Source organism: Phocaeicola faecalis (assembly GCF_021730445.1).
Lineage (GTDB): Bacteria > Bacteroidota > Bacteroidia > Bacteroidales > Bacteroidaceae > Phocaeicola > Phocaeicola faecalis.
On the sequence record NZ_JADNRM010000017.1, the window covers coordinates 57,672 to 102,100 of the forward strand.

A 44,429-nucleotide genomic window follows, 5' to 3' on the forward strand; every position below is an offset into this window, starting at 1 on the left:
TTAGGCGCACGGATATTTAACATTTGGGCTGCTCTGAAAGGCGAAGAGGTTGACGTGTACAGATTGCCTGGCTTTTCTAAGGTCAGAAGGGATGATGTCTTGGTTTTTAATTTTCCTTATTCGGAGTGGAATCAATGGGATGAGAATATGAAAATGAACATATCGAACTATTATGTAAAGCGTTGTGTGGCTGTCCCCGGAGATACTCTGTTTATCCATGACGGAATCTATATGATTGGTGATGGGAATGTATTGGCCGGTAATATTGAATCTCAAAAGCGAATCATGAAATTTAATCCTGATAATATTCCTAACGACCAATATTACACGCTTCCTTTCGACAGCATTGTCCGATGGAACATCAGGGAGTTTGGTCCTTTTTATATACCGGGAAAGAACGATTCCATTCCAATGAACAGAACAAACTACCTTCTGTACAAAAAAATAATAGCGTGGGAACAGAGTGAGGAAGTGCTGTTTCAGGATGGAAAAGTTTATTTGGGCAATAAAGAATTGGACGGATATCGTTTTAAGAGCAATTATTATTTCATGAGTGGGGACAATAGCATGAATTCCGTAGATTCGCGTTTTTGGGGATTGATACCTGAAGACTTTATTGTAGGAAAGGCCGGCTTTGTCATTACTTCGCGCAGCCGTGATACGGGAAAGATACGTTGGAACAGAGTATTTAAAAGAATAGAGTAGTGTGATGAGAATTATAACCTATATAATATTATCGTGCTTTATGGCTGCTTGTTCGCAAAACCGTAGCGGTGGTGAACTTGAGCAAGCCTTGAAGCTGTCAGGAGAAAACCGTAATGCGTTAGAGGCAGTTCTTGACCATTACAAGCATGATTCTTTAAAATACCGGGCAGCCTGCTTCCTTATCAAGAATATGCCTTATCATTATTTAAGGAAGAACTGGGAATGCATTGCGACTCATTGACACGGTGTGGGTATCTGGAAAAACGGAGCAAATCAAAAAGTATGTGGGTATAATATTTGAGAAACATTAAAGTTTGCAATGCTAAAAACATACATCCTTCCAAAGTATTATAAATCAAGCACATCAGACGAACACCTGATTGGACGTCAGCATTGTAACCCAGAGTTCATGCTTATCACCCACAGGGTTTTCGGATTGACCCCATTATATTGGCTGACTTTGCCTGAACGGATAGTGAACCAAAGAGTGTTTTTTATAGAGCAGGATACCATAAGAAGGTATTAAGCAGTTGAGAACCTCAGGAGGTGCAGAGCCTTTCCGCCACCCAGTTGTTCGAGCGGATGAAGTCCGCCCATCCCTCAGCCATGAGGGGCATGACGGCCTACAGCCTGAGCCGCATCCTGCCCCAGTTGGGCGAGCGGGTGCATACTGCCAAGGGGAATGTGTATCGGGTGGTGGAATGCTAGGCATCCGCAGGAAATGTGTTCCGAATCAAAAGTTATCCTTGCTGATGGAGAATATAGAGAGGAACCGATTGGTAACTCAACTCGTATGAAACAATAGTGAAACACGTCAGCCGATATATTGGTAGCTTATTATATTAAAATCCCTGTTCTTGTAATGTCACAATAAAGAGGGTTATTCATGTCTTCTATTAGTAGCACCGGCTCTATGAGGTTACTTATCTTACGCCTAAGTTTCCATAATAGCGGGGTGTCTTCAAAATAGTTATCGTTCAGCCGTTCTACTACCACAGCAATATCTATATCGCTGTCCTCTCTATAATTTCCTTTGCTGTACGAACCATAAAGATAGAGAGCCTTTAACGGCAGTTTCTCGGCTACCATTTCCTTATAGCGTTTGGCAAGGGTTATAGCTTGTTCTTTATCCATGATTGCAAGTCTTTAGTTTGGTTTAAAAGTTCTGTACAGTATTCCTTAGTCAAGCTTTTTATTAGTCTCTCCTTGTAAGAGGGATAACGAGCTTCTATATTCAGAGGTTCAAGTTTGTCAATGAAGTCCAATTGCTCTTCTGACAATTGCTTATCCAATCCCGTTTTCTCTGCAAGTCTGGATAGTGAATGTATCTTTAAGGGAACTTCCGTCAAGCAATTAGTCCAATATGCTTTAATAATTTTTTCTATGGTCTGATGGCACATGAAGCCCACATAGAGATAACGACCTGTAACCAGCATTGCATCTGCCGTTTCCAAGTCATAATCTGACATTTCAATCCAATAAGTTACTTTACTATCCATGCTCTAAATCTTTAGAACAAAGATAGTCATTATCCTTTAAACCACAATGATTTGCTACAACATTTTAGTGAATAGGGGCTATATGAAATGCCTCTGCTTCCGCTTTGCCACGGAAGAGGATTATCCGCAGGAGGTGCAGAGCCTTTCCGCCACCCAGTTGTTCGAGCGAGTGCATAAATGTGTACCGGGTGGTGGAATGCTAGGTAGGATACTCTTTGAGAATGTTTACAGTTCTCTGAAGATTTCTCCTACTGTGGGGTGAGGGAACACATATCGTTTCCAATCATCCACTTTCTTGCGGTCTTCGATGGCCATGCCTGCCAATACAATCAGTTCGGAAGCAGGATTACCCAGCATGTGGGCACCCAATACCGTTCCGTCTTCGGCAGCCAATACTTTACAAACTCCATTTACTCCCTCATTCTCCGCCACAAAGCGACCGGAATATGCCATCGGTAGTTTTATTGTATGATAAGCAATGCCGGCAGCCTGCAGAGCTTCTTCACTCATACCTGCCCCTGCTATCTCAGGATTGGTATAGACTACCCCCGGAATGGCACGGTAACTCATCGCATCTTCTTTTCCTAGAATATGATGAACAGCCACTTCCGCTTCGCGCACGGCCGTATGTGCCAACAATGAAACGCCGTTCAAGTCTCCGCACGCATAGACACCGGGAACCGAAGACTGCATGTGTTCGTCCACCTTGACGCACTTACGTTCCGTCAGTTCCAAATTCAAATTCTCTAATCCGAAACCTTTCATTACAGGACGACGGCCTACACTCATCAGTAACTTTTCGGCCGTAACACTTCCCGCCCCTTCTGCATTTTCGTAAGAGACCGTTACTCCGTTCTCCTCTTTTGCCACTCCTACCACCTTGGTACTCAGCAGGAACTTAATTCCCTTCTTGGCATACTCGGCACGCAGCATCGCCGAAAGTTCCTTATCCATTCCACCTAAAATTTCATCCATCATCTCGACCACAGTAACCTGTACGCCCAAACTATTGAAGAAAGAAGCAAACTCCATTCCGATTACACCACCGCCGACAATAGCCAGTGAAGCAGGCACTTCCTTATTGTCTAATGCATCACGGTGTGTCCAATAATCCACACCATCCACTCCCGGAATGGGAGGAATAAATGTATCGCTACCGGTACAAAGTAACAAGTTCTCACATTCGTAAATCTCCTCACCGCATTTCACCGTGTTCTTATCTATGACAGTAGCCTCTCCTGTTACTATATTCACCTGATGGGCAGTCAGTTTCGCCTTGATGCCCAACACCAGTTTACGCACCACCTTTGATTTCCGGGCAACAATCTTGCCCAAGTCAAAAGAAGCTTCGGGCACAGTGACCGCATATTTGGAAGCATGCTTGGCATAATCATACACTTTGGCAGAATAAAGCAATGTCTTTGTGGGGATGCAACCTTCATTCAGGCACACGCCCCCCAGACTTCTCTTTTCAAACAACACAACACTGAGGCCGGCTTTTCCGGCAACTTCGGCAGCAGTATAGCCGGCGGGCCCTCCACCGATAATCGCAATTTGATATTTCATGGTATTTATTAAAATTAATCAGTTCTTTATCAATTCAAAACCTTCGACCGCCAGGCCGGGACATACCTTCTTCAAAGCTTCGACAAACTCCAAAGGTCTGTCGGGACTTATCATCACGAATCCTTGTGCATGTTCAATTTTCACCTTTTGCATCCCGATAGCATGGGGCTGGTAAGCAATGTTCCTGATGCCATCCACACAAAATCTTTTACCCCATACCGATTTAACTTCCAGCACACCGCTATCTTTAATCGTATAAATAGTCTTTGACTGAGAATAAAACAGCATGAGAGGTATAATTAATCCGCCCAAAGCCCCCCATTCCTGCAGCCAAAAAAAGATAGCAATCATAACCAATGTGGCAACTCCCATTCCTATATATCGCCAAGTGGAAATCCGTTTTGTCTTAAATACTCGTTCCATATTTTCCGGTTTTAAAGGTTGTATGTCCGAAAGATACTAAAATAACCGGTTTCCCGCTACATATTTTCTTCAGAAAGTATCTTCGCCCTCTTCTTTATGTTCCAACCGCCTGACCAATGCATTCATAAATTCTTCAGGCTTCTCCGGCAGCAGGTCTATAACCTTGTCATTGTCATAATGCACCAATACATATCGGGTAAATCTCAGATGTTTCAACCCGAAGAGACGCTTCAATTCTACATCTGTAATCCGTGAAAGCGGAATGGTCTTCTCCTTTTGGAAACGTCCGTTATAAATCACCAAGTTTCCGTCTGCCGTCAATGTATAGGTAGAATGGATGATACGCTCTATATTGATAATGACAATCATAGCGAAAAACAGCCCTATCAATGCCGCCCCTTTGTACCAAAAGGCAACCAGCATAATCAAAGTAAACAGAATAAGAAACAAATGAGTTGTCCCTGAAATCTTCACATGGAAAGTTCGATTCATCATAATTTAAAATTTTGGCGCAAGTTAATCATTTGTTCTCAATTATTTTAAAAGACTTGATTGTTTTTATTCCATCCCCACAATCATGGAACAAGATTCCCGCGACCATAAAACAACCAACTAAATATCATATCTTTCAAAAAAGGCAGTAAATAACAGCATTAAAATGTACAATGAAAAGAGGTTTTCTTTACCTTTGCAACCATAAATCACATTATCATGGTTAGAAAATTCGATTTCCTTGTGATCGGCTCCGGAATTGCCGGAATGAGTTTCGCACTGAAAGTGGCTCACAAAGGCAAGGTTGCCCTCATTTGTAAAGCCGGGCTGGAAGAAGCCAATACCTATTTTGCTCAGGGAGGTATCTCATCTGTTACCAACCTGAAAGTAGACAATTTCGAAAAGCACATTGAAGATACAATGATTGCCGGTGACTGGATTAGTGACCGTGCAGCCGTGGAAAAAGTTGTGCGCGAAGCTCCATCGCAGATTCAAGAGTTGATAAAATGGGGAGTAGAGTTTGATAAAAAAGAAAACGGAGAGTTTGACTTACATAAAGAAGGAGGACATTCCGAATTCCGTATCCTGCACCACAAAGACAATACCGGCGCAGAGATACAGACAAGCCTCATCGAGACTGTAAAAGCCCACCCCAATATTACGGTTTTCACTGACCATTATGCAGTTGAAATCATTACCCAGCATCATTTGGGCATCATTGTGACCCGCCACACTCCGGGCATTAAATGTTTTGGTGCGTATGTGCTGAACGAAAGCACCGGAGAAGTGGATACTTTCCTGTCAAAAGTGACTATTATGGCTACTGGAGGTTGTGAAGCCGTTTACCGCAATACCACCAATCCGCTGGTAGCCACCGGCGACGGTATCGCCATGGTATATCGTGCCAAAGGCGCAGTGAAAGATATGGAGTTCATTCAGTTCCATCCCACTGCCCTCTTTCATCCGGGCGACCGTCCCAGCTTCCTCATCACTGAGGCTATGCGCGGTTACGGTGCCGTGTTGAAAAACCAAAGCGGTGAGGAATTTATGCAGAAATATGATCCGCGTCTGTCGCTTGCTCCGCGCGACATCGTGGCACGTGCCATCGACAGCGAAATGAAACAACGCGGTGAAGACCATGTTTATCTGGATGTCACCCACAAAAACCCGGAAGAAACAAAGAAGCATTTTCCCAATATTTATAAGAAATGTCTCAGTCTGGGTATCGATATTACCAAAGACTACATTCCTGTTGCACCGGCTGCTCACTATCTGTGCGGAGGCATTAAGGTGGATTTGGACGGACAGTCCAGTATCAACCGCTTGTACGCCATCGGCGAATGTTCCTGTACGGGACTGCACGGCGGCAACCGTCTGGCATCCAACTCACTGATTGAAGCAGTGGTCTACGCCGATGCTGCGGCCAAACATGCCTTGAGTGTACTCGACCGTTATGATTACAATGAGGACATTCCCGAATGGAACGATGACGGCACGATGAATAATGAAGAACGTGTGCTGATTACACAGAGCATGAAGGAAGTGAACCAGATTATGGAAGCCTATGTGGGTATCGTGCGCAGTAATACTCGCCTGATTCGTGCCTGGAACCGTTTGGACATTCTATATGAAGAAACCGAACGACTGTTTAAGCGCTGCAAGGCATCACGCGAACTGTGTGAATTGCGCAACATGATTAACATTGGTTACCTGATTACGCGTCAGGCAATGGAACGCAAAGAAAGCCGCGGCCTGCACTACACGATTGATTATCCGCATGCCGAAGCAGAAAAGAAATAATAGAATGAAAAAAAGTATTTTGACTCTATGCCTACTGGTACAAGTATTGTTCCTGTGGGCACAGAATCAATATTATGTGGCTCCCGATGGGAATGACAGTCACGACGGAAGCCTCCAAAAACCTTTCCGAACCATTGAGCGGGCACAATTGAAAGCTCGAAAAGCTCAGGGCGAAACAACCATCTATTTGCGTAAAGGTATCTATCGATTGGAGCGTCCTATAATCTTCACTCCCGAAGACGGTGGAAAAGAGAAACCATTATCCATACGTGCCTTCCGAAACGAACAGGTAACATTGTCCGGCGGAAAAGTGTTGCATCCTGCATGGAAACCTTATAAAAAAGGTATCCTGACAGCAGTTCTCCAAGAAGAAATACATCATCCGGATATGCTGTTGAGTAACGGAAACATCCGCCACATGGCACGTTATCCCAATTTCGACTCCACAGCAGTGCGTTTCAACGGTACCTCAGCCGATGCCACCGCTCCCCGGCGGGTAAAAAGCTGGAAACATCCCGAAGGAGGATACCTCCATGCCATGCACATAAGCGACTGGGGGGATTTCCACTACCGCATCACCGGTAAAGACAAAGCCGGAAAACTGATGTTGGAAGGCGGGTGGCAGAACAACCGCCAATCAGGACTGCACGCCAAGAACCGGATGGTAGAAAATATATTCGAAGAGCTGGATGCTCCGGGCGAATGGTTCTATCAGGCGGAATCTTCTACCTTATATTATTATCCCATGCCGGACGAGAACGTGGAAACAGCCGTTTTCGAGACTCCCATACTCAAGCATCTGATTGAATTCCGCGGCTCGGAACAACAGCCGGTCACTCACATCACGATACAGGGAATCGAACTGACACAAACATTGCGTACTTTTATGGATAAGTACGAACCGTTGCTCCGCTCCGACTGGATGGTCTATCGGGGAGGCGCCGTAGTGTTTGAGGGGACGGAAGACTGTTCGCTGAAAGATTGCTATCTTCATAATTTGGGAGGAAACGCAGTCTTCTTCTCCTGTTATAACCGCCGCTCCACCGTATCGGGTTCTCATTTCACCCGTATCGGAGCCAGTGCCGTTTGCTTTGTAGGCGACCCGAATGCTGTCCGCTCTCCAAGTTTTGAATACAATGAGTCTGTATCGGCCGAGAAACTGAATCGTACGCCCGGTCCTATAGGAAATAACTATCCGGCTCATTGCCTGGTATATGACAACCTGATTCATTCTATCGGCCTGTTCGAGAAACAGATTACGGGAGTGGAGCTATCCATGTGCCAGCACATCACTGTCAGCCACAACAGCATCTATGATACTCCGCGTGCCGGTATCAACGTCAGCGAAGGAACTTGGGGCGGGCATATCATCGAATTCAACGATGTGTTTGACACTGTAAAAGAAACCGGTGACCATGGTTCCTTCAATTCTTGGGGACGTGACCGTTTCTGGCATCCTCACCGCCAAGTAATGGATTCGTTGGTAAATGCCGAACCCTCACTGATTCTGGCAGACGTCACTTCGCCCATCGTATTGCGGTATAATCGTTTTCGCTGCGACAGAGGTTGGGACATTGACTTGGACGACGGCTCCAGCAATTACCACATTTATAACAATCTGTGCCTGAACGGAGGCATCAAACTGCGCGAAGGCTTCTATCGGGTGGTAGAAAACAATATCATGATTAATAACTCTTTCCATCCTCACGTATGGTTCAAGAACAGCGGCGATGTGTTCACCCGTAATATTGTGATGTCTTCCTACCGACCGATTCAAGTCCGCCACTGGGGGCTGGAAGTGGATTATAATATCTTCACCGACAGCACTGCCTACCAAAAAGCCCGCCAGCTGAATACCGATGCACACTCCATTGTATGCACTCCCGCCTTCCTTAACCCCGACCGGGGAGATTATCGAATTGACAACCGTTCGGATGCCATTTTCCGTTGTGGCTTCCGCAACTTTGACATGGATAGATTCGGAGTTGTCTCACCCCGACTGAAAGCACTGGCCAAGACTCCCGCATTTCCCAAACCCATTTTCATGGAAGAAGGAAAAGCACATGCCACTATCGAATGGAAAGGACTGCGAATCAAAAATTTGGATACCTTGGGCGAACGTTCTGCTACCGGTATGGATACGGAACGCGGTGTGTATGTCATTTCGGTCAATGCACTGGGTGGTGTGCTGCGTGACTATATCCGCCCCAACGATGTGATTTTGGAGTTGGGCGGAAAATCCGTGAACAACTTGGACGACTTGCAGAAAGCAGTTCAGGCAGCAGATTTAAAGCAACCGCAAACCATGGTTATCTTCCGAAGCCAGAAAGAAAACAAACTGACTTTACCGGGAAATCTCCTGAAATAAGACGAAAGTGTGTCAAAACTAAACCGGTCTATCCCATCGTCAGCTGTAGGGGCAGGATTTGCCTGCCCGAAGACACAAAGTAAACTGTTTTCGGGCGAGCGAACCTCGCCCCTACGAACGAAACGACGGCATTATCCACGTTTTGACACAACCCCTTCGATAAAAGGAGAGTTTTGACACATCTCCCACCGTAAACGGATAATTCTATCTCAATTAATAATTGTTCTTCTTTACTTCGAAGTAAGCCTGCGGATGCAAACATGCCGGACATACTTCAGGAGCTTCTGTACCTACATAAATGTAACCACAGTTACGGCACTGCCATACAGTCTCTTCTGCCTTTTTGAATACTGTACCTTCTTCTACATTCTTCAACAAAGCCAAGTATCTTTCTTCATGACCCTTTTCTGCTTCAGCAATTCTGCGATACATAGTAGCGATAGCCGGAAAACCTTCTTCATCGGCTACATCAGCAAAATGAGGATAATCAGTCGTCCATTCTTCATTTTCTCCGGCAGCGGCAGCTTTCAAATTTTCCATTGTAGTGCCGATTATACCTGCAGGATAGCTGGCAGTAATTTCTACCATACCACCTTCCAACCACTTAAACATACGTTTTGCATGTTCCTTTTCCTGGTCGGCTGTTTCAGTGAAAATAGCAGCGATTTGTTCATAACCTTCTTTCTTTGCAACACTTGCAAAGTAAGTATAACGCATTCTAGCTTGTGATTCACCTGCAAATGAAGTCAGCAAGTGTTTCTCTGTCTGTGTACCTTTAATGCTCTTAGCCATAATTATTAGTTTTATTAGTTAGTTATTCTTTCTATCATCCTTGTTTGATGATGCAAAGATATATATTATATTTCAAAATTGTATTTATTACAATTATAAATTTATACTTAATTAAATATTCACTTTATATAAAGTGAACAATAACACCTATATTTGTGTTCACAACAACATTAACATTTTTCACTATGAAGACCATCATCAAATTATTCACCCTTTCCTTCCTGTCTATAATAGGATTTAATTCGTGCGCATCCGTGCCGTTAAAGGTCGGAGAATCTGAAAATAACTCCACTTACACCGTCAGCTACCTGTTCGAACATGATGGTTGCAAGGTATATCGTTTTTACGATAAAGGAAATTATGTCTACTTCACTACGAGAGGAGATGTAACCAGCATCACAAATGATTCCACCGCCCAACGCACCATTACTATCAACAAAACACCCTATAAATAACAAAAATAAGAATTTGAATATAATAATACATTAATTTTATCTACTTTTGCAATTCGTTTAAAATCATAGCATAAAGTAGTTAACAAATGAAAGCATTTGAATTCAGACCAAAGCTCTTCACTACATTAAAAGATTATTCGAAAGAGAGCTTCATGGCCGACCTCATGGCCGGCATTATCGTAGGTATCGTTGCACTTCCCCTGGCTATTGCATTTGGTATTGCTTCAGGAGTATCTCCCGAAAAAGGTATTATCACTGCTATTGTTGCAGGCTTTATCATTTCTTTATTGGGAGGAAGCAAAGTACAAATCGGTGGGCCGACAGGCGCGTTTATCGTTATCATTTACGGCATCATCCAAGAGTATGGCATCAGCGGGCTGACAGTGGCAACCCTGATGGCAGGTATACTCCTTATTCTATTAGGAGTGTTTAAACTGGGGGCTGTCATCAAATTCATTCCTTATCCCATCATTGTCGGCTTTACCAGTGGTATTGCCGTTACTATCTTCACTACACAGATAGCTGATATCTTCGGCCTCAACTTTGGGGGAGAGAAAGTCCCCGGAGACTTTATCGGCAAATGGATGATTTATTTCCGCCACTTTGATACAGTGAATTGGTGGAATGCCATTGTCAGTGTGGTCAGTGTATTCATCATTGCCATCACTCCTAAATTCTCAAAAAAGATTCCCGGTTCGTTAATATCCATCATCGTAGTAACAATTGCAGTCTATCTGATGAAGACTTACGGAGGGATTACCTGCATTGATACGATTGGCGACCGATTCACCATCCAATCACAACTTCCCGATGCAGTGGTACCCGAATTAAATTGGGAAGCAATCAAGAACCTGTTTCCCGTAGCCATAACAATTGCCGTATTGGGTGCCATCGAATCATTACTTTCGGCTGCCGTTGCCGACGGTGTAATCGGCGACCGTCATGATTCAAACACAGAGCTGATAGCCCAAGGTGCAGCCAATATCGTTGCTCCTCTTTTCGGAGGCATCCCTGCTACCGGTGCCATTGCGCGTACCATGACCAATATCAACAACGGCGGTAAATCTCCGGTAGCCGGCATTATTCATGCTGTCGTATTACTGCTCATCCTGCTCTTCCTGATGCCGTTGGCACAATATATCCCGATGGCTTGTCTGGCCGGCGTGTTAGTCATTGTATCTTATAACATGAGTGGCTGGCGCACCTTTAAGGCATTACTCAAGAATCCGAAATCGGACGTGACAGTGTTATTGATTACTTTCTTCCTGACAGTCATTTTCGACTTGACAGTCGCTATTGAAGTAGGGTTGCTGATTGCCTGCGTGCTGTTTATGAAACGTGTTATGGAAACCACCGATATTTCGGTTATCAAAGATGAGATTGACCCCAACACGGAGACAGACGCCAATGTGCACGAAGAACATTTACTTGTCCCCGCAGGTGTAGAAGTATACGAAATCAACGGCCCGTATTTCTTCGGTATCGCCACCAAATTCGAAGAAATCATGTCTGAACTGGGCGACCGCCCTAAAGTACGTATCATCCGTATGCGTAAAGTGCCATTCATTGATTCTACCGGCATTCACAACCTCACCAGTCTTTGTGAAATGTCCAAGAAAGAAAACATCCACATCGTACTTTCGGGTGTAAACGAAAAGGTGCATAAAGTATTGGAGAAAGCCGGTTTTTATGATTTGCTCGGCGAAGACAACATTTGTCCCAATATCAATGTAGCTCTTGAAAAAGCCAAAGCCATCGTAGAGAAATAAAATCGGGCTGCCCGACTGAAAGAGATTATTTATTGATAAATGAGGGTGCCGAAACTCTCATTAACTAAAAGTCGGGAATGTGTCAAAACTTCCCTTTTATCGAAATCACCCTCGCTACAGCTGCCTGTGGCGAGGGTGATTTTTAGTTTATGAGCGTACGGAGAAAACAATTGTTTTTATCTCCCTATATAATACCGCGGACAAAGGGAAGACTAAGCTGTTTCTTACTGTCAGCCAAGGTCTTTTAAACGTAAGATTATTACAGACTACGACAATGGACTGTACAGTCCATTATAGCAGACCGTACAGTCCATTGCAGCAGACTGTACGATTCGCTGTGGGAGACTGTAGTAATCTTACTTATAGAAGGGCTTAATCTAAAGGATGAAAACGCTTAATCTGACTAATGAAATGTATAGCCGCTATTTTACTTCTTAAAAATCAGATACCACACAACAGAAGAAGCGACTAAAAAATAGACAGCAAAGAAATCTCTGTAATGTGATACCCAATCAAAATGAAACGAAAAAAATAAAGAAAAGGCGTATAACACCCATAGCCCCCATCCTATAGCTTTTCTTTTTTTCATTGACTAACCTCCCAACGATTATTATCATCCAAACAAATTACTGAGTCAAACGGAATACTAGCCTCAGTATTACAAACCTGGACGTTGGGGAAACTCTGCATTGATTTTACACCAACACCATAAGCTTCTTCTGGGAAGCAGAAAACGAACAAACTCCCTATAGACACAAATAATGAATAAACAGAGAAAAAATGCATACCTATAAGTTTTTAATTAGTTGGTAAATTGTATTTATGTTAATATTACAAAAGTAAATCACTCCTCCCGAACTCTGTGTTATCGGATTGTTATCTTTATGTTAATTGTGTGTCTATAGAATTTGGGACTTTGATGTTGCAACGATAATAGAAAACATTCCAATAATATGTTATCCGATTTTAAGAATAAGTCCCTATATTTGGCAAATGATAAAGACTAAGTACTTGAAAATAATCACTGCTATAAGCTTAACCTCCATATTAGCACTGCAATTTATATGGTTATGCAATACTTATGTTCTTATCAGAGATAATATATGTGAAGAAACAGACCAAATTCTATATGAGGCAATAGAAGAAGAAGCGTTAAAACGCTTTCATACAACTCCTAAAGGAACTAGTATAGAAGGGAAACAAGAAAAAGAAACAAAAGACAGCATCCCCGAAATCACTTATTTAGAAGAAGGACTCTATAACCTAGGTTATTATATCTCTATAGAAGACGTGGATTCCATCGCTTCCACTCTGCTCTTAGAGCATAAAATAAGCAGCGATTTCATATTGAACCTTATCAATCCGAAGACCGGAGAAGTGCTTCAACAAAGCAAAGAAGGAAACTTTTGTCTATGGAATGCCATTCACTCTAAAGAAATTCCTATCCGCACAGACCTATCACAAGCTGTACAAATGATATTGGTGAATCCACATTGGAGCATATTTGCACGCATGGGAATCTTGTTGCTGACTACAGCGGTTATGGTAGTATCCGCTTTCATCGGATTGTTTTATCAAATAAAAATCATCATCACAGAAAGGAAAATAGCCCGTCTGAAAGAAGATTTCTCCTACGCCATGATTCATGACATGAAGACGCCCATCAGTTCTGCCATCATGTGTGCCAGCAGGCTACATAGCGGAAAGCTGGATGACAAACCGGAAATAAAGAACCATTATTTTACTATTGTGGAAAATGAACTAGAACATTTGTTGGCTCTTTCTAACAAAGTGCTGACGCTGGCGAAACTGGAACAACACAAACTGGAGATGAACAAAAAAGAAGTTACATTATCTCCCATGATAGGAGACTTAATTGAAAAGTTTACCATAAAAACTGAAAAAACAATCCATTTTACTACAGACTTAAAAACAGAAAAGGTATATGCCGACGAAGAGTTTCTGAAGGAAGCAATCAGTAATCTGATAGACAATGCCATAAAATATTCCAAAGAATCGGTAAAGATAAACATCAGTTCATCAAGTGATGCCAACCATGACATTATCAACATATACGACAATGGTATTGGAATCTCGCAAAAAGACCAAAAGAAGATTTTCGAGAAGTTTGAGCGTGCATCGGCCATCAAACGAACCCGAAAAGGAGGCCCTTCAGGATTCGGACTAGGGTTGAACTATGTTTATCAGGTAATGGAAGCCCACGAGGGAAGAGTATATATTAACAGTATAGAAGGGGAATTCAGTGAATTCAGCCTGTTAATACCTAAAATAATAAAAAGCTATGATTAAACTATTATTAGTGGAGGATGATTCCACTTTCAGCTATATCGTAAAGAATGAATTGCAGGAAATTATCGGTGGCTACGAAGTGATAACCGCTACCAATGGTGCAGAAGGACTGAAAGCTTGGAAAGAATATCATCCGGATATTATTATTTCGGATATCGATATGCCTGTGATGAACGGTTATCAAATGGTGGAACGTATCCGTGAAATAGACGGGGATACTCCTATCTTGTTTACTTCTGCATTGACATCTCCCAAAGACGTGAAAGAAGGATATAAACTGGGGGTTAATAACTATGTGAAAAAGCCCTTTGTGCCCGATGAATTGGACGCACATATACACGCCATCCTGAAAATGAAGGCAGGAGTCAAATTACGCAATGAAAATGAACACTATGCTTTGGGACGCTTCACCTTGGATGCCAAACACGCCACACTGCATAACAATGAAACCGGAGAAAACAAAACTCTGACGGTGCGCGAAGCCCAAATACTTCAGCTCCTGTGCGAAAACATAAATGAAATAGTGGAAAGGAGGGCTATTTTAAGTCGTTTTTGGAATACAGAGGATGATTATTTTGCCTCACGCAGCTTGGATGTCTTTATCACGAATTTGCGGAAATCACTGAAGGAGGAGCCTCTCATCGAATTGAAGAATATCCGGGGAGTGGGCTTTGTATTATTGCTAAGCTGAAAAAATACTCCTATACCGTAATGTTCCTAAACAAAATGCAGTATGGGAGTATTTTCTAAAATCAGCCGAAAATCCATTTGGCTGCTTTGGGTACAAACCTATAAAAGAAAGCTACCACTCCCCATGAAATGGCAAAGGCTATTATGGCCGTAACAGGTATCTTTACTGAAATAGGAATAGAAAGTATATCAGCAATACCATAACTAAAACCGACCATAAAATAATGAATCAAATAAATACCAAGTCCACATTTAGTGATGTTAGAGAATAAACTCACCCAACCGGGAGATGTAAACCTTATCCGACGGATAATCAGAAACACAGCGATAGTCATCAACACAACATTAGGAGAGCAATATAAGAAAAACATCTCCATTTCTTGTTCCGTGCAATCAGGATTGGCAGTTATCGACTTAAAACCTACATAAGTCACAATATACCCGATGGCAAATAACGGCACAGCAACTCCAACTGTCTTCACCCAATTCCACTCTTTTACATCTTTTGCCAAATAATAGCCCAACAGTAGGTAACCGTTAAAACCGGCAAAATAATAAAAAGTGCCAAATGAGTTCCAGGCGCAAAGCCCGAAGAGTTCTTGCGAAAAGAAAGCGTAGGCGTAAGGCAGGAACAATGTTATTCCCCAAATGCCAAGGAATATTTTTTTCTGTGAAAGATTTGCCTTCTCCATCCAAGCGGAGAAGAACGGCATATAGAGATACAGACCTATAAGCATATAAAGATACCACATCGGTACTGTGTAGACATTGAATTTAAAAGGAATCAATGCAATATTTGTCATCGCATCACCAAAAGATTGAGAAGCATCGGGCGATGCATAAGCAAAAACATCAGCTATCACAGCAGATGATAATCCCAACACACCTGTTATCCAAGGAAAAAGATTGTATAAAACAGACCATACTAAAAAAGGAACGGCAATACGCAACAACCGCTTTTTATAGAAACTTTGGATGGGCATATTAACCGGCAAAAGTAACAATCCCGTAATCATAACAAACAAGGGGACGCAGGGACGAAGAAAGGAGCCATAAATAGAACCCCAAAAATTAAACTCCGGATTAGAACGAGCTTCGGGAGAAACATTAAAAGGATCGGCACAATGAATACATATTACCATAAATATGGCGAGAAAACGAAGTACATCAACCCATACTATTCTATGGGGTTGATTGGATGGACTAGCTTGTAACATATTTCTTATTTTATATATTTACCGGCAAAAGTACAAAATAAGCCATCCAAACTTTTTTAACTACTTAAAGAAATGCCTATTTACTTTCTTAAAGCGCATAAAGTTACATGAGACATACCTAAATAAGAAGCGATATAACCCAGATTGACACGCTGAAACATATCAGGATTTTTAATGAGGAAATCATTATAACGTTCCTCTGCCGACATATACAAACGATAAATAAGCCTTCTTTCCATTTCCACAAAAGCTTTTTGATGTAAGATGCGCAACCAGTTTGCTATATCAGCATATTTCAAACATAAGGCTTCAAGTTCTGCGATAGGAATAAAATATAAAATAGAATCTTCGAGCACTTGAACCATCTCATTCTCATAGCCCTCTGTTTTACCATAAAAACTATTAGTGGAAAAAGTAAGGTCACCTTCTTTGCTAAACCAAGAGGTTACCTCTCTCCCATCCATCAGAATATAAGAACGAGCGATTCCCTTCTCTATGAAGTAGACATTGTCATCTCTCTTGTCGGGTGCTATCAGAATGGTTCTTTTTGATAAAGCAAGAGGCTGTAATCTGGAAATGAGTTCATGAAGAGTTATCTCATCTATTTTGAATATCTTATTTATTGCATTTATAACTCTTTCCATAGCATATAATCGGGTTTATACATATTCCGGTTTCAGTTTCAATACGAAACCGACACCGGAATGCCTGCTGCCTTTATCAATTCTGCAATTCTGTCCAGCTCCTCGTGGGTCGCTTTTTCCAAATCATGATCGGGTGTTTCGCGGTCAATAGTATAAATCATCACTTGGCGGGGAGCTATCTCTTTTACTGTGTCCAGCCAAGGCAATACATAGTTGTCTGTCGTATTATTCACATCCTGTCCTTGGTATGTACCTTTCAGAAACATGGTTTGAATAATCAGATTGCCTTTGAACGCTTTCATCCCTTCTATGATTTTCTGCACATCATAATGTCCTACCGGACGATCCACTTCTTTGATATAATCAGCATTCACCGTGTCCAGCTTCATGATATTATTATCTATCTTGTTCAGTGCATCAAAAACATCCGGTTTATGAATGAAAGTGGAGTTGGTCAACACGCTTACCTTCGCCTGCGGAAAGTATTTATCACGCAATGACAATGTATCGTCTATAATTCCGGCAAACTCAGGATGGGCAGTAGGTTCACCATTGCCGGCAAAAGTCAGGACATCCGGTTGGGGACCGTTTTGCCGCATATCAAGCAAACGAGCTTCCAAAGCTTCACGAACCTGTTCACGGGTAGGTAATTTCTTCTTCGGACGATGGTCTTTATTAAAACCGCACTCGCAATAAATACAATCGAAAGAACAAAGCTTACCGTCTTCGGGAAGAAGATTGATTCCCAAAGAAACTCCCAAACGACGGCTATGCACCGGACCGAATATAGGAGAAGGATAAATGACTGTTGACATAGTTGTTGTTTCTGTTGATAACAGTGCAAAAATACATAATGTTTTTCAGAACTTAAGCCTCAACTGCAAATAAAGGTCACTTTTCGTACTTCCGTCAATTGCCTCCAAAGCCGAACCGATAACATCCCGATTTAAATAATGCGTCATCCCATACTTTGCCTGAATCATGATGTGTTTATTCAGTTCATAGCGGGCATTTACCGCCCATCGTGTACCTTCATAATAGAATGAAGGCATAGAAAAAGCATAAAGCACATTCTTTTCATAAATCGTCAACCGTGATTCATAATCATCTGTGTTAAACCAAGAACCACTTACGTCAAACTGCAAAGGAATGGAGGTGAATTTATAACCGGCACTTTGTGAAAACAGAAATCCGTTGGAAGCCGACTGCCCCCTATAGTTTATCCGGGCATAATCCGCTATTGTTTTCAACAGCAGTTTATCCTTCAGTGCATAATTCAACTGATAACGGCATTTCTGTTGTATATAAGGAATTGTTTGCCTGATTTTATCCTCTGCTGTGAAATCCTTTTTCTTGTTTTTATAGCGATATCTTATGAACATTTCCAGTTGATAAGTAGGTGAATAACTTAGCTGAACCAATCCGTCAAAACCTTTGGTTCCCGGTTCGCTAACCAAATACTTCTTCCATGGAAAATAAAAAAAGTCTCCATAACAAGTCATCCTTACATATCGTAATAATTTAGTTTCCAATCCAATATAAAATCCGCTTTCATTTTGCACACCACTGCCCTCTCCTATAGAACGGCCATAAATGCTTTGATATTTCGCATCATAATATCTGTTCATAACTATTAACTGTGTTCCTCCATTCGGTGAATAACTCAACATATTCATAGTGGCAACAGCACCGTTTTTATCAATGGCAGTTTCGCCTAAAAGAGAGAATCGTTTCCAAAAGATTTTATAGTTTCCTCCCACATTATAAAAGTCTTTGCCACGAGGATAGAATCTGTTATAAGGTTTTAAGTCAGGATTTAACGGCTTGTTGAAAACATTATAAACCGTTGTTAATCCCAATTCACAATACTTCCCATTATAATTTAAATTACTACCAATCAATTGATTAGTTACCATATTCTTCTTTTCAAATTCTCTATATAAACGATGGTATCCATCCTTTTTCAGCGAAGTTATAAACCGGTTATTCACAATTCCATCCATCTTTCGATAAGAATAAAAAGCATCTGCCGTCCACCTTTTCGACAATTTATAACTAATTGCCATTCCCTGAAAGTAATTGTATTCGTCAGCAGAAGAATGTTTGCGAATACCGCGGCTTTTATTTCCCAATGTAGAAAGTGTAGCTGTTTTCCCCATGCCGAAATCAGTGTTCATAACCAGTCCATAACCATAGCTTAAACGATAATTACCGATAGCTAATGCCTTGATTTTTCCAATGTTACGAATTAACAGGTAAGGTGAATAAAAATCATATCCCTTTTGGTTCTGCCCGGCAAAGAAAGGTTCACCGGCATCCTTCTCTGCCGTAAGTCCCAAGTATATTTTGTCCCGATAGTGAAAACTATATCTCAAACTGTGATAATAACCATACCCTAAGTATTGTTTGTTCGGGTTCTTCTTCAATTCTTCTTTAGTATGGAATTTATAACCTGATTTAATATAAAAAGGAATATCCACACGTGTTGATAACTCTTGTTTTCCATATTTCAACACCTGTTTTAAAGTAGGCTTATATTCCTCTTTTTCAGGCTGTTCAAAGTAGATAAACGGTTGTAAACAACGAATAGTCTGTCTGTTAATATCTTCAATCATCCACAATTCATTCTCACTGAGCATCGGTCCGTTCTTATAAAGATAATACAAGATATTTTCGACTATCCGATCAGACAGAAAAGGAAACTTCTCCAATTGCTCTTTTGTTGCCGTATTGATATTGATAGGATTTTCTTTTAACTCTGACAATTCTTCAAAATTATTCTCCCACTGAAAGACTTCTCCTTCCTCTTCACCAATTAATTGCTCGGCCAATTCTTCCCAAACTTCTTGTGCTGATAGGTTATTCACCGATAAGGCTATTGTAATACAAGCAATTAACATAGATTTCAACAATCTGTTCATTTTGTAATTTATTGGTGTGTTTTAAGTTAAATAGTTTTATTCAAAGCAAGAGTAACCGCATTTCTTACTACTTTTGCATAGACAATGAAAAGGAAACTCTATATAGCTTTATTTCTTTCCTTTATAGCCATTGCTGCCTATTCCCAGCAATCGACGACTACTATAAACGGATATATGGTACCTGTATGTGTATACAAAGGAGATACCATTCCTTCATTACGGCTGCCCAATGTATACGTATTCAAGCCATTAAAATTTAAAAATGAAAAAGAAAGACGGGAATATTACCGCCTGGTAAGGAATGTAAAGAAGACTTTGCCTTTGGCTCGTGCCATCAACCGTGCCATTATCGAAACCTACGAGTATCTGGAAACGCTCCCCGACAAAAAAGCCAGAGAGAAACATCTGAAACTCGTTGAAAAAGGACTGAAAGAACAATATACTCCCGTCATGAAGAAATTAACTTTTGCACAGGGCAAACTGTTGATAAAGTTGGTAAACCGTGAAACCGACTCTTCTTCCTATGAATTGGTAAAAGCTTTCATGGGTCCCTTTAAAGCAGGGTTTTATCAGACTTTTGCCGCATTATTCGGCGCAAGTCTGAAAAAAGAATATCATCCCGAGGCGGAAGATAAACTGACGGAACGGGTGGTATTATTGGTGGAAAACGGACAAATATAAATCCGGTTAGTTCCTCATTCTTTTATAGTTACTCTTTTCTAAACTTAATCAATTTATTTGCAAACTCCCAAAGCACAATGCCTGTAGTTACGGATACATTCAGCGAATGTTTTGTGCCGTACTGAGGAATCTCAATGCAACCGTCACAAGCATTCACCACTTCTTGTTGAACACCTTTCACTTCATTTCCCATCACAATGGCATACTTTTTATCCGGCTCCAGTTCAAGCTCGTCAAGCATGGTACTTCCTTCCACTTGCTCGATAGCCAATACCGTATATCCTTCATTATGAAGTTCTTCTACTGCTTCCAATGTATGCTTCACATACTTCCAGTCAACGGTATCTTCGGCCCCTAATGCCGTTTTGTGCATCTCAGGATGGGGAGGAGTGGCGGTAATGCCACATAAATAAATACGCTCTACAAGAAAAGCATCCGACGTGCGGAATACAGAACCTATATTATGCAAACTGCGCACTTCATCCAATATCACTACCAACGGTAACTTATTTGCCTGTTTAAATTCATCTACTGTAAGACGGTTAAGCTCCGTTATTTTCAATTTTCTCATCTTTGTGTATATGCTATTAATATGTATTGCAAAGATAATAACTAATTCACATAACCCTGTTGATAACGGTTGAAAACATGTAGAAAGAATGGGCATATCATTTCAAAAGTATTTCTTGCATATTTCAATAAAAGATATATCAAATGACAGAAATCAACAATCCAAAAAAGAATCCGAGAATTTAAACCGCCAATATCAACACAATTTAATCACTATTTTAGGCGTTCATAATCATAAAGTTTTTAACTTTGCATATTATCAACAGTTTGTTAATAGAAAAGGTAAAGACTGTATTATCAGAGTTTAAGCCCGTTGATTACTTATTCATATCTCTGCATTATGAATGAATAACTTCTCAGGCAAGAAAAGCAGTCTACTTTTTACTAACACTATTAACCGACAATTATCATCACTATAAATTCTTTTTTTAAGAGAAGAAAGAAAAAACATAGAAATAATGAATAAAGAGGAATGGTTGAAAAAAGGGTATGCTGCCGAACCGGTGGACAAGACCTTAGATTTGAAAGCAGAGATAAATAAGTTGCGTAAAGAGAAGAATGCGCTTATTCTGGGACATTACTACCAGTCGGATGAAATACAGGATATTGCCGACTTTGTAGGTGATAGTCTGGCATTGGCACAATGGGCAGCCAAAACAGATGCTGACATCATCGTGATGTGCGGTGTGCACTTTATGGGGGAAACAGCTAAAATTCTTTGTCCGAATAAGAAAGTGCTTGTACCTGATTTAAATGCAGGCTGTTCGTTGGCCGACAGTTGTCCTGCCGATGCTTTTGCAGCGTTTGTTAAAGCACATCCGGATTATACTGTAATTTCATACGTTAATACAACGGCTGCCGTAAAGGCTGTGACTGATGTGGTGGTGACTTCTACCAATGCCAAGCAGATAGTGGAAAGTTTTCCGGCAGACGAGAAGATTATCTTTGGTCCCGACCGTAACTTGGGAAACTATATAAATTCGATTACAGGACGTAATATGCTGTTATGGGACGGTGCCTGCCATGTGCATGAACAATTCTCTGTTGAGAAGATTGTAGCATTGAAAAAGCAATATCCCGATGCGGCTATTCTGGTACATCCCGAATGTAAAGGAGCTGTTGCGAAGCTAGCTGATAAAGTCGGTTCTACGGCAGGCTTGTTGAAGTATGCTATTGCCAGTGACAAAAAGGATTTTATTGTTGCTACTGAAAGTGGTATCCTGCACGAGATGCGTAAACAATGCCCTGAAAAGAACTTTATTCCCGCTCCGCCCGAAGACAGCACCTGTGCTTGCAATGAATGTAATTTCATGCGTTTGAACACTATGGAAAAGCTATACAATACATTAAAGTATGAATGGCCGGAAGTGACAGTGGACGAAGCAGTAGCCCGGGAAGCGGTGAAGCCTATCAAGAAGATGCTGGAAATCTCGGAAAAGCTGGGATTATAAAATAGTAAAGGTGAATAGAATATTTTGGCGGAAGAATGTGTTCTTAGGGAATCATTATTCCGCCAAAATTATTTTTTATGGGAAGTAAAAGAATTATAAAATGAAAATAATACTGTGGAAAAGAATAACACTCCTTTTTAGGAATCGTAGAATGGGAGATTTCGTATGCAATTTTACGGCTGTTGTGCTTGGCATCATCCTTACCTTTATGGGAAGTGACTGGATAGAAAAACGGAATACGCAACGTGATGTGAAAAGTGCGCTTCAGTTAGTAAAAGCAGAATTGAATACTAATAGAAAAGCCATATTAGACGGAAAGAAAAGAATAGAACAAGAAATACGTGCTGCTTATTTTTTACTGAAAAATAAGGATAGTCTTTCGTTTGTATCAAAAGATTCATTGAGTTATTATTCTAATATGCCTTTTCGAACTTCATTTATTACTTTTACTACTGATGCACTGGAACTGATGAAAAGTTCGGCACTTTTTCCACAAATAAAGGATAAGCAATTGGGGTTGAGTATTATTCAGGCTTATGCTTCTATAAAAGCGGCTGATGCGCTATATACCACTTATCAAAATTTGAAAAAAGAACGGAATGACTGGTTGGATGCCAAGCCGGAAGTAAAGCGTTTATATGTTCAAAAACTTTCTGTTGACCAGTTATGGACTCGTTTATCGGCTATTGATGAAGGACGTGACTTGTTGTTTCAAATTCCAAATTTGATGAACCCTGAATCCTTTGATTATCTTATAACTGATATAGATAATACTATAAAAGCTATAGAGAAATATGAATGATTATCAGGTAGGAATTGAAAGAGAAGCAAACAGGTTATAGAACTATAGAGGGTGTGTCGAAACGCTCATAAACTAAAAGGGGTTGTGTCAAAACGTGGATAATGCTGTCGTTTCGTTCGTAGGGGCGAGGTTCGCTCGCCCGAAAACAGTTTGCTTTGTGTCTTCGGGCAGGCAGACCCTGCCCCTACAGCTAACGATTGGATAGGCTGGTTTAGTTTTGACACACTCCCTTCGATAAAAGGGAAGTTTAAAAACACCCTCATATTTATGCTTGCATTGTGAAGAGTGCAAGAAACCGGCAAAGCTTCTCCACCGCCAATGCGCGATGACTGATTTTATTCTTCGTCTCGTTTCCCAGTTCGGCAAACGTTTGCTCATATCCTTGAGGCATAAAGATAGGATCGTATCCGAAACCGGAACCACCGCGTTTTTCTTTGATAATCTCACCTTTTACAATACCTTCGAATAAATGCTTCTTTCCATCCATTATTAAACAAATAACTGTACGGAATTGCGCTTTCCTGTTTTGTACTCCCTGCATATTTTGCAATAATTTCTGCATATTGGCTTCCGCATTATGTCCTTCTCCTCCTGCATAACGGGCAGAGTAAACACCCGGTTCTCCATTTAGTGCCTCTACTTCCAGACCCGTATCGTCGGCAAAACAGTTCAAACCGTAGTGTTCATAAATATACTCAGCTTTCAACATCGAATTACCTTCCAGGGTATCGGCTGTTTCGGGGATATCAACATCGCAATGGATATCTTTTAAGCTCAATAATTCTACTTTCTCTCCTAGAATAGCGGATATTTCATCCAGTTTATGAGCATTGTTTGTAGCAAATACTAATTTTCGTTTCATCTTACATCGTATTTATTGAATGCAAAGATACTGAGAATGAACCAAAATAAGGTGATTCCTGACAGAATAAATATAGCCGGCAAGGAAGATAGCAGTCTATTTGTTATGTTTACTTCGGGTTCTTTATAGACAGGATAGTCCGTTTCCGTGAGTATACGTTGTGTACTGCTGTATCGCTCTTGTGGGTTAAGCCAGTGCGGGCTTTTGGGGTCTTTGGCATCTTCTTCTTCAAACCATTGCATAAAATGAGTGCAAAAATCACTTAAAGCCTTTTGGCTTTTCCGGAAGCGGATGTAGCCACTGTCTAGCCAGTATTCATTCAGTCGGTTGAAGACAATGATGGGTGAACACATTGATAATTGATTTGTTCGCTCATATTGTTGCTCTCCCGCTTGATAAAACTCATTGAGTTTATCCAGTTTGACCTTCAACATGCGACGCATTATATCGGCACGCATTTCGTGTGGCGGATAGAATGGTTCATCTTCTCGGTTTCCCAGTGCAGAAGCCGGAGCATGGTCTATAATCTGTCGTTGCTGCTGTTGATAATCTTGTTGCACTTCTTCCATTGTAGTGGGAAGAGGGAACAGATAACGTGCCATAGGCAACCGGCTGCTGGGGATGATAATGACGCACAACAGCCAGAAAATGATACAGAATAATAAACTATTCCGGGGATGACTGCTAATGGTGGAAGCAAATAATCCGAAAGCGGCGAACAACGAAAGTAATAATAAGGAAGACAGAAAAAATCCACCGCATAAAATCAGGAAGTGTATATTCATTTCAATGCCTGCCAGAATCAGAATCAAGATTCCTATCCCAATGCCCGATAGCAATATAATGCCGGTCTGCATCATTATACATATATATTTTGATAACAATAGCAGGGGGCGTGAAACAGGATAGGTAAGCAGGAAGCCCAAGGTATGAGTCTCCTTCTCCCCCGAAAACGCATTGAAAGAGAATAATAAAGTAATAAAAGTAAGTAAGGTGGTGACAACAAACGACCAACTGAAAGAAACATTGGATTGCATCAACGGATTCTTGACCGAGAATGCGGTGTGGAAATTATGTATTCCAAATGCATTATAGGTAAAGATGGAAGGTAACTGTTGTTCAGAACAAGGGTCTATCAGTGAGGAAAGCCGTGGTTGTAGCAAATATTCCTGTGTAACAGTGGCATAGGTAGTAACCGTCCATCCATGATACTCGTTATAATTTACTTTCCGGTATTGCTCGTATTCACTTTCTGTATTTTGCCATTGACGGACAAAGGCAGTAGTTCCACAGATAAATATGCATAGCATTAATATCCAGGATAAACGGAATCTCAGGCTGCGTCTATTCTTCTTCCATTCTTGTTTTAGCAATATGGTTAGTGTCATCAGTTTATCGGATATCATAACGGACAGCAATTTTTATCGTTGTATAGATTAATATCAAACTTGTTATGCTGAAAAAGAAAAATGCATTCAGACACTCTTTTATCTGTTCACGGATACTTGCCGTTTGCTGTATGAATCGTGGTAATTCTTGTGTATCCAGTTTGGGGCGGTTTTCTATATTTTGAAGGAAATTTATTTTTTCTTCTTCATCCAAACTATCATATTCCCGGCAAACTTCGTCCATTCTTTGTTCAGTCATAAAGTCTTCTTCATTTTGTGTGGTAAAATAGGAATAAGAACTGAACAATTTATTTTCTATGAAATAATTCCATACAGTTTGTCTGTAACTTCGCACTTCATCCATATAGGACAAGTAGTTTTCAGGTGAAGTACGGCATATATGTTGTGCTGTTTCCTGGAAGATCTGTAAGGGGGAGAAGCAGGAAAACCAATAGCGTAGGTGGATTTGTCGTTCCAGTTTATTCAGATAGTCTTTTTGTAATATCCATTTTTGGTCGGCATAATCGAGCCTTATTGGTTCGCTTTCTGCATGGATGCGGCGTATGGCATGAGCAAATGGAATAGTAATGCCCCATTTGTCCATAAATCCGTCTTCTCCCATGTTATTGAAGAGCGTCATTTCAGTCTTTACTTTTTCTTCTTTTGCAATCTTTCTCCTTATTTCTTTTAATTTCTCATAGCGTTCATCATCCAGCGATTTCATTTTTGCTTCTATATTCCGGTACAAAGGAATGGGTGCCATGGTTTCCGCCAAATAACTTGATACGGGGGGAAGAACGAATACCATACCTATCCAAAGCAGGAGGCTGACGGTTAATGCCTGTTCGGAGGTAGAGGCAAGCAAAGAGATAAGTATTCCTATAAGTATGCATACAAAAATGAAACTTAATGTCAGTATGGAAAGCAGTAATATTCCATTCCAGACGGTTCCCGGTAAAGAGATTCCGGCATAAATCAGATAACCGGCACTTATGGCATAACATAATAAGACCGGTGGAATCAAAACGAAACATATTCCTCCTATTTTTCCAAAAAGAAAAGTTAACCGCTTTACAGGATGGCTGAATATCATCCGTAGCATGCCTGTTTCTTTTTCATGTGAAAAAGCATCGTATGAAAATACGAGTGCCAGCAGGGAGAATACAAGTCCTATCATACCGGTGAAGTCGGTATACGAGAAGGTATTTAGAAAAATATTCTCATTGTTTCCTATATCTCCTTGTACTTCTGCTTGTTTATAGCCTATTATGGAATGGTCTTTACCACTGTATGCATACGGCAGCAATGGATAAGTGTTTAATAATATCTGATTATAGGTTCCCATGTTGGGAGTCACTCCCTGGCAAAAGATACTGAGGGCTTCGGTTTGTTTGATGACAAGCGGACGTACTTGTGACCATACATAAGCATTATTCAATGCACTGTCGGCTGTGGCTTGTCTTTGCTCACAAACTGTTTGCCGGGCACAATAGTAATCTGTTCCTGTCAGTAAGGTAAAAGGTAGAAAAAGCAGACAGAGCAGCAGGGTCAGAAAGAAACGTGATGAACGTAGATGCTGCTTGAAGTCTTTCAGTGCGATAAAGTGAATCATGTTCATAGTGGAACCTCCTGCATATAATCCAGATAAATGCGTTCAATATCCTCGTGTATAAATTCTTCGCGACGGCGTAACATTACCATACGTCCTTCTTTCATAATACCGATACGGTCGGCTATCATGCGGGCGCGGAACAAGTCATGGGTGCATAGCAAAATTGATTTTCCTTTTTGTTTCAATAGAAGCAATGTATCCATCAGTTCGGCAGCACTTTTGGGGTCCAATCCGGTAGTGGGTTCATCCATCAGAATATTCGGTGTGTCTTTTTGAAGCACACAAGCCAGTCCTACTTTTTGCCGCATTCCTTTTGAGAAGTATTTCACGCGTTTTTCGAAGTCCGTTTCTTTCAGACCTACGCTTCTCATTAGGTTATAATAGGTCTCTTTTTGGGGATTCTTTCCGTTAAGTCGGGCAAAGAATTCCAGATTTTCCCGTGCTGACAAGTCTTCATAAAGCATTACGTTTTCAGAAATATAGGAGATAAACTGTTTCGCTTCTAATGATTGTTTCACACTGTCTCTTCCCTCTATCAAGGCTTGTCCCGAAGTGGGACGGATGAAATTGAGGAACAGATTGAGTGTGGTTGTTTTTCCGGCACCGTTTGCTCCCAACAGGAAGAAGATTTCTCCTTCTTCTATTTTGAGGTTCAATGCATCGAGTGCCAGACTTCCGTCATCATATCTTTTGGTTAAATCAATGGCTTGCAACATATTGTGTCTATATTGAATGATTCAAAGATAAGAAGGAATTGTTTTTTCTCCTATTTTTTTCTTTTTTTTGTTATCGTTTTGTGGTAGCAACTTATTCTAGAACTTTTGTTGTGCTTTCTTTTTCAGGTGCGGATTACACGAATTTCTCTTTATACTTTCTATGAAATCCGTATAATTCGCATCTAAAATGAGTTGTAGTAAGAGTGTTTTTACAGACGGTTCAACTCCTCATTGGCTGCTCCTGTTCCTCGGTATTTGCTGCGAGTGGAATTAAATTTGTAGCTCACCGTGAGCCGTATATTCCGTGTATCGCTGTAATTCCATTTGTCGAACTGCATACAGTCACCATAGATAATGTAGGAACTGCGTTGTGAGGCAAAGATATCGTTTACACGCAGGTTTACATTCATACGGTCATTCATAAAGGTTTTGTTCAAACTGACGTTTACTCCTTGATTGGGTTTCATCAGCATAATGCTTGAGTTGCCTTTACTTCTATAGAACAGGGTCAGGTTTCCTGTAAATGTCTTGCTGAATCGGAAATAGTTATCCAATCGGCTATTGAAAATAGGACGGTTGAAATGTTTCAAGTTTCCCATTGTTATGTTCTTGAAAAACTGCTGCTGCATTTGCAGGCTGAGAGAAGGTTCCCAAATACCGAATTTGGGAGAAAGTACCAATCCTGTGTTCAATGCTTCTATCTTGTCGAAATTCTCACGGGTAAACAGGGTGATGGCAGGGTTTTTGTCATAGGATTCGGCCACAAATTCTATGGCGTCACGGCGTTGCTGGTAGCTGACAAAAAGCTGTATCCACTGGTAACTGCCCATCAACGTAAGGTCGTGGATGGTTTCGGGTTTCAAATTAGGGTTACCCCCTTCGTAGGTAAAACGGTCATCGTATTGCAAATTACTGCTTAGCTCGTTATAAGACGGACGGCGTGTCTTGGCTGTATAACTTAATGAGAGCTGTGTTTCTCCTACAGGCAGGGCAAAAGAAATATTCGGGAACAAGTTGTCATAGTCCCGGCTTTGTTCCTCTATGCGTTTCCCTTTGTTCAAGTATTCGGAAGTGACATGTTCAAAACGGAATCCTGCTGATGCTTGCAGTTTGCCCAAAGCGATGGCAAATTCAGCGAATCCCGCCACCTTGTCTTCTTTGATTTCATTATCTGTTTCGGGCAGGTAATTCTGCGGGTTTTCATAACGGTTCAGACGACGTGTATGACTGTATTCAGCTCCGGCTTTCAGTTCTCCTTTCCCGATGGGGTGTGTAAGGACAAGTTTAGCGGCATATAGGCGGTTGTCATTCAGGTTACTGGCAGTGACGTGGCGGTCTTCGTATTCTTCACTGATTTCCAGCACATTTTGATATTGGCGTGTTTCTCCACTATAATAATCGGCGTTGAAGTTAATTCCTAGCTTTCCGATGTTGCCCAGATAATAAGTGTTGATACGGTGAGAAAAATCATTGTTATTCCAATCGTAATTATAATGTTGTTTATCATAGAATGAGCCGTCAGCTATGATTTCGTAATCGGAAGTCATTTTTAGATTGCTTTTAGGCGAACGGTTGAAAGTATATCGTGCCCCTAGAGAATGGTTGCTGTTTACCATATAGTTGAATCCGCCCTCGGTGTTGATATAATGGCTTTTGGCATTCATGTCCATTTCAGATTGATGCTGCCAAATGGTATCTACTTCTATATAATGCTTGTCTCTTTGTTCCTGATAGTTACCCATACGCGAATAGTAGATATTGGCGAACAAATCCAGTCCCCCATGGCGGTAATTCATGTTCAGTTGTTCAGAGTGATTGAAGTTGTGGTCTTGGATGACACTGGCATTGATGTTAGTACTGAATCCTTCTCCTTTCGGTTTCACAGTCTTTATTTTTATGACTGATTTTACGGTAACATCATATTCGGCTCCCGGGTTGGTGATAACTTCTACGCTTTGTATGTCTTTAGAACTCAAACGTTCCAGTTCACTGAGGTCACGGAGTTGGCGTCCGTTCAGATAAATTAGCGGAGTACCTTTTCCAAAGACGGTGAATTGGCCATTGTCACCTTGTACAAAAGGGATATGGCCCAGTACGTCATTAGCTGTTCCAGCAGTACTTAGCAAGGAATTGGAAACATTGGTGACAAGTGCGTTTCCTTTCATTTTATAAGTAGGACGGCGGGCAGTAACTACAGCTTCTTGCAACAGGATTGCATCGGATTTCAGAGTTAGGGTACCGATATTTCCCGATTGACACTTCTTATAGATTGTTTTATATCCTACGGAGGAAGCTTTTAGAATATAAGTTTTTTCATTCACCTTGTTTAATATGAAATTTCCGTCAGTATTAGTGATAGTTCCTTGTACAAAGCTGGAATCAGCTGGGTTTAACAATATAATGTTGGCATATTCCAACGGCACATTAGTTTCGTCTATTAATTTTCCGGTAATGGTTTGTGCTTGTGTGGTGGCTATTCCTGTCAGCAGCAGAGCTAGAAGTAATTTTATCGCTTTCATATTTTATTGATATTATTGGTTATTCATGTTGGGTGGGTAACAAATTACCCAATGATTCTTTATTTCTTTTCTATTTACTATATAAAATACAATTCTCGTGCCAAAATGGAAGATGTATTGATAATCAAACGGTTACTATGAAAAGCTAATGGAAGGGTATATTGAGTTTGAGAAAATGATTACCCAATTGTGAGTAAATAGTTACTCATTTTATATCATTTTTTATTTTAAAACAATATCTTTGTGAGTATAAATAGAACCTATTATGTTTCATCTTTTTCCTACCACTCATTCTGTTGAATTAAAACAACTTTTGTCGGAGTTCAATCGTTCGCTTATGTTGATTGTTGATAAACAGTTATTAATCAGTAACTTTTTATCGAAGGTTAATCAAATAACTCCTGTACAGGGTGTTTTTCTTTTTCTTCCTGACGAGAATACGGAGAAATATAAAATGCAGGGATTAGAAGACAAGAATATTTCCTATTTTATGGGAAGAGGAAAATTGGTGAATTGGTTGGCTGTGAATGAACGTCCGTTGATTGTTTCGAAAAGCTCCTCTCTCCTCTCCTATTTTTCTGAGGAGGAGCGAAAATTGCTGGCCCAGCTGAATGCGGAATTAGTCTATCCATTGAATGTGATGAACCGAATTAGTGGTATTCTGGTAATGGGGAAAAAGATGAATGGAAAAGAATTTGATAAGAAAGAGCTGGAATTACTTTCTTTGTTATTGGGACAGGCCGCTTTTGCCATTGAACATGCCTCGCTTTATGAAATTCAACGGAATCGCTTGAAACGGATGTACCGCACAGACCGTTTGGCTGTATTGGGAGAACTGGCGGCCGGCGCAGCACACGAAATAAAAAATCCGCTTACTTCTATCCGCAGCACTATTCAATATTTGAGTAATGACTTTGATGTTGAGAGTGAAAAAGGGCAGATGATGCATGAGTTATTGAATGAAACAGAACGTATTAACAAGATTGTGCAAGGTTTGCTCTCTTTTGCTCGTCCATCTGAGTTAAATTCTATGGAAGTCAACCTGGAACAGCTTATTAACCAGACTTTGTTACTTGTTAACAACACGTTGAGAAAGCAGCAGATAGAAGTGGAATTTGAATATTTCACCGAACAGACTACCATTATGGGAGATGCGGAGCAACTAAAACAGGTATGTCTGAATATTATTCTGAATGCGGTGGAAGCAATGAAGGAAAATGACGACTCCCATCCCCGAACTTTATATATAAGTATGGAAGAAGGTGCCCTGATTGATGTCCGCAGTCGTTATCTGTTGATTTCATTTGAGGATACGGGAAAAGGAATTGATGGGGAAAATATTGAGAATGTATTCAATCCCTTCTTCACAACCAAAGAAGAAGGAACAGGACTGGGACTTGCCATCTGTTACGGTATTATCAACCGACATAAGGGAGAGCTGGAAGTCCGTAGTACTCTAGGAAAAGGAACTTGTTTTACGATTAAACTCCCCCAACATATATGAAAGGAAAGGTATTGATAGCGGATGATGAACCGCGTATACGGAAGATAATGACTCTTTTATTATCGCAGGAAGGATATGAAGTCAAGTCGGTAGAGAACGGTAAAGAGGCTGTTGCCGAAGCTACTTTGTTTAATCCTGATGTAATTCTTCTGGACCAGCAAATGCCGATAATGAATGGAACGGAAGCCTTGGATAAAATACGACTCATGCGTCCTAATCAGGTTATGATGTTGGTAACAGCTTTCGGCACTATTTCGTTGGCGGTGGATGCTGTAAAAAAAGGAGCGTATGATTTTATAGAAAAACCTTTTGATAATGATGATTTGCTGTTGAAAGTGAAGCGTGCTGTGGAACACAGTCGTCTGAAAGGAGAGATTCATCAATTAAAGAAGCGTTTGGGAGAGGGAGAACGTCCGATTATCGGTAGCGAAGGCGGACTCCGAATGGTAATGGAACAAGTAAACCGCGTGGCAAGGACTGAAGCTACCGTGTTTATTCATGGAGAAAGCGGAACCGGAAAAGAGTTAGTTGCCCGTGCGGTGCATGTACGCAGCAAACGGAGTGAAAGGCCTTTTATAGCAATCAACTGTGGTGCTATTCCTCTTTCTTTGATAGAAAATGAATTGTTCGGACACGAAAAAGGGGCTTTTACCGATGCTAAAGAAGCCCAGCCGGGTATCTTTGAACAAGCAGAAGGAGGAACACTTTTTCTGGATGAGATTGGTGAATTGCCGATGGATGCGCAAGTGAAACTTCTTCGTGTACTGGAAGAGAGGAAAGTGACTCGTATCGGGGGAACAAAACAAATTCCGGTTAATGTGCGTATTGTAGCCGCTACCAATCGTAATTTGGAAGAAGAAGTGAAACAAGGCAATTTCCGGCTGGATTTGTTGTATCGGCTGAATGTATTTACATTAGAACTTCCACCCCTGAGGGAACGTAAAGAAGATATTCCTTTATTGACTGATTTCTTTATCCGCAAGCACAATGAGGCATTAAATCTGTCAGTGAAAAGTATTACTCCGGCAGCGATGGATAAACTTTGTATTTATGACTGGCCGGGAAATATCCGTGATTTGGAAAATGCCATTCAGAGTGCCATGATTCTTAGTCTGGAGGGAACGATTGATGTGCAGCAGCTTCCTGTGCGTATCAAAGGGTATGAGCAAAATGATATCCCTTTATCTTTAGGTGATAATAATGATATCCGTGAAGTGAATGCCCAAGTAGAAAAGGAGTTGATACAAGAGACATTAAGAAAGTTTGCCGGAAACCGTACACTTACGGCTGAGGCTTTGAATATTAGCCGGAAGACTTTATTCAACAAAATGAAAAAATACGGATTATAATAGAATTGATAATATAATTTATATAGAAACACCCTGCTTGGTATTGCGCGATTGAAAAGAAGACGATATTCCATTTTTTTTGTGTGAATAAACAATGATGAACGGGTAATGCAAAAAATAGGGATGCGTTTTGTGAAGGAGTTCAATCATCCGTTGGTAAAGTACGACCTTCCGCTATGTAAACATGTCTTATATGTAATGACACTCTAAACAAACTTATAAATATAGTTAATTAATGGCTCTTTTTCGCCTTTAAATGATAATGACTAAAAATTTAGTCATATATTTAGTTCGTACTTATCAATCTAATAAGTTATGGAACTAACAAAGGCAGAAGAACAAATATTGCATTATTTATGGAAGTTGGAGGAAGCTACCGTACAGGATATACTTTCGTGTATGGATGATGCAGGAAAACCTTCGCGCACTACCGTATCCACTATTATTCGTATTCTTGAAAACAAAGGAGCGGTCAGTCATAAACCGGGTACAGGGCGCGGTTACATTTATTATCCTTTGGTTAAAAAAGAAGAGTACTCCCGCAAACAGCTTTTTGGCTTTATCAGCCGTTATTTTGATAACTCCTTTTCATCCTTGGCTTCTTTTTTTGCCAAAGAAAGTAATATGACGGCAGAAGAGTTGGATGTACTGTTGGAAGAAACCAGACGGAAATTGGAAAATGAAAAAGGGAAGGAGTAATTATGTGGATGTTACTCTTAAAAATTTGTTTGCTGACCACCCTTTTTTATAGTTTATATCATTGGGCATTGCGTGGAAATACCTTTTTCAGATTTAATCGGGTATATCTTTTAGCGGGAATGTTTATGGCTTTAGCACTGCCTTTTGTCCCTCTATATTATGCTGTGCCAACGGTGAGTGAGGCTGATTTGCCGGAAACGGCTTTTCGGATTGGCAATATCATCAGTATAGAAATGAAAGTCAATGAATCTGTCAATTTCAGTCAGATAGGCTGTTTCGTTTATATTTCGGGACTTATTGTACTTTTGTTATCTCGTATGTGGACTGTTTTCCGGTTGTTTCGATGTATTCGCAACGGTTCGAAAGAAGTTTTTTGCGGTATTGTTTCGATAGAGACACCGATGGTTCAATCTTCTTTCTCTTTCCTTCGTTATATAGTGCTTCCACAAGGGATGAAAGAAGCGGATAAAAATGTAATTCTTGCACACGAAGAGACTCATATTCGCCAATGGCATTGCGTTGATTTATTGTTGGGAGATATTTTTTGTATCATACAGTGGTTCAACCCTACTGCTTGGCTGTATAAACGTGACTTGGTGGAAAACCATGAGTTTTTGGCGGATAGTAATGCCGGGAATGTGGCGGGAATGGATGTTTATAAGGAGACACTTACCCGATATTGGTTATATGGAACCATGAAAAGTTTGGTTAATCCGTTTGCATATTCTACCCGATTAATGCGTCTTTCCATGTTGAAAAAGCCTTCTTCTCACGGCATACAAAAATATTGGACAGTAGCTCTTGTTCCTTTATTATTGCTGTATGTCTGGATATTTGCAGTTCCGGTATCGAGTGCAGAGGCTACAGATTTTCAGCAGGTGACAGTAATAGGAAAGATTACGGATGAAACTGGACAGGAAATAGTGGCTGCCTCTGTATTTGTTCCTCAAAAATCATTTGGAACGATTAGTGATATCAATGGCAACTATCAGTTGTCAGTTGGAAAAAGGGATACGGTTTATATTTCGGCAGCCGGTTATGAAAAACAAAAAGTATGTGTATCCGATTATGCAGTAGAAAATGGTGAGCTAATGATTGACGTGCTTTTACAATCTCTAAAATAGTTATGTTATGAAACAGTGTCTATTATTATTTACTTTTTTATATGTGATTTTGCCATCTTTTTCACAGCAGAAAATTGATATATTGGGCAATGCAGGAAAAGAACAGGAAATCAAATTGAGTGAGGTAGCCAAAAGTGTTCGGGTAATTCCACTGGAAACAACCAAGGAATGTCTATTGGGTATTGATTTGAAAATATATTATGGTAAAGAATATATTTTTGTATGTGACCAAAAACAACCGGGAGCTTTTTATCGGTTCTCAAAAGATGGAAAGTTTCTCAATAAGATAGGCTGTTCAGGCGAAGGACCGGAAGAGTATATCCGTTCTCTTTCCTTTTCAGTAGATGAAGGTAAAAAAGAGTTCTGGGTGATTGACAGTAGTGGAAATAAGTTTGTCATTTACTCGTATGATGGGAAATTTATGCGTAAAATTCCTATTCATAATGCTTATACCTATCAAGTGTTGTTGAGAGAAAATGATATTATTTATGCTAATAATCTGTTTTATTATAGTCAAAAAAATTACGAACTATTGAGAGCTTCCCGTCGGGATGGAAAATTAATACAACGAGTACGTTCTACTGTTCCGGAAGATTATAAAATCAGATTATTATTGAGAGAACCTTTGCTATATACTTATCAAAATGAGGTATATTATAAAAATCCGTTGAAGAATGTAATTTGTGTATTGCGTGATGGTTTACAGCAATATAGAAAATACGAATTGAATATAGGGATAGCGGATAATGAAAATCGGGATGACTATTTTAATCCCAAAAAGAACCGAAATATGATAGATATAGCCGGTATACATGAAACAGAAGATTTCCTGTTATTTTTTTATGGTTATAAAGAGAAAGCTTATTGGATGCTGTGTTCCAAGCAAGACTGGATGTGCAAGGCTGGTAATTATGAAAATTGTTTTACGGATGATCTTTCTCCTAGTGAAGAAAAGTTTGTCTGTCGTCCGTTTACTTCTACTACTCAGCGTCATCTGATATCAATACGCGAAGATAAGGAAGGAGATGCTAACCCGACTCTGTTGGTAGCGGAATTAAAATGAAGGACATTATTAATCTAATATAAAATGAATATGAAGTATCTGTTTTCTTTCTTATGCTTGTGTTGTGCTTTGTCGGTTTCAGCTCAAAAACCTGTGATTATTAATTTGGCAAAAGCCATCAGTGAATCTCCTAAAGAGATAATGCTAAGCGAGTTGGCTTCGGATATCAGGTATGTGCCTTTGGAGACGACCGATGATTGTCTAATGAATAATGAGTTCTACATCATGCAGTATACAGGTGAAGATATTATTACAAGTGGCATTTTCCATTTTGATAAGAATGGAAAGTTTCTCAATAAAATTGGAAATAAAGGTCAGGGTCCGGAAGAATATTTGCAGGGCTTATTTGCTTTTGGCGATTGGAAAAACAAGTTATTATATGTTCAGAACTGGACTACCTTGACTTGTTATGGATTTGATGGAAAGTTTGTGAAGAGTATTCCTACACCCCAATTAAATATGGGAGCAGCCGGATTGTTCGACGAGAATCATATTTTGTATAGTAATGACATTTATTATGCTGACAAGGCGAATCCGATACAGTTATATATGGTCGACAGTCAGAGTGGCAAAACAGTAAGTAAGTGGCGCGGCCATTTAGAGGAGAACAAAAAATACGGTATGATTTTGACTTCTCGTGATTTCATGTATAATTATGATAATAGTTTGTTCTATAAACCGGCATTGGAGAATGTGATATTTAAGATTATCTCACCTAAAAAACGTCAGTTAGCTTATAAATTCGATTGTTCCGGTAAAGATATTGACGTATCGGCTGATGAAGTTGATCCAAAGAAAAGATTTCAGTTCTTATCGGTCTATTGGGCTAAGGAAACAAATCAATATTTGTTTGTCAGTTATGGAATGAAGAATATTTCTCGTTTGGGAATATATGATAAAGAGAAGAAAACCTTTACTAATGTTACTATTAAAGACAATCTGGCCGGTGGCTATGATATCCATCCTGCATGGACAAGTGATGACAATCATTTATTGATGGTCTATTATGCCGGTGGACTCCTGCAAGATAAAGAAAAGCGTCATTCAACCGGTCTTTTGCCTGAGAGGAAAAAGGAATTGGATGGGTTGCTGAAAAATATAAAAGAGGACGACAATCCGGTCGTCATTGTAGTGACTTTGAAACCTAAGAAAGACAATAAATAGTAGTAAACGAGGTGCCAATTACGTTGAAGTTTTGGCATCTCCTTTATTGTGGAGATGGGGTTAATACATACTGTCCATTCTCCACAGCTTATCCTTCAGTAATTTGTTTAAAAAAAGTTCGATAATTAAAATATAAATCAGATGTCCTTAAAATGTTCTGAGAAATATTTGTTACAATATTTGCATGTATATCCACAAAGTTCATTTGCACAATCATGCTCAAGATTATCAAACCAAAAATCAATGAAAGTGTCTAGTTTTCTGTTATCTATAAATATAGGATATTGGTAATCTAATTCATTACTCTCATTTGCAATGGTTTCTAAAGGTTTCCATAAAGACAATAAATTACCGGACCAACGTTCGCGAATATACGCCTCAATAACTGCTAAAAGATACTTTGTTGTTCCTGTCCTACCAGTAATCTTGAAGGAATTAATGCCTATATGTTCATACTTGTACAAATCTTCAGGACGGATAAACGAGCTTTTCAGCCAAGTTAGGGCAGACTTTCGCATCAATATACAACGAGACATGGGGTATCCGTCCAGTAATTTATCGTCTTCTTTATCTTCATTTTCTGAATGGGATATATAACAACTATCTCTATAAATGCAATGAGTAGAGCTTATTCCGTCCATTGTGCTACTATTACAGAATTCATTTGCAAGCAAGGCTAGTTCTATGCCTTCGTCAATGCAATACTTACTAAGATTCTTTAAAAATTTTATAGATCTGTTTTTTAATAGGCTACCATATAGTTTGCTAATGTGATATCTCTCATGCAAAATCTTCAATTGAGAGACTGTGTCAAGATGCATAACTGTACTGAGAGCTATTTTTACAGGTATATTCGCCTCCCTTATTATCTCTGCCATAATAGGGTGTGATATTGTTATCATATCTATACCTATGTCTAATAAAAACTTGATTCGTTCTTGAATATTTTTCTTTCTCTTTATAATTTCTCTCTTACTACCGATATATGGTGCATTCATTGTATAATTAAAGGTTACCCCTATACTTCTGACATCGCTGACATAATGTTCCAAAGTAGTGTCATCAATGGAAGTCAGACGGTATTTGGGCCTAGCGGTAAGCCAATGATAATTTTGATCAGAGCCATAAAGTTCTCCGATTTGTACTCGGGAGGAAATGCTATTCAGCAATGGAATAGAGGCAAGAAGCTCCGGATCAAAATTACATCCAACGTTTAGTTTTATCATTTATTCAAAGTTATAATTTTAGGGAAACCATGTCTGCTCCACAACCATAGTGGGGTATGAATATCAATTGGGAAAATGTTGGTATCTTTCAATATTTCAAACCAGATCTTACCAACTAATTCACTTAACCGAGAATTATCTTTTTCCCGAGGATTTAATATACCTAATCTAAAAGTAGCTTGTATAACATGAGTATCAGGAGCCACATTGATGCAATATCTATTGCGTAATTTTGCCGAGGTGTAATTACTCATGACATAAAGCCAATAGTTACAAATCTTATTACCGCTTAAATATGGAAAATCCTTTTTCCTGTCCTCTTGAATTATTTTTTTTATTTGCATTACATCACCACCTGTTTCACGAAATAGATTTCGGATATCACCATCATATTGTTCACTGATTGTCCCACAGATTCTTCTCCATATATCCACATGTTTATTAGGTTGCAACGCTATTTTGAATGACACAAGAATATCTTTCAATTCAGTTGGACTAAAGTTAATGGCTTCTTTAGGTATAAAAATCTTCCTTGCCGTTTCATCATTATAAGCATTATTGGCAGCGGGCCATAAATAATAAGAATTACGCTGATAGTTCAGAGCCATTGGCAATGTAAAATAATGATAGTTGTCAGCGCAGTCTTTATCCAAACCTGGATTGGCATCTTCGGGCATAAACTCCCCTCCTAGCAACCCTTTGTTATACATCAGCAGTAAATTTGTGATGTTCTCAAGTATTTGTTCTTTTGTGGCAGGACACCAATCATCTTCTTCAAAAAGATTATTCATTTTGAACATATTAAGGCATTCAATATTATAAGATTATATATATCAACCGCTTTTTTTTGAGCGGCTGTACTAATTGCAAGACTGATTCTCTCATTAGAGAATCTGTTCATAGCAAGTTCCGTACTATAAATGATTCGGAAACCAGTATTGACAAGCATTTTGCAGAGTTCTTCTAATGAATAGGTAAATGAAAAAACTTCTGCGTAAGACTTATTATTCAATAAGAATTTTGTTTTATTCGCATTGTTTTTTTCTCTTATGCAGGAAGACCATTCTGAAGATGGAATCGTGAAAATTAATCTTCCTTCTGTTTTTAATATCCGATAAATTTCTGATAATGAGGCTGGATATAAAAATGGATCGGCCAAAGATGCTATGACTAGGTCAAAGAAGTCGGAAGGAAAACAGGTATTTCTGATGCTGCCAACAATATTTTTCCCATTATTAGAGCCTGAACGCTTCATCATATTCTCGGACACATCAATCGAATAGTAATCAATTTCTGGAAAGTGAAAATTAGCTAACAACCAATTCTGTCCGGGTCCAATTTCTAAAACTTTATCCCCTGTTTGAATATAATTATTTATGGCATACTCAAAAAATGGGATACTTGCAGTATGAAAATTATGAGTAGTAATCCGCTTGTCATCTGTAAATTCAGATGCTATGATATTATACCCTTTTCGGTTGAGAAAGTCAATCTGAGATGGGAGTGGAAATTTTTCACAAAAGCTAAGCAGTGAGTTTAAAGCTTTATGTAGTTCCAAGGCTAACACCTCTATATTATTTGTTCTGTCATTCTTGATTATTATATCAAAAAGAGAAAGATCTAGGGAAAAATAAAATTCTTCATCCGCATTCATTCTTTCGCTTTCTTTGGTTACTTTGCCTTCAATTAAAACGGTAATAACTTTAGTATATTTTTTCTTTATTTTATTAAAATTGGTGGGGTGGACTTCTTTTATAGCGATTTTTTTCTCTAAGAACACTTGATTGATTGAAGCTGTTGAAATTCCATATAGATTTCCATAAACTTCGTCTATCGTAATAAAACAGTTCGAAGCAGATAAACTGCTAAATGATTCCAAGGTAACAAACTGATATTCTTCGGCAGATTCACCCTTCCGGCGAGATCTTGTTGTATACGAAATCGGTCTTTGGTATTTTTCAGGAAAAAGTTCTATTAATTTATTTATAATAGATGTTTTTCCTATTTGGCTTCTGCCGCCTACCAACACTAAAAAATTCTTATTTGTCAAATCATCCATAATCAATATATACTCAATGTAATAGAAAAATAATATCTTTACTTGTTTTTTTCATACAAAAACCGCAAGAAGCACAATTAGGAGTCAGGCATAGTTGTTCTGGACATATAAAGTATTCTTCAGTGAAATGACTATAAAGCAGGTTATCTAAATCAGGGCATACAATACTTTTTCTCCATTTCTCTATAGGTGGTGATATCACCATATTTTTATCATATGATGCGAATAAGTTTACATTAGAAAGAATTTGAAGTCCATCAAAATGTATTATAAACTCTTTAATAATCCATGATCGAGTATATCCCCAAAAACTCACATCTTCATTCTCTTCTATTATACTCTTCCAAAAGTTAATATAGGATGTAGAATAAAAGTCACCTGATGAATGTAATCTTACAGCACAAGGTTTAGATGCATTTGTTAGTTGTTCATTTATTTTTGCTTTAAGTTTTTCCGGTACATTTTCTACTTGCCACAAATTTATTTGCCATTCTTTTAAAGGATATTTTTCGGATTCCTGACATAGATTATAGCAATAAGAAGAGCACCATTGAGTTGCTCCTGGACATGTTTGAACAGGTGGTAAATTCCATACAAAGATAGTTTTATAAAGACTTCCTGTAGTGCCGGTCTTATTATTTCCTGGACTTAACCCCTTTATAACACTCTCGTTTGCATTTGGTAAAGGCATATCTTTGCGAAGATTAAAATAAAATCTCCGTTGTAAAATTTCATTTTCCTGTGGAATGGTACGTTTCGTTTTCATAAGAAAAACATGGATATAAGTTAGACCAACTTCTATAAAAAAAACAGTAATGATACCTTTATGATGCAAATAAAAAGCGGGGAAAGAACCGCCCGTTGCCGGATGCGCTTTCTTTCCCCGCTTGAAAGAGTTTATAATTTCCACTTTGGGTAGAAGCTGCTTCTCACGAAGGGGAAGCAAGCTTTTACTTTATAGGTTGATTATTTTGTGCTCAAAGTAACATTGAAGGTGCGAACCATCTTCATACCCCACTTATCAAGCACTGTCATCTTAACAGGTAATTCTACTTTACCGCTAGGAATATCTTCGCTCAATTCTGCTCTAGCTGTAATCACGTAGTCATAAAGTATTCCACTATCAAGAGATTTAGAAGCAATAGTTGCATATTTATCAGCGACTTCTTTATTTACGAATTCAACTGTAACTGAAACAACATTAGGTTCTACTTTCGCTTTGTCGTCAGCAACAACGATTTCAGTGCCAGCTTGTGCTTCTGTAGTAACTACGAAGTTAATCTTGCCTTTATATTCGTTGAATACAGCAACAGCAGCTTTATGTTCAGGGGCAACTTCTTTATTTTTACCATTCTCTTTGATAGCAGAACCATCAACATTGTAATATTCCTGAGCTATCGTCCAAATCTCATTCCAATTTGCCTTTGTAATATAATACTTCTTAGTTGGAGTTGCACTGGTAGCGTCTGCCAACTCGTCAGCGGTAAATCCAAACAGCAACATGTCTGTATTCTTAGGAGCTTCAATGAAGTTCTTGCCAGAAAGTACCTTGTCGTCATCCTGAGCCAAAGCAGTACCGTTAACATCTGCAGGTTGGCTATAGTCAAGAACTTCATCAACAGCACCCTCAGTTATTTTCTTCACACCCTGGAACAGGTTGTAAGTCTTACCTCTGTTAGAACCGGCTGCATAAGTTGCACTGGTAATATTAGAAGCGATACTGATTGCATTTTTCTTAGCATCAGAAGTGAATACTGCAGACATGTCTTTCAACTTGATAGCAGCTGTAGGATCTTCATCGTAGATTTCACTCAATACGCGAGCATCGAATTCCATCTCTTCTTTATTCTTATCATTACCAAACAAGATGTACTCTACTTTGAAGTGACGAGTCTTGTACAGTTTCTGTTCCTTCACGTTATTGTAGTTGTAATCAACAATGCTTAATGTTTTACCATCAGCAGCAATCCATGATGGGTCTTCGTCTGTAGCACTCATATCAGTGAACGTCAATTTAGTAGCAACTTCTTCGCCAGCAGCATCCTTCTTAATAACGAATCCACTCTTCATGGTGTAAGTGATAATATCACTCGGAGTACCTGTAATCTGCAGTACACCATCTTTTACCATAGCTTCTGCCAAACTGATTTCAGCAGTATCAGGGTTCTGAACTTTAAACGCAGCCTCAGCAGCATAGATAACGGCATTACCAGACTTAGCTTCCAGACGAATTGTGTATTCACGAGGTACATAATCTTTAGAATTCAAAGTGAATCCGAAGGTTACAGCCTTCTTATAGTCTGCAGTTACAGCACCATCCTTATCGTAAGCAACTATATCATAAGTTATAAAGTTCTTAGTTTCACCATCTTCTTCATCAACATAAGTCAACTTCATTGTCTTAGTTGCTTTTAAGAACTGGTCTAACTGAACAGAAGAGAAGCCCAAGTCAGCAATATTCCATCTAACGTTTTGCTTATAATCATCTTTGCTGCTTAATGTCACTGTCTTATCAGCCAATGTACCCTTAGCATCAATTTCCTGACCAATAGTCAAAGCAGTAGTAGCTTCCGCAACAGTACCGTTCAGACCAAGTGCAGTCAATTTCAGATCTACAGTTATAGAAGTTTGATCAGCAGGCATATTACCAATCATCAACTTGCTACCTTCAATTGTAATCTGATATTTTTCAACTTGAATGGGTTCAGTAGCTTCAAGGATAAATTTACCGTTCATGCCATGTTCTACCTTGAAAACAGATTTACCCTCTTCATTTTTAGCAAATACATCAATAGCGTCTGCATTATCCACATTGGTAAGTTCAGGAGTTATACTTACCTTGTCATTATCCTCAATAGAAAGTTGATATGCAAATCCTGTTTTAACAACAGTACCTTTTTCATTCTTTATAATCAAAGAATGAGGTTTGCTAAATCCTACATATTTATCACCTTTCTTATTCAAAGCAGGTTCTACGCTCAAAGTCCAGAAACCATCTTCTGCATTAACAGCAGCTCTAGTGGTAATTTTACCCGATTCATCTACATCAGAATTTGCAGGCATACCCTTTACCGGATTAGACAGTGTGGCTTCAGAGATTTCACCCTTAATGTTTTGCAAAGCAAATGTAAATTTATCAGTGATTTCCACATTTGCAGGAGTTACCAAAATAGGCAAATTACCTCCTTGCTTAAACAATTGACCTTTCTTATAATCAGCTATTTCAGGGAATTCTTTTGTCAGTTTAGCCAACATTTCTTTGTCTGCTTTCGTAGTAACGAGAGTCCAATTGGCCTGTTCAAATTTAACATCAACAGCACTACCCGGAGCAGCTACTACAAATGAGTCAGAAGTAGCGGGCAAAGTAACATCCTGGAATGCACCTGTTTCGTCAGCGATATGCAGAACGTAAACACCGTCTTTCTTCACAACATAAGCACCAGTACTCTGAGCAGAGATTTCAGTAGTCTTTTCTACGAATTCGCCTTTGTCAGCATCCCATTCGTAAACTACCCAGAAACCGTCAGCACTGATTTTAGGAGAAGGAGCAGTTGCGCCTGCCTTGCCATCCTCTCCGTCTTTGGCAACAGCCTGAGAAGCGGTCTTTTCGCCGTCCTTATACCAGAAGCCGTCTTCGCCGATAGTCCATTCAGTACCGTTCTTTCCGTCTGCACCCTTGATGCCTGTAATAGAGGTGGTAGTACCGTCGCTCATGGTTACAGAGAAACCGTTTTCAATAGAAGAGATATTGGTTACCCATTTCCCTTCTCCCACCAGTTTCTGCAAAGCTGCAATCGCATCCTTGTTAGAATTAATTTGTTCCTGCAAGTCCTTGATGTCATCATCATAGTCTTTACAAGACACAAATGTTCCTGTTGACGAAACCATTAAGGCTCCGAACAGGATTGCACTTAAAAACTTTTTGTTCATAATAGAAAAACTTTAAATTTATAAATTTAAAAAACTAAAATTGGTTATACATATTCTAT

The 44,429-nt window shown here is 39.6% G+C and carries 39 protein-coding genes and 2 pseudogenes (1 of these 41 only partly in view); 20 read left to right on the forward strand and 21 right to left on the reverse strand.

The window, feature by feature from the left end:
* The 3 genes and pseudogenes from lepB to IR173_RS14445 form a co-directional block, all read left to right on the forward strand.
* A protein-coding gene (lepB, locus tag IR173_RS14435) for a signal peptidase I (protein ID WP_237040251.1) crosses the window boundary here: on the forward strand, positions 1-705 show its 3' portion. Its footprint begins 156 nt before the window's first position; 705 of the gene's 861 nt are visible here — the last part of the coding sequence; its start codon lies off the left edge, out of view; its stop codon occupies positions 703-705.
* A gap of 4 nt (positions 706-709) precedes the next feature.
* Complete coding sequence (locus IR173_RS14440; RefSeq protein WP_394800679.1) at positions 710-946, forward strand: hypothetical protein; 237 nt, start codon at positions 710-712, stop codon at positions 944-946.
* Between the two features lie 296 nt (positions 947-1,242).
* Positions 1,243-1,413: pseudogene (locus IR173_RS14445) on the forward strand (DUF3874 domain-containing protein); the annotation flags it as partial.
* Positions 1,414-1,542: 129 nt separating this feature from the next.
* Here IR173_RS14445 and IR173_RS14450 read toward each other — a convergent pair.
* Together IR173_RS14450 and IR173_RS14455 are read right to left on the reverse strand one after the other, a co-directional pair.
* Entirely contained in the window at positions 1,543-1,839 is a 297-nt protein-coding gene (locus IR173_RS14450; RefSeq protein WP_237040253.1) for a nucleotidyltransferase family protein, read from the reverse strand.
* Positions 1,818-2,204 carry a HEPN domain-containing protein gene (locus IR173_RS14455; RefSeq protein ID WP_237040254.1) on the reverse strand — a complete coding sequence of 129 codons (387 nt, stop codon included), beginning with the start codon at positions 2,202-2,204 and terminating at the stop codon, positions 1,818-1,820. Before IR173_RS14455 ends, IR173_RS14450 begins: the two co-directional genes overlap by 22 nt.
* A gap of 82 nt (positions 2,205-2,286) precedes the next feature.
* On the opposite strand from IR173_RS14455, the gene IR173_RS14460 reads away from it, so the two are divergent.
* Positions 2,287-2,466, forward strand: a complete 180-nt coding sequence (locus IR173_RS14460; protein WP_237040255.1) for a hypothetical protein — start codon at positions 2,287-2,289, stop codon at positions 2,464-2,466.
* Here IR173_RS14460 and lpdA read toward each other — a convergent pair.
* The 3 genes from lpdA to IR173_RS14475 form a co-directional block, all read right to left on the reverse strand.
* Positions 2,430-3,770 carry a dihydrolipoyl dehydrogenase gene (gene lpdA, locus IR173_RS14465; RefSeq protein WP_237040256.1) on the reverse strand — a complete coding sequence of 447 codons (1,341 nt, stop codon included), beginning with the start codon at positions 3,768-3,770 and terminating at the stop codon, positions 2,430-2,432. The genes IR173_RS14460 and lpdA overlap by 37 nt on opposite strands.
* 18 nt (positions 3,771-3,788) lie before the next feature.
* A complete protein-coding gene (locus IR173_RS14470; protein WP_237040257.1) occupies positions 3,789-4,193 on the reverse strand; it encodes a PH domain-containing protein in 405 nt (134 codons plus the stop codon).
* A 69-nt stretch (positions 4,194-4,262) separates the two neighbouring features.
* Complete coding sequence (locus tag IR173_RS14475; protein WP_237040286.1) at positions 4,263-4,685, reverse strand: PH domain-containing protein; 423 nt, start codon at positions 4,683-4,685, stop codon at positions 4,263-4,265.
* A 219-nt stretch (positions 4,686-4,904) separates the two neighbouring features.
* Between IR173_RS14475 and nadB the strand changes: the two genes are divergently transcribed.
* Together nadB and IR173_RS14485 are read left to right on the forward strand one after the other, a co-directional pair.
* The gene (gene nadB / locus IR173_RS14480; protein WP_237040258.1) at positions 4,905-6,485 is read left to right on the forward strand and encodes an L-aspartate oxidase; all 1,581 of its coding nucleotides are present in this window, start codon (positions 4,905-4,907) and stop codon (positions 6,483-6,485) included.
* Positions 6,486-6,489: 4 nt separating this feature from the next.
* Positions 6,490-8,853, forward strand: coding sequence for a PDZ domain-containing protein (locus tag IR173_RS14485; RefSeq protein ID WP_237040259.1), 2,364 nt, complete (start codon positions 6,490-6,492; stop codon positions 8,851-8,853).
* 213 nt (positions 8,854-9,066) lie between these two features.
* Here the strand turns inward: IR173_RS14485 and rbr are convergent, their stop codons facing one another.
* Positions 9,067-9,645, reverse strand: a complete 579-nt coding sequence (gene rbr, locus IR173_RS14490) for a rubrerythrin (protein ID WP_237040260.1) — start codon at positions 9,643-9,645, stop codon at positions 9,067-9,069.
* A 185-nt stretch (positions 9,646-9,830) separates the two neighbouring features.
* Here rbr and IR173_RS14495 point away from each other — a divergent pair, with 185 nt between their 5' ends.
* The 4 genes from IR173_RS14495 (at position 9,831) to IR173_RS14510 (ending at position 14,870) form a co-directional block, all read left to right on the forward strand.
* Positions 9,831-10,100 (forward strand): DUF4884 domain-containing protein, encoded by a 270-nt coding sequence (locus tag IR173_RS14495; RefSeq protein ID WP_237040261.1) that lies wholly within the window; start codon positions 9,831-9,833, stop codon positions 10,098-10,100.
* 86 nt (positions 10,101-10,186) lie between these two features.
* Entirely contained in the window at positions 10,187-11,869 is a 1,683-nt protein-coding gene (locus IR173_RS14500) for a SulP family inorganic anion transporter (RefSeq protein ID WP_237040262.1), read from the forward strand.
* A 993-nt stretch (positions 11,870-12,862) separates the two neighbouring features.
* The gene (locus IR173_RS14505; protein ID WP_237040263.1) at positions 12,863-14,179 is read left to right on the forward strand and encodes a sensor histidine kinase; all 1,317 of its coding nucleotides are present in this window, start codon (positions 12,863-12,865) and stop codon (positions 14,177-14,179) included.
* Positions 14,172-14,870, forward strand: coding sequence for a response regulator transcription factor (locus IR173_RS14510; RefSeq protein WP_237040264.1), 699 nt, complete (start codon positions 14,172-14,174; stop codon positions 14,868-14,870). The genes IR173_RS14505 and IR173_RS14510 overlap by 8 nt, the downstream gene beginning before the upstream one ends.
* A gap of 61 nt (positions 14,871-14,931) precedes the next feature.
* Here the strand turns inward: IR173_RS14510 and IR173_RS14515 are convergent, their stop codons facing one another.
* The 4 genes from IR173_RS14515 to IR173_RS14530 form a co-directional block, all read right to left on the reverse strand.
* Entirely contained in the window at positions 14,932-16,086 is a 1,155-nt protein-coding gene (locus tag IR173_RS14515) for an acyltransferase (protein ID WP_237040265.1), read from the reverse strand.
* A gap of 80 nt (positions 16,087-16,166) precedes the next feature.
* Positions 16,167-16,730, reverse strand: coding sequence for a Crp/Fnr family transcriptional regulator (locus IR173_RS14520; protein WP_237040266.1), 564 nt, complete (start codon positions 16,728-16,730; stop codon positions 16,167-16,169).
* A gap of 38 nt (positions 16,731-16,768) precedes the next feature.
* Positions 16,769-17,545: a radical SAM protein gene (locus tag IR173_RS14525; protein WP_237040267.1), complete on the reverse strand. Its 777-nt coding sequence runs from the start codon at positions 17,543-17,545 to the stop codon at positions 16,769-16,771.
* 45 nt (positions 17,546-17,590) lie between these two features.
* Positions 17,591-19,663: a helix-hairpin-helix domain-containing protein gene (locus tag IR173_RS14530; protein WP_237040287.1), complete on the reverse strand. Its 2,073-nt coding sequence runs from the start codon at positions 19,661-19,663 to the stop codon at positions 17,591-17,593.
* A 162-nt stretch (positions 19,664-19,825) separates the two neighbouring features.
* Between IR173_RS14530 and IR173_RS14535 the strand changes: the two genes are divergently transcribed.
* Positions 19,826-20,332, forward strand: a complete 507-nt coding sequence (locus IR173_RS14535; RefSeq protein ID WP_005945093.1) for a DUF4294 domain-containing protein — start codon at positions 19,826-19,828, stop codon at positions 20,330-20,332.
* A 28-nt stretch (positions 20,333-20,360) separates the two neighbouring features.
* Here the strand turns inward: IR173_RS14535 and IR173_RS14540 are convergent, their stop codons facing one another.
* Complete coding sequence (locus IR173_RS14540; protein ID WP_237040268.1) at positions 20,361-20,903, reverse strand: RNA methyltransferase; 543 nt, start codon at positions 20,901-20,903, stop codon at positions 20,361-20,363.
* A 457-nt stretch (positions 20,904-21,360) separates the two neighbouring features.
* On the opposite strand from IR173_RS14540, the gene nadA reads away from it, so the two are divergent.
* Both nadA and IR173_RS14550 read left to right on the forward strand, forming a co-directional pair.
* On the forward strand, positions 21,361-22,353 hold the full coding sequence (gene nadA / locus IR173_RS14545) for a quinolinate synthase NadA (RefSeq protein ID WP_237040269.1): 993 nt from the start codon (positions 21,361-21,363) through the stop codon (positions 22,351-22,353).
* Between the two features lie 100 nt (positions 22,354-22,453).
* Positions 22,454-23,155, forward strand: coding sequence for a hypothetical protein (locus IR173_RS14550; RefSeq protein ID WP_237040270.1), 702 nt, complete (start codon positions 22,454-22,456; stop codon positions 23,153-23,155).
* Between the two features lie 265 nt (positions 23,156-23,420).
* On the opposite strand, the gene IR173_RS14555 is transcribed toward IR173_RS14550, so the two are convergent.
* From IR173_RS14555 to IR173_RS14575, 5 genes are all read right to left on the reverse strand, one after another.
* Positions 23,421-24,017, reverse strand: a complete 597-nt coding sequence (locus IR173_RS14555) for a non-canonical purine NTP diphosphatase (protein WP_237040271.1) — start codon at positions 24,015-24,017, stop codon at positions 23,421-23,423.
* Positions 24,014-25,423 (reverse strand): ABC transporter permease subunit, encoded by a 1,410-nt coding sequence (locus tag IR173_RS14560; RefSeq protein WP_237040272.1) that lies wholly within the window; start codon positions 25,421-25,423, stop codon positions 24,014-24,016. The genes IR173_RS14555 and IR173_RS14560 overlap by 4 nt, the downstream gene beginning before the upstream one ends.
* Complete coding sequence (locus IR173_RS14565) at positions 25,410-27,023, reverse strand: ABC transporter permease (RefSeq protein ID WP_237040273.1); 1,614 nt, start codon at positions 27,021-27,023, stop codon at positions 25,410-25,412. Before IR173_RS14565 ends, IR173_RS14560 begins: the two co-directional genes overlap by 14 nt.
* The gene (locus tag IR173_RS14570) at positions 27,020-27,733 is read right to left on the reverse strand and encodes an ABC transporter ATP-binding protein (RefSeq protein ID WP_237040274.1); all 714 of its coding nucleotides are present in this window, start codon (positions 27,731-27,733) and stop codon (positions 27,020-27,022) included. Before IR173_RS14570 ends, IR173_RS14565 begins: the two co-directional genes overlap by 4 nt.
* A gap of 209 nt (positions 27,734-27,942) precedes the next feature.
* Entirely contained in the window at positions 27,943-30,252 is a 2,310-nt protein-coding gene (locus IR173_RS14575) for a TonB-dependent receptor domain-containing protein (RefSeq protein WP_237040275.1), read from the reverse strand.
* Positions 30,253-30,517: 265 nt separating this feature from the next.
* Here IR173_RS14575 and IR173_RS14580 point away from each other — a divergent pair, with 265 nt between their 5' ends.
* From IR173_RS14580 to IR173_RS14610, 7 genes and pseudogenes are all read left to right on the forward strand, one after another.
* Positions 30,518-31,756 (forward strand): ATP-binding protein, encoded by a 1,239-nt coding sequence (locus tag IR173_RS14580; protein ID WP_237040276.1) that lies wholly within the window; start codon positions 30,518-30,520, stop codon positions 31,754-31,756.
* Complete coding sequence (locus IR173_RS14585; protein ID WP_237040277.1) at positions 31,753-33,105, forward strand: sigma-54-dependent transcriptional regulator; 1,353 nt, start codon at positions 31,753-31,755, stop codon at positions 33,103-33,105. The genes IR173_RS14580 and IR173_RS14585 overlap by 4 nt, the downstream gene beginning before the upstream one ends.
* Before the next feature lie 99 nt (positions 33,106-33,204).
* Positions 33,205-33,315: pseudogene (locus tag IR173_RS14590) on the forward strand (GNAT family N-acetyltransferase); the annotation flags it as partial.
* A 105-nt stretch (positions 33,316-33,420) separates the two neighbouring features.
* Entirely contained in the window at positions 33,421-33,804 is a 384-nt protein-coding gene (locus IR173_RS14595; protein ID WP_117462937.1) for a BlaI/MecI/CopY family transcriptional regulator, read from the forward strand.
* Positions 33,805-33,929: 125 nt separating this feature from the next.
* On the forward strand, positions 33,930-34,928 hold the full coding sequence (locus IR173_RS14600; protein WP_237040278.1) for a carboxypeptidase-like regulatory domain-containing protein: 999 nt from the start codon (positions 33,930-33,932) through the stop codon (positions 34,926-34,928).
* Between the two features lie 7 nt (positions 34,929-34,935).
* Positions 34,936-35,991 carry a 6-bladed beta-propeller gene (locus IR173_RS14605; RefSeq protein ID WP_237040279.1) on the forward strand — a complete coding sequence of 352 codons (1,056 nt, stop codon included), beginning with the start codon at positions 34,936-34,938 and terminating at the stop codon, positions 35,989-35,991.
* 30 nt (positions 35,992-36,021) lie between these two features.
* On the forward strand, positions 36,022-37,155 hold the full coding sequence (locus IR173_RS14610) for a 6-bladed beta-propeller (protein ID WP_237040280.1): 1,134 nt from the start codon (positions 36,022-36,024) through the stop codon (positions 37,153-37,155).
* Between the two features lie 137 nt (positions 37,156-37,292).
* On the opposite strand, the gene IR173_RS14615 is transcribed toward IR173_RS14610, so the two are convergent.
* The 5 genes from IR173_RS14615 to IR173_RS14635 are packed head-to-tail and all read right to left on the reverse strand — an operon-like array spanning position 37,293 to position 44,370.
* On the reverse strand, positions 37,293-38,381 hold the full coding sequence (locus IR173_RS14615) for a hypothetical protein (protein WP_237040281.1): 1,089 nt from the start codon (positions 38,379-38,381) through the stop codon (positions 37,293-37,295).
* Positions 38,378-39,172: a hypothetical protein gene (locus IR173_RS14620; RefSeq protein ID WP_237040282.1), complete on the reverse strand. Its 795-nt coding sequence runs from the start codon at positions 39,170-39,172 to the stop codon at positions 38,378-38,380. Before IR173_RS14620 ends, IR173_RS14615 begins: the two co-directional genes overlap by 4 nt.
* Entirely contained in the window at positions 39,169-40,440 is a 1,272-nt protein-coding gene (locus IR173_RS14625) for a methyltransferase domain-containing protein (RefSeq protein WP_237040283.1), read from the reverse strand. The genes IR173_RS14620 and IR173_RS14625 overlap by 4 nt, the downstream gene beginning before the upstream one ends.
* Before the next feature lie 13 nt (positions 40,441-40,453).
* A complete protein-coding gene (locus IR173_RS14630; RefSeq protein WP_237040284.1) occupies positions 40,454-41,350 on the reverse strand; it encodes a GP88 family protein in 897 nt (298 codons plus the stop codon).
* Positions 41,351-41,406: 56 nt separating this feature from the next.
* Entirely contained in the window at positions 41,407-44,370 is a 2,964-nt protein-coding gene (locus IR173_RS14635) for a PL29 family lyase N-terminal domain-containing protein (RefSeq protein ID WP_237040285.1), read from the reverse strand.
* Positions 44,371-44,429: the final 59 nt, after the last annotated feature.

Coding starts and splice junctions, on each gene's coding strand:
- lpdA (WP_237040256.1), bottom strand. CDS start 3,770: ATGAAATATCAAATTGCGATTATCGGTGGAGGGCCCGCCGGCTATACT.
- IR173_RS14475 (WP_237040286.1), bottom strand. CDS start 4,685: ATGAATCGAACTTTCCATGTGAAGATTTCAGGGACAACTCATTTGTTT.
- IR173_RS14580 (WP_237040276.1), top strand. CDS start 30,518: ATGTTTCATCTTTTTCCTACCACTCATTCTGTTGAATTAAAACAACTT.
- IR173_RS14555 (WP_237040271.1), bottom strand. CDS start 24,017: ATGAAACGAAAATTAGTATTTGCTACAAACAATGCTCATAAACTGGAT.
- IR173_RS14585 (WP_237040277.1), top strand. CDS start 31,753: ATGAAAGGAAAGGTATTGATAGCGGATGATGAACCGCGTATACGGAAG.
- IR173_RS14515 (WP_237040265.1), bottom strand. CDS start 16,086: ATGTTACAAGCTAGTCCATCCAATCAACCCCATAGAATAGTATGGGTT.
- IR173_RS14500 (WP_237040262.1), top strand. CDS start 10,187: ATGAAAGCATTTGAATTCAGACCAAAGCTCTTCACTACATTAAAAGAT.
- IR173_RS14550 (WP_237040270.1), top strand. CDS start 22,454: ATGAAAATAATACTGTGGAAAAGAATAACACTCCTTTTTAGGAATCGT.
- IR173_RS14495 (WP_237040261.1), top strand. CDS start 9,831: ATGAAGACCATCATCAAATTATTCACCCTTTCCTTCCTGTCTATAATA.
- IR173_RS14440 (WP_394800679.1), top strand. CDS start 710: ATGAGAATTATAACCTATATAATATTATCGTGCTTTATGGCTGCTTGT.
- IR173_RS14535 (WP_005945093.1), top strand. CDS start 19,826: ATGGTACCTGTATGTGTATACAAAGGAGATACCATTCCTTCATTACGG.
- IR173_RS14615 (WP_237040281.1), bottom strand. CDS start 38,381: ATGATAAAACTAAACGTTGGATGTAATTTTGATCCGGAGCTTCTTGCC.
- IR173_RS14625 (WP_237040283.1), bottom strand. CDS start 40,440: ATGGATGATTTGACAAATAAGAATTTTTTAGTGTTGGTAGGCGGCAGA.
- IR173_RS14525 (WP_237040267.1), bottom strand. CDS start 17,545: ATGTCAACAGTCATTTATCCTTCTCCTATATTCGGTCCGGTGCATAGC.
- IR173_RS14505 (WP_237040263.1), top strand. CDS start 12,863: ATGATAAAGACTAAGTACTTGAAAATAATCACTGCTATAAGCTTAACC.
- IR173_RS14570 (WP_237040274.1), bottom strand. CDS start 27,733: ATGTTGCAAGCCATTGATTTAACCAAAAGATATGATGACGGAAGTCTG.
- IR173_RS14520 (WP_237040266.1), bottom strand. CDS start 16,730: ATGGAAAGAGTTATAAATGCAATAAATAAGATATTCAAAATAGATGAG.
- IR173_RS14540 (WP_237040268.1), bottom strand. CDS start 20,903: ATGAGAAAATTGAAAATAACGGAGCTTAACCGTCTTACAGTAGATGAA.
- rbr (WP_237040260.1), bottom strand. CDS start 9,645: ATGGCTAAGAGCATTAAAGGTACACAGACAGAGAAACACTTGCTGACT.
- IR173_RS14635 (WP_237040285.1), bottom strand. CDS start 44,370: ATGAACAAAAAGTTTTTAAGTGCAATCCTGTTCGGAGCCTTAATGGTT.
- IR173_RS14600 (WP_237040278.1), top strand. CDS start 33,930: ATGGCTTTAGCACTGCCTTTTGTCCCTCTATATTATGCTGTGCCAACG.
- IR173_RS14595 (WP_117462937.1), top strand. CDS start 33,421: ATGGAACTAACAAAGGCAGAAGAACAAATATTGCATTATTTATGGAAG.
- IR173_RS14485 (WP_237040259.1), top strand. CDS start 6,490: ATGAAAAAAAGTATTTTGACTCTATGCCTACTGGTACAAGTATTGTTC.
- IR173_RS14565 (WP_237040273.1), bottom strand. CDS start 27,023: ATGAACATGATTCACTTTATCGCACTGAAAGACTTCAAGCAGCATCTA.
- IR173_RS14470 (WP_237040257.1), bottom strand. CDS start 4,193: ATGGAACGAGTATTTAAGACAAAACGGATTTCCACTTGGCGATATATA.
- IR173_RS14450 (WP_237040253.1), bottom strand. CDS start 1,839: ATGGATAAAGAACAAGCTATAACCCTTGCCAAACGCTATAAGGAAATG.
- IR173_RS14460 (WP_237040255.1), top strand. CDS start 2,287: ATGAAATGCCTCTGCTTCCGCTTTGCCACGGAAGAGGATTATCCGCAG.
- IR173_RS14510 (WP_237040264.1), top strand. CDS start 14,172: ATGATTAAACTATTATTAGTGGAGGATGATTCCACTTTCAGCTATATC.
- IR173_RS14455 (WP_237040254.1), bottom strand. CDS start 2,204: ATGGATAGTAAAGTAACTTATTGGATTGAAATGTCAGATTATGACTTG.
- nadB (WP_237040258.1), top strand. CDS start 4,905: ATGGTTAGAAAATTCGATTTCCTTGTGATCGGCTCCGGAATTGCCGGA.
- IR173_RS14560 (WP_237040272.1), bottom strand. CDS start 25,423: ATGATATCCGATAAACTGATGACACTAACCATATTGCTAAAACAAGAA.
- IR173_RS14605 (WP_237040279.1), top strand. CDS start 34,936: ATGAAACAGTGTCTATTATTATTTACTTTTTTATATGTGATTTTGCCA.
- nadA (WP_237040269.1), top strand. CDS start 21,361: ATGAATAAAGAGGAATGGTTGAAAAAAGGGTATGCTGCCGAACCGGTG.
- IR173_RS14610 (WP_237040280.1), top strand. CDS start 36,022: ATGAAGTATCTGTTTTCTTTCTTATGCTTGTGTTGTGCTTTGTCGGTT.
- IR173_RS14575 (WP_237040275.1), bottom strand. CDS start 30,252: ATGAAAGCGATAAAATTACTTCTAGCTCTGCTGCTGACAGGAATAGCC.
- IR173_RS14620 (WP_237040282.1), bottom strand. CDS start 39,172: ATGAATAATCTTTTTGAAGAAGATGATTGGTGTCCTGCCACAAAAGAA.